The organism is Gordonia sp. VNK1, from assembly GCF_040049135.1.
Taxonomy (GTDB): Bacteria; Actinomycetota; Actinomycetes; order Mycobacteriales; family Mycobacteriaceae; genus Gordonia; species Gordonia oleivorans.
Genome location: NZ_JBDZDJ010000011.1, coordinates 57,672 through 115,342 on the forward strand (window position 1 = coordinate 57,672; position 57,671 = coordinate 115,342).

Consider the following 57,671-nt stretch of genomic DNA (forward strand, 5'->3'; position numbering starts at 1 on the left):
GGGACACCAACGGGCATTGCAGTATCTCGGTGTACGCACCGGGGGAGGTGGGTGCGCATCTGGCGGCGCGGATCGCACAGATGATCAGTGAGCGGATCTGCCCGCGTGATCCGCGTCGCCGCGGTCAGGTGCAGGTCGCGGCGTTCGCCGAAATCCAGGGCCTGCCGGGTGCGTACCTGTCGTGTGAATGCGGGCGGGGTAACTGCTCGCGGGCGGTCCCGTTGCCGGAGGAGCCCTGTGGCCTGACCGACCTCGACATCGATGTCGACGGCGGCGCGGCTGATCCGTTCGATGTTGAAGCCGAGTGCGGTGAGGCTGACGAGATCACCGAACCCGAGACGACCGACGCTCCCGAGACGGTCACCGACGGCGACGCTGACGGTGCGGCAACGGATACCGTCGAGGCGCACCCCAACACCGAATCCGACACCGACACCGACACCGAACCCGAAAACGATTTGCAGTTATCGCTGTCGTTGATCACCGACCCGTCCGGGCAGCGGGAAGCCCGGTTGGAGTACTTCGGCGTGGTGGACGAAGCTCATGCCAGGTCGTTGATCGGTTCGGGACAGTTGGTGACCGTCACCGAGTTTCCCACCCTGGACATACCCACCGTCAGCACCGCCACCTCGCTGGATCGGATACCGGCGGCGTGGCGTCGTCTCGACGATCCGTTCCCCGCGCCACCGGTCGACCCGACCGGGCACGGCGGCCATCTCCTCCCGCCGCCGGGTGCGTTGACGTATCGGATACCAGCGTGGTTGCGGGAGAAGATCATCGAGTTGGATGGCACCTGCCGGTACCCGCAGTGCGGGCGGCCGGCCAGTGACTGCCAGATCGATCACCTGGTGAAATTCGTGCACCAGGATCCGATCACCGGTGGCTGGACGGTGGAATTCAACCTGATGCCGCTGTGCACCCCGGACCACCAACGAAAACACATGGGCTTGTTGATCCCCACCATGCTCGCCGATCGGGCGGTCATCTGGCGCGACCCCGTCTCCGGGGAAACCATCACCACCTATCCGCGGTAGGCGGCCGGCTTCGGTCTGCCGTCGGGTGATGCTGCGCTGCAACCAGTTCCCAGCTCCACGTTGCGTGGTCTCGAGGATCGTCGTTTCGACGGAGCTCAACGCAAGGCGCCGGGGCTCACGCAAGGCCCTAAGGCTCCTCGCGACTCGGTCGGCTCAGATGAGTGTGGACCAGTAATCCCAGAACTGAATTCCGATGGCCACGATGACGATTGCGTACCAGAGGGGAAGTAGCACCCAGAGCCAGCCGCGAATGTCGCGGGCGCGGTAAGAATCTCCGAGGAGTCGTCCGGCCGAGAGGATCAGCAGGATCGGCGTGACGGTCCAGACCACCATGCAGTACGGGCACAGCGCGTTGATCCGGTACAGACTCTCGAACGCCAGCCAGTTGACGAAGACGAAACCCAGTGCCAGGCCGATGGTTTGACCCAGCCAGTACCACCGGGGCAACGACACGCGACCCGTCGCGAGGACACCGGTGACGATGATCACCGAGAACGCCGCGATACCGATCAGCGGGTTCGGGAAGCCGAACAGCCGGGCCTGCGGCGTCACCATCACCGAACCGCACGACAACACCGGATTGATGCTGCAACTCGGGCGGTACGACGGATTGATCAGCAGCTCAATGCGTTCGATCGTCAGCGTCGCCGACGCGATGAACCCGATGATCCCGAGCACCAGCACGGCGATGCCGGTGGCGGGGGAAACGTCGGGACGTTGCAGCCACCACGATCGGTCGTCGGTCGGATCGTCGGTGCTGTCATCGGATTCGAGGGAGTCCGCGTTGAGCGCCTTGTCGGGTTCGGTCTCAGATGTGATGCCGGCCATGATGTCGTTTCGTTCGATCATGCTGCTGGGCTGGGTCCTACTGCTGGGAGCCGGCAGCGGCATTAACCGCTGCCACGAAGGCCTCGGGGCCCTGTTGGATGTTGAAGTCCTGCCCGTTGATCTTCACGGTCGGTGTTCCGGTGACACCAGAGTCCTTGGTCTCTTGGGTGACCCAGTCCTCGTAGTCACCGCGCGTGATGCATTCCTTGACATTCTGCGCACCGGCTTCGGTGGCGTAGGACGCCAACTGGTCATCGGTGAGGCCGGAACCGTTCTCGGCGGGCTGGTTCTCATAGAGCAGGGAGTGGAATTTCAGCCACACCTCGAAGTTGTTGGCGCCGCCGGTCGATTCGGCCACACACGCCGACGCGTTCGCCGCGCGGGTCGAGTAGTTCGTCGACGACATCCGGTCGAGGATGGCGACCGGCCGATAGTCGATCGCGACGTTCGGATTGGACTTCAGCTGGGTGAGCGCGTCGCCGAACACGGATTCAAACTGCTTGCACACCGGGCACTGGAAGTCCTCGAGGATCTCCACGACCGCCTTGGGGGTGGTACCGGCCGGAGCGGTGGTGATGCGGAAGGCCCCGTCGGTGGTGACCGTCGGCGGGGTACCGGCGGCGACCGAACTGTCGTCACTGAAAATCTTCCCGTTGGACCACAGGATGGAGACGGCGACGACGGCCGCGACGACGATGATCGCCACCACGGCCCCGATCCGCATGAACAGCGAGCGCCGACGCTCGGCGGCTCGTGGGTCGACGACTGGCTTCCGACGTTTGTCTGCCACGGGTTCCCTCACACTCCAAGTCAACGGTTCGCACGGCCGCAGCACCCCGGAATCTCGCCGCGAGGTCTCCACGCCGCTGTTCAGCGTACTTGGGCCCGCCTGAGTCGCGACTGAGCGGCCCGATCGGCGCCGAATCGGTCACACCGACGCAGCGTCGTAGACTTACTCCGACGCTGTCTCGCTGCAGCGTTGCTAGGAGACCTACATTCTGTGACCGCTCCCGACACACACTCGCCCGACGTACCGGGCACCGACGACACCACCGCCCCGACCCGACCGACCATCCGGACGGCTCGATGGCTGGCGGCGCTGGTCGGCATCGCGCTGGTCGGCATCGTCATCTACGGGGCCGCGAGCGGGTCGGCCCGCCACATCGAGCGCGGCGACCCCTACCCCGGGATGCCGATCGCCATTGCCGACGTCGCCGGGTACTTCCTCGGTACGGTGCTGGCCGCATTGTGTCTGGGTGCGTTGGCCTTCGTCGTCGCCGGAGCCCGGCCCGATTCCAACGGCATCATCGACGCGACCGTCTACCGCGCCCACCGCTTCGTCTCGTCGGCCGCGCCGGTGTGGGCGGTGCTGTCGTGGCTGATGGTGGGGGTCGCGGCCGCCGACGGCTACGGATTGCCGCTGGGCAAGGTGCTGTCCTCGGGCACGCTGTTCGACGCGATCGGGGTCAGCGAGGAGGCGGTGGCCTGGCTGGTGGTGGCGATCTTCGCAACGATCGTGGCAATCGCGATCCGGTTCTTCCTGTCCTGGATCGCGCACCTGGTGCTGCTGATCCCGACCGGCATCGCGGTGGCGGCCCTGCCGATGGCCGGCAACGGTGGTCAGGGCCCCAACCACGACTACACGACCAGCCTGGTCATCCTCTTCATCCTGGCCGCCGCTATCGGCATCGGCTACCGCGTCGCGTTCGCGACCGCGCCGGTGGTCACACCGGACTCGGATCGGGCGATCCTGGAACGCCGGCACGCGTGGATCCTGGCCATCGCCGACACCGTCGCGCTGCTCGCCGGAAGCGGGCTGGTGGCGTTCCTGCTGCCGGTGCGCTACCTGTTCTCCACCGCGTTCGGTCTGGCCGCAATGGTGATGCTCATCGCGCTGGCCGCGGTGCTGGTGTGCAGCATCGTCGCGCTGCGAGGATCGGGTGCCGACCGGATCTGGCGTCCACAGGTCCTCGCCGCGGTGCTGATGATCGTCGTCGTCGCGTGCTGGACGGTGATGGACACCCGCGTCGCCCCCGGGCTGCTGGCACACACCTTCACCGCGTGGGATGTGTTCCTCGGCTACGAACTGCCGGGCGCGCCCGACGCCTGGCGACTGGCCACCTTCTGGCGCTTCGACTTCGTGATGGGGACGGCATTCGTCGTCGCCGCGATCCTCTATGGCTTGGGAGCATGGCGGTTGTATCGACGGGGCGACGCCTGGCCCGTCGGACGCACCATCTCCTGGATACTCGGCTGCCTGTGCGTGATCATCGTCACCGGCTCGGGTATCCGGGCCTACGGATCGGCGATGTTCAGCGTCCACATGGCAGAACACATGGCGCTGAACATGTTTGCGCCCGTACTGCTGGTGCTCGGGGCACCCGCCACCCTCGCCTTGCGAGCCCTGCCGACCGCCGGTTCCCGCCGCCCACCCGGTCCGCGGGAATGGTTGCTGTGGGCGCTGCACTCCAAGGTCACCCGCTTCCTGTCGCATCCGGCGGTCGCTCTGGTGTTGTTCGTGCTGTCGCTGTACGCGGTGTACTTCACCGCGATCTTCGGGACATTCGCGCGGTACCACTGGGGCCACGTCCTATTGACCATTCACTTCATCTTCGTCGGCTACCTCTTCTACTGGGTGATCATCGGCATCGATCCGGGCCCGCGTCGCATCCCGTTCCTGGCACGGATCGGATTGTTGTTCGCGGTCATGCCCTTTCACGCGTTCTTCGGTATCGCACTGATGACGATGACCTCGGTGGTCGGCGACAAGTTCTACAGTCAGCTCGATCTGCCGTGGGTGACCGACCGGTTGCACGACCAATGGCTCGGCGGTGCGATCGCCTGGGGTGCCAGTGAGGTGCCGGTCGTCCTCGTCGTCGTCGCGATCGTCTCGCAGTGGGCCAAATCCGATCGGCGGGCCGCCCGCCGCGCCGACCGGCACGCGGAGACCTACGAGGACACCGAACTCGACGATTACAACAAGATGCTCGAAGACCTCGCGAAGTCGCGGCGCTGAGAGGTCCGGCTTGACCCGATCGGGACAATCGATTCATGCGGTGTGAGGTGGCGCGAGAGGCGTTGTCGGCGCGTACCGACGGCGAACGGGAGACCGTTCCGTCGGTGCGGGTCGACGAGCACGTCGCCGGATGCGCCGACTGCACGGAGTTTGCCGCCGCGCTGGCCGCGATTGCGCTCCCGCAGATCCGCGAACCGCTGCGGGTGGTGGGTTCCGACACCGGGCCGGATCTGGTCGAACGGATGCTCGCCGCGCGTGCCGAGCAGCCCGCACCGTCGGAGTCGGACCGCGAATCGCGTTCGGGCGCATGGTGGATCGCCGCGGGCGGCGGGGCATTCGTCTCCGGTGCGCTGGCGGTGACACTTGTTCTCACGCACGGTTCCGTGATCGTGATCGCCCTGTTCGTGATTGCCGTCGTGGCCACCGTGGGGCTGACGGTGCGAGCACGCCGCTGACGCGGGACCAGGTCGGCCCGGCGGCTCGGCTCGGCGGGTGAGCTCGGCGGGTCAGCTCAGCGGCGTGACTCGCCGAAATGCTGCAGCCGCAGGCTGTTGGTGACGACGAACAGCGACGACAACGCCATCGCCGCCCCCGCGATCAGCGGGTTGAGCACTCCGAGCGCGGCGATCGGGATCGCGGCCACGTTGTAGCCGAACGCCCACACCAGGTTGGTGCGGATGGTCTTCTGCGTCGCTCCCGCGAGGCTCAGCGCCGCCGGCACCGCACGCAGGTCATCGCGCACCAGGATCACGTCGGCGGCGCCGATCGCGACGTCGGTGCCTGCACCGATGGCCAGGCTCAGATCCGCGGTCGCCAGGGCCGGACCGTCGTTGATGCCGTCGCCGACCATCGCCACCGAATGACCCTCGTCCTGCAGACGGCGGATCGTTTCCACCTTCTGGTCGGGCAGGACCTCGGCGATCACGTCGTCGACCTGCACCGCGTCGGCGACGGCACGGGCGGCACCCGCATTGTCTCCGGTCAGCAGGATTGTGCGGAGACCGGCGGCACGCAGCGCGGCGATGGCCGTGGGGGCGGACGCCTTGACGGTGTCGGCGACGCAGATCGCGGCGACCGGCTCGTCATCGACGACCACGTAGACGACGGTGGTGCCGGCCGCCTCGGCGTCGCGTCGGACGCGCGCGAGGTCGGCGGGGACGACGGTGTTCGCGGTGGCCCAGCGCGGCGATCCGACCCGCACCCGCCGGCCGTCGACGATGCCGAATACCCCGCGGCCGGGTTCGGCGTGGAAGTCGCTGACCGGGCGGCGGTCCGCCTCGGCGACGGCCGCGGCGATCGCCGCGCCGACGGCATGCTCGGAGGCGGATTCGACGGCGGCGGCCAGGGCGAGCACCTCGTCGGCATCGGCGTCGGCGACGGCGGTCACCGACTCCACCGACAGTGCGCCCTCGGTGACGGTGCCGGTCTTGTCGAAGACGACGGTGTCGATGAGCCGGGAAGTGTCCAGGGTCTGGTGGCCCTTGAGGAAGATGCCGAGCTGGGCGCCGCGGCCGGTCGCGACCATCACCGCGATCGGGGTGGCCAGGCCGAGTGCGCACGGGCAGGCGATGATCAGCACCGCCAGCGCCGCGGACACCGCGCGGTCGGCGGGTTGTCCGAGGAGCAGCCAGGTGGCCAGCGTGACCAGCGACAACACGACGACGATCGGGACGAAGACACCGGCGATGCGGTCGGCGAGCCGTTGTGCGCGGGCCTTACCGGACTGGGCCTCCTCGACCAGGCGCATCATGCCGGCGAACGCGGTGTCCGCACCGACCGCCGCGGCCTCGACGATGATCCGTCCGTTGAGGACCGTGGTGCCGCCGATCACCGGCTCGTCGACGGTGACCTCGACGGGCCGGGATTCGCCGGTCATGGCACTCATGTCGATGGCGGCGTGGCCCTCGATGACCAGGCCGTCGGTGCCGACCGTCTCCCCGGGACGCACGACGAAACGCTGCTGTTCCTTCAGCTCCTCGGCCGGGATCCGCATCTCGCGGCCGTCGGGCAGCAGGACGGCGACATCCTTGGCGCCGATCGCGGCCAGCGCGCGCAACGCACCGCCGGCCCGGGACCGGGCCCGCGCCTCGAAATACCGTCCGGCCAGCACCAGCACGGTGACGCCGGTGGCCACCTCGAGGTAGATCGAATCGCTACTCCAGATGGCATCCCACACGCCGGTGGTCGCCCGGGCGTCGGGGTCGGTGGTGAACATCGAGTACAACGACCAGCCGGTGGCGGCGAGCACACCGAGCGTCACCAGCGTCTCCATGGTCGCCGCGCCGGTGCGCAGATTCTTCGCGGCCACCTTGTAGAACGGCCACGCGCACCACGTCAGGATGGGTGCGGCCATCGCGATGAGCAGCCACTGCCAGCCGGGGAAGCGGGTCGTCGGCACCACCGCGAACACGATCGAGAGGTCGGCGAGCGGCACGAACAGCACCACCGCGACGGCGAGTCGGCGGAAGAGGCGGCGGGCCTCGGCGGCGTCGGTGTCGGGGATGGCGCGCGGGACGTCATCGCGGGGCGTCGCGCCGTAGCCGGCCTTGTTGACGACGTCGCACAGATCGTCGGTGGTGACCGTCGGTGCGGCATCGATGGTGGCGACCCGGGTGGCGTAGTTGACCGACGCCTTCACCCCGTCGACCTTGTTGAGTTTGCGTTCCACGCGGGCCGCACACGCCCCACACGTCATGCCGGTGAGATCGAGCTGGAGTCGCTGGGGCTCGGGCGGGCCGACGGATTCGGTATCCGAGCCGGTCACGGTCGTCACATCGGTGGTCACACGATCCTCTTGATTCCCGGCGCCGGGTCATCAGGGGCTGGTCACGCTGATGACGTCGGCGGCCGCATACGCACTCGTCCTCAGGATAGGTCGGATGTGCGGGGCCCAGAGTTCCCGGTGATCGTGGGTGATCTGGGTCACCGATGCGGATGTGGTCTGCCCACTCGACGGGAAAGGGTGCCCACTCGACGGGGAAGGGCTACACGCTGCGGCGATGAGCCGACGACGCGGCGACGAGGGATTCGCGGGCGCGGGCCACACGGGAACGTACGGTCCCGATCGGGCATCCGGTGACCTCGGCGACCTCCTGATACGACAGTCCGAGGATCTGAGTGAGCACCAGGGCTTCCCGACGTTCGGTCGGCAGATCCGCGAGCAGCATGTTGATCTCGACGAGATCTTCCCAGCGCACGTAGGACCGGCCCGCATGGGCGGCGTCGGCGGCCGAGACCCAGTCGACGTCGGCGTTCACCCGAGGTCGGGACTGGGCGCGGCGCACCTCGTCGGCGCAGACGCGTCGGGCGATCGACAGCAGCCAGGTCTTCGCGCTGGCCTCGGCCCGAAACCGCGGCAACGACCGCATGGCCCGCAGGAAGGTTTCCTGGGTCAGGTCGTCGGCGGTGCTCGCATGGCCGAGGTGGGCGATGAATCGCCACACATCGGTGTGGGTGGCCTCGATGAACGTCGTCAATGCGGCACGGTCGCCGGTGGCAGCCCGCAGCGCGGCACGGGTCAACGCAGCCTCGTGATCGGCTGGGTCGGTGTCGGCGGTGGACTCCATGACGGTGAGCCTATCGGGTCCGCGGCTGCGGCCACACGCTCAGGTGTGGTCGGGGGCGATCCCGAATCCCTCGAGCGTGCCGACGTAGCGTTTCGGTAGCGGCGGGGCGAACTCGCCGCTACTGGTCCCGGTGCGCAAGCCCATCGCGGCCATCGCCGCGAGCATGCCCACCCCCGCGGCGACGCCGTCGATGACCGGTGCGCCGATCTGCGCCGACATGCGTCGCGCGAGGTCGGCCATGCCGGCGCAGCCGAGGAGGATCGCGTCGGAACCGTCGGAGTGCAGGGCGTCGGCGCAGGCCTTGGCGAGGATATCGGCGGTGTCGGGGTTGGATTCGAGTTCCAGCACCGGGATGTCGCAGGCGTGAATACCGTTGCACTGCTTCGAGAAACCGTAGTGGGCGACGAGGTCCTCGGCCCGGCCGATGGTGCGTGAGAGCGTGGTGACCACCGAGAAGCCGCGACCGAGTGGGGCGGCGAGATGCATGCCCGCCTCGGCGATCCCGAGGACCGGCGCGTCCGCGAGTTCGCGGGCCGCGTCGAGTCCCGGATCGCCGAAGCAGGCCAGCAGGTAACCGTCGGCGTCGGGGTGCGCGGCGATCGCGTCGAGCACCCCGGGCACGGCGAGCGCCTCATCGTAATGACTTTCGATGGACGCCGGTCCCATCGCCGAGGTGACCGCGATGATCTCTGCATCGGCGCGCACGACGGATCGTGCGGCTGCCGCGATCACCGCGGTCATCTCGGCGGTGGTGTTCGGGTTGATGACAACCAGCTTCATGAGATGGCGCTCAGACCTTCGCCATTCCGTCGCCCGCCATTCCGTCGCCCTGGGCGTCGCCGGCGGTGACAACGGTGGGGGTCTTGGCGACGGTGGTGGTGCCGTCGGCGGCCACCGAGATGTCGGTCGTTGTGGCGGCGCTCAGGCCGCGGCCGTAGATGAACGACTTCGGTGCGTAGCGCATGCCGAGGTAGTAGAAGACCAGACCCGCCGCGGCGCCCATGAACCAGGTGAAGCTGGCCTGGTAGGCGGTGCCGAAGAGCACGAAGCAGATCGGGATGATCGAGGCCGCGATCACCGATGCCACCGCGACCGGATTCCAGCCGTTGCGGTAGAAGTAGGTGCCGGTGGGCTTGGTGGAGAACAGGTCGTCGACCACGATCTGCTTGCGCTTGATCAGGTAGAAGTCGGCGATGAGGATGCCGAACAGCGGACCGATCACGGCACCGAGGGTGTCCATCGTGTAGTGGATCGCGCTGGCGTTGTTGAACAGATTCCACGGGGTGATCAGCACCGAACCGACCGCGGCGATCATGCCGCCCATCCGCCAGGTGATCTTGGTGGGCGCCACATTCGAGAAGTCGAAGGCGGGGGAGACGAAGTTCGCGACGATGTTGATGCCGATGGTGGCGATCGCGAAGGTCAGCACGCCCAGCACGGCGGCGGTGGTGTTGTCGATCTGGTCGACGATGTGCACCGGGTCGGTGACGATGGCGCCGTCCTCGTCACGGCCGATGACCGTGGCGCCCGCCGAGACGGTGCACACCACCAGCAGCGAGAAGAACAGGAAGTTGACCGGCAGACCCCAGAAGTTGCCCTTCTTGACCTCGCCGAAAGTCTTTCCGTAGCGCGAGAAGTCACCGAAGTTGAGCATCGGACCGGAGAAGTAGGAGACCACCAGGGCGAAGGCGGAGATCATCGCGGTAACCGAGGCCCATCCGGTGGTGCCGGAACCTTCGGAGAGATCGAAGTGCACATTGGACCAGCCGGCCTCGACGATCAGGTATCCGGCCAGCAGGATCATCACGACATACACAGCGGGACCGCAGAAGTCGATGAACTTGCGGATGGTGTCCATGCCGTTCCAGAACACCAGTGCCTGCAGCACCCACATCAGCATGAAGCCGGCCCAGCCCAGCGGCGCCAGACCGAGGAAGGAGTGGATGTCCGGGTCGGCGTACTGCTCGAGTGACGGCCAGAACTTGATGGCGAGCAGGCCGAAGGCCACCGACGCCAGATATGTCTGAATTCCGTACCAGACCACCGCGATCACGCCGCGGATGATGGCCGGGATGTTGGCGCCCTTGATGCCGAAGGAAATGCGCGTGGTGACCGGGTAGGGGACGCCGGCCTGCTGCGACGGCCGGGCGACCAGGTTGCACAGCAGATTGACCGCGACGATGCCGACGATCAGCGCCACCAGCACCTGCCACGCGGCGATGCCGAGCGCGAACAGGCTTCCGGCGAAGACGTATCCGCCGACGCTGTGCACATCCGACATCCAGAAGGCGAAGATGTTGTACCACGTCCACGTCTGCCGCTTCAGTGGCGCAAGGTCTTCGTTGGTCAGTGACGGGTCGTACTCGGGTTTGATGACACTTTCGCCAGCGGCGCTGTGATGCGTCGCGGCCTGGGGTGACTCAGCGGACATGAGGGGTTCTCCAATCGAGGAATTCGATGAAGAACACGCTAAGAACGTTGTGTTACCTGGTGATTAATCGGCGGATATATTCTCGGGCGCGAAACCCGATGCGCGACTTTAACATCTCTTTACTAATGCTTGCCTGATGCTCGCGGTCCCGCGTTGACGGCGCTCTCCTCGAGGTTGACAGCGCTGTCGGCAGTGGAGCCGGTATCCGAAGTGATTGTTGCGTAGTCGAATCCAAGGTCGGCAGAGCGCTGTCAGTTAAGAACCGGGCGCTGTCAGTGAGCAGGAGAGCGCTGTCGGTGAGGAGTCGGGCGCCGTCAACGGTGCGGTGAGCGCTGTCAGTCGGGGCCGATCTCACGGCGGTCGGCCGTCTCCAGAATGGCCGCCTCGAGCCGGGAATGGTGAACGCGGGCGACCTGGAGAACCGCGGCGGTGTCACGGTCGGCGAATGCCACGAGCATCGCCTCGTGATCGGCGTTGAGCAGCGTCTGCGTCGACGCGCTGACGCTGCGCATGACCTGGAACGGTTCGGTGAGATTCCAGGTCGATTCGAACATCGACAGGAGTCGCGGCATCCCGCACGGGTCGGTGAGATGGGCGTGGAACTGCCGGGAGATGTCGTGGAAGGACTTGCCGTCGCCCCATTTGGTGGCGGTCAGCAACTGTTCGTGACAACCGCGGGCCGCGGCGATGTCGGCGTCGGTCACCCGCTCCACCGACTGCGCCAGTGCGGCCTGCTCGAGCACGCCACGCACGAAGTAGATCTCCTTGAGTTCCTCGGTGGACAGCTGGCTCACCCGGTAGCCGGAGTTGCGCTGGTGGACCACGAGACCCTCGCCGACAAGGGTTTTCAGTGCCTCGCGCACCGGGATGGGACTCACCCGGTACGCGTCGGCGACCTCGCCGGGCGGAATGGTGGTGCCCGGGGGTGCGCCGCCCGACAGGATCAGGCTGCGCAACTCCTCCTCGATGGTCGAATGATCGCTGCGGGAACGCACTTCGACAAGCCGGGAGACGAGTGGGTTGGGCCGGCGACGGTTCACGACGGTCCCCGTCCGAATCCGGATCCGGCGCCGTCCCAACCGAATCCGGCTGCCCGTGCATTCTGCAGCGACGCGGCGTGGGCTTCCCGGGCCGACGGGTGCCGTCGGATCCAGTCGGCGATCGCGTTGGTCATCCGCTGCTGATTGTCACGGATGACGATCTCGTGGCCCTCGTCGCCGAACATCAGCAGCTCGGCGGTCAGTCCGCGGGCACGCAACTCGTGCACGATCTGCTGGGACTCGCTGACCGGCACATTGGTGTCGTGGGCGCCGTGGATCACGAGCAGGGGAGCGCGGACCTCGTCGATGCGGTGGATCGGGGAGAGGTCACGCAGCAACTCCCGATCCGATTCGGGGTGACCGTATTTGGTGTAGGCGGCCACCGCGATCCACGGCTCGGTGTTGCGGAAGAAGGACTCAAGGTCACTCATCCCGCAGATCGCGATGCCGGCCGCGAACAGCTCCGGATGGAACGTCACACACGCCATGGTCAGATAGCCGCCGTAGGAGCGGCCCGACACGTACAATGCATCGGGGTCGGCAATGTTGTTGTCGGACAAGTACAGTGCGCAGTCGGCGGCGTCGTCGATGCCGGCGTAGCGGCCGTAGCGATCGTCGGCGTGGGAGAACAGTCGCCCATACCCGGACGAGCCGCGGACATTCGGGGCGAACACGCCGATGCCGGCATCGACGAGGGGGCCGAACAGGAAGTGATAGTCGGGCCGGGTCTGGGCCTCGGGGCCACCGTGGAAGTACAGCAGGTACGGCGTCGGCCCGGCATCGGGATCAGCGGCCGCGTCGATACGCGGCCGAAACAGCCAGCCGGACAACTCCATTCCGTCCCGGGCGGAGAAGGTGTGCAATTCCGGGCGCAGCGCATGCGACGGGCCGGTGCCGACGACGATGTCGTCGCGGACGGCGGTCACCTCGCGTGACGCGGTGTTGATGAGGTGCACCAGCGGTGAACGTTGCGGGCTCGACACCGTCAGGGCGATCAGGGTGCCGGCCGCCGAGATCGACAGCTGCGAGCCCACCTCCCCGGGCAGCGGGATCGGATCGTGCAGCGTCTGATCCGGCAGGGTCATGATCTGTAACTCGCTGCGGCCGTCCACATTCCACAGCATGGCGATGGTCGACTGATCGTGGCTGACCGCGAACCCGTCGAGACCGACGTCGACGCGCTGCGCCAGCACGCGTACCCGCGTGCCGTGGCAGCCGACCTCCACACCGAGCAGGCGGGGGAACTTGGCGTCGAAGTCGCTGCGCACCACCGCCTGTACCGAGTCCAGGTCGCGTTCGACGTCCTGCGGCGGTCGCACGAACACCAGCGACGGATGGTCGAAACCCTGGTCGAGGATGTATCCGTCGTCGGTCACCGAGCCCGGGTCGTTGGGCAACAGGGTGGTCATCTCGACCTCGGGATCGTCGCCGTAACCGAGTTGTACCCGTGCTGCGGAACGCCGGCGGGGTGAGGGGGTCGGCGAGATACCGTTTGCCGGTGCGTGATTCGGACCCGAGCGGTCGTGTGTCTCGGTTCGATCGCGACGCCGTAGGAGCAGCATGTCGTGATATCCGCGTGGTCCGACGCGCAGCAGTGTCGCGCCCTTCCATGAGTCGATGAGCGCGCCCCCGACGCGGACGTCGAGGGTCTGGGTGGTGCCGGTGCTCGGGTGGATCCGCAGGGAATGGGCGGTCCCGTCAGTGTCGGTGGCGGTGATCAGCACCCAATCGGTGTCCCAGCCGACGAGGGTGACGGTGCCGAAAGACCGTCCGCCGCCCGGTGAATACGGATCGCCGTCGGACCGGGTGGCGGCCACCCGGTGTGCGGTGTCGTCGTCGGGGTCGGTGGTGACCACCCAGACCTGATGGTGCTCACCGCCGCCCGGCGCCAACTCGACGGCCAGCCACTGGCCGTCGCTGGAGTGCACGAGTTTGCGGACCGGTCCGGTGGCCGGCACCCGCACCCAGCGCAGCTCGCCGACGCCTTCCGGGGTGAGGATACGTTGTGCGGCACGGGGATACCCGGTGCCGTCGTCGACGATGTAGGCGAACGCCGATCCGTCCGGTGACACCGACGGCGCATAGGTGTGCCAGCCGGTCTCATCGAAACGCACCGAATGCGCGGGATCGGTGGGAGCGGCCTCGATCCCGAAGGGTTCGGCCGGATCCGGAACGGACGCGGTCACGGTGCGGTGATGTCTTCCATCGACTGCAGCCACATCTCCAGCATGGCGACCTGCCACAGTTCGTTGCCGTCGAGGGTGGTGCGAATCCCGTTGGGATCGGCGAAGAGTCGATCCAGCGCCGCCGGACGGTACAGACCGCGGTCCACCGCCGAGCGGGTCTTGAGGGCATCGGCCACCAGGTCGAAGACCGGGCCCTCCAGATGCCGGATACCGGGCACCGGGAAATATCCCTTGGTGCGGTCGATGACCGCCGACGGCAGCAGGGCGCGGCTGGCCTCCTTGAGCACACCCTTGCCGCCGTGCGCGAGCTTCATGTCCGGCGGGCAGGTGGCGGCCAACTCGACGAACTCGTGATCCAGGAACGGCACCCGCGCCTCCAGGCCCCAGGCCATCGTCATGGTGTCGACACGCTTGACCGGGTCGTCGACCAGCATGATCGTGGTGTCCAGGCGCAGGGCGGCGTCGACGGCGGTGTTGGCGCCGGGTGCGGACTGATGCGCGTAGGCGAACTCCCAGCTCGGGTCGTAGTCGGAGTCGCCGAAGAGGTAGTCATCGGAGAGGATCGCGGTGATGTCCTCGTGCGACCGGTCGAAGAAGTACTCGCGATACGCCTTGGTGGTCTCCTGCCGGGCGATACCCGCCAGCGGCGGATACCAGGAGTAGCCGCCGAGGATCTCGTCGGCACCCTGACCGGACTGCACCACCTTGATCGATTTGCTGACCTCCTGGGAGAGCAGATAGAAGGCCACGCAGTCGTGGCTGACCATCGGTTCGCTCATCGCGGCGATCGTGTCGGGCACCGCCGGCAGCAGGCGGTCGGTACCGATGTGGATCTTGTGATGATTGGTCGCGAAGGTATCGGCGATGAGATCGGAGTACGCATACTCGTCACCGGATTCACCTGCCGCGGAATCGAATCCGATGCTGAAAGTGGCGAGGTCGTGCTGGCCCTGCTCGGCCAGCAGGGCCACCACCAACGAGGAGTCGACGCCGCCGGACAGCAGCACGCCGACCGGCACGTCGGCGACCATCCGGCGCCGGACCGAGGTCCGCAGCGAATCCAGGATCTCGTGCTGCCACCGTTTCTCGTCCCAGTCCGCTCGATCGGGGTGCGGTTCGAACACCGGCTCCCAGTAGCGGCGTTCGGTGCTGCGGCCGTCGCGGGTGATGATGCGCACGGTGGCCGGCGGCAGTTTCCGGATGCCGTTGTACATGGTGTGCGGTGCCGGGACGACCGCGTGGAAGCTGAAGTAGTGGTGCAGCGCGACGCGGTCGATGGAGGTGTCGACGTCACCGGCACGCAGCAGGGCCTGCAACGACGACGCGAACCGCAGTCGTCCCGGCGCCTCGGCCAGATAGAGCGGTTTGATGCCGAGGCGGTCGCGGGCCAGGGTGGTGGTTCCGGTGTCGGTGTCGGTGATCGCGAAGGCGAACATGCCGATCAGGCGGTCGACGCACTCCGATCCCCACGCGTGGAACGCCTTGAGGATGACCTCGGAGTCGGCGTGGGAGAAGAAGCGATACCCCATGCCCTCGAGTTCGGTGCGCAGCTCCTGATAGTTGTAGATGCAGCCGTTGAACACCATCGCCAGACCGAGCTCCGGATCGACCATCGGCTGGCTGCCACGCTCGGACAGGTCGATGATCTTCAGGCGCCGATGGCCCAGCGCGACATTGCCTTTCAGGTACACGCCGGCGGCGTCGGGTCCACGCCGGATCATCGCGCCGGTCATGGCCTCCACGGCGGTGACGTCGGGTACCGACCCGTCGAAGCGGATCTCACCGCAGACTCCACACATGTGATCAGTCCTTCCGTCGGTGCTGCGAGGTCATCGTCCCAGCCTATGAGGTCGGGCGCGGTGCGTCAGTGCAAGACGTCGAGGTGGGCGGGTCGGTGCTGGTCAGCGCGGTGTCACCCACGTCGTGATGTCGGCGTGGACGACCTCGGTGCCGTGCGTGTCGAGGATGCGGATCGACACCACCACCTCGGTGCCCTCGGTGATGGACTCGACGTCGAGCGGAGCGGTCAACGTCGCCTCCGCCGTCAACCGGGTGGTGGCCTTCGCCAGATACTGCGTCGACATCGCCTTGGGCAGCCACCGGTGGCTGGTCGGCAGGGTCGCCTCCATCAACATGCCCATCGCGGTCTCGGCGAGGTTGCAGGCGGCGATCGCGTGGAAGGTGCCGATGTGATTGTGGACGCCGAACCATTTGGGCGCGATGACGCGACAGAACCCCGGGCGCATGTCGTCGACGAGGGGCAGCACGGTGCCGAAGTAGGGGACGCGGGCGACCATCCCGACCGAGAACAAGACGTGTCCGAGGAGGTTGTCGGGCAGGCGGCGACGCAGTGCGTACGTGGCGCTGACGGGTGTGGAGTCGACCATGGCGACAACCTTACCGGCCGGTCAGTTGACTGATGGTCCCGGCGTCGCGGCTGTACGTCGGCTGGTAGATGCCCATCGACAAAGACGGCAAAACGGGCAAACAGTACGCCCGCGCACAGGGTTTTCGCAGCGGTCATCCATGTAATCATCACGAAATCGCTTGTAGCGTAACCACTTAGAAGCGGTGCTCCCGTCGCCGCCGCTCATTCGAAAGGATCTGAGGAATATGTCGACTCTCACTCTCAAGCGCACGGCCGCCGGGGTTCTCGCCGCCGGAGCCATCGTGACCGGAGTCGGCGCGGGCGCCGGCCTGGCCGACGCCGCGCCGACGCAGCAGCAGGGAACCCACCAGAGCCGGCCGCAGCAACAGCAACAGCAGCAGCCGCAACAACAACAGCCTCAGCGTCAGCAGCAGCCCCGCCGCCAGCAGACCCCGCAGCCGGCGCCGCGCCAGTCGACCCCGCACGGTTTCTGGTTCTTCGGATTCTGGATTCCGCTGCCCTGATCGGCTTGAGCGGGCGACCATGGATCCATGTCGCCCGCAGAGCCGCCCACGGCTCCGGAGGGCTCGTCGGCCCCGGAGAGCTCCCCGGCCCCGAGCTCCCAGACGTCGGGATCGCCGGGACGCCGTCGTGTTCCGTCGATCTGGTACACGGCGTCGATCCCGGTGATCGTCGGACTCATCATCTTCTTCATCCCCGCCCCCGACGGCGTCGACGCGAGCGGCATGCGGATGCTGGGCATCTTCGTCGCCACCATCCTCGGCCTGATCCTGCAGCCGTTGCCCACCGGTTCGGTGGCGCTGGTGGGATTGGCCGTCGCGATGATCACCAAGACGATGTCGGCCGCCGACGCCCTCGCCGGCTTCTCCAACACCACCATCTGGCTGATCGTGGCGTCGTTCTTCATCGCCGAGGGATTCATTGTCACCGGCCTCGGTAAGCGGATCGCGCTGCTCTTCGTCCGGGCGATCGGCAGGTCGAGTCTCGGACTGGCCTACGGCATGGCGGTCACCGATCTCATCCTGGCGCCGGCGACACCGTCGAACACCGCACGAGCCGGCGGCGTGGTGTACCCGATCGTCCGGTCACTGGCCATCCTGGAGGATTCGACCCCCGAATCCGATGCCTCGCGGCGCAAGCTGGGCGCCTACCTGCTGCTGACCGCGCTGCAGGTCAACGTGATCACCTCGGCGATGTTCGTCACCGCGATGGCCGGCAACCCGCTCGCCGTCGACGCCGCCAAGGACAAGGGCATCGAGATCAGCTGGGGGCAGTGGGCACTCGCCGCGCTCGTCCCGGGTCTGGTGAGCCTGATCGTGGTGCCGTGGGTGATGAGCAAGATCTACGCGCCGACGCGGACGAAGACCCCGGAGGCCCCGGAGCTCGCGCGGAAGCAACTGCGTGAGCAGGGCGCGATGACGGTGCACGAATGGATCATGGGCGCCACCTTCGTGCTCCTGCTCGTGCTGTGGTGCCTCGGCGATCAGCTCGACGTGGACGCGACGACGACCGCCTTCGTCGGCATCGCCATCCTGCTCGTCACCGGGGTGCTCACCTGGAAGAATCTGGTGACCGACACCGGGGCATGGCAGACGCTGATCTTCTTCGGTGTGCTCGTCGCCATGGCCGACGAACTACGCAAGCTCAAGGTGATCGACTGGGTCGGCGGCAAGGTGGCCGACAGCGTCGGCGGGCTGCCCTGGTTGGCGGCCTTCGCGGTGCTCACCCTCGTCTACTTCTACGTCCACTACCTGTTCGCCTCCAACACCGCACAGATCGTGGCCATGTACGCGGTGTTCCTGGGTGCGGCCATCACCGCCGGTGTGCCACCGTTGTTCGCGGCGTTGGTGTTCGGCTTCATCGGCAACCTGTTCGGCGGTCTCGCGCACTACTCCTCCGGGCCGGCGGGAGTGATGTACGGATCGGGCTACATCAAGACCACCGAATGGTTCCGTGTCGGATTCCTGATGTCGATCGTGATCATCGTCGTCTGGACCGCGGTCGGTGCGCCGTGGATGAAACTCATCGGCGTGTGGTGAGGGACTCGGCGAGCACCGTGGCGGTCAGCGGTAGTGGTCAGTCGGCCTTGTGCCGGAACGAGAAACGCAGAGCCTCACGGTTGACGCCGGCCACCGCGTCGAGCGGGATACCGGCCGGGCACACCGTCGCGCATTCGCCGTAGGTGGAGCACGGACCGAAGTCGGCCTCCATCTGGCCGGTGATCGCCCGGGCCCGCCTGCCGCGTTCGCGTTTGCCGTAGGTGAGGGCGGCAAGGTGCAGGAGTTTGGCGCCGGTGAACAGATGCGCGGCGCCGTTCGGGCAAGCCGCCACGCACGCGCCGCATCCGATGCACGCCGCATAATCCAGTGCGGTCTCACTGGTGTCGTGATCGACGAGGTGGTCATCGGCGTCGGTGGCCTGCCCGGCGTTGACGGCGACGTGGCCACCGGCCTCGATCACCCGGTCCAGCGCCGAGCGATCCACCACCAGATCGCGGATGACCGGAAAAGACTTGGCGCGCAACGGTTCCAGCTTGAGGTGGGTGATGTCACCGAAATGCCGCAGATGCTGACGGCACGACGGCGTGTTCGGGGTCGGGCCGTGTGGGCGGTCGTTGACCATCATCCCGCACGACCCGCAGACACCCTCCCGGCAGTCGGAGTCGAAGGCGATGGGTTCCCGGCCGTCGGCGACGAGGTGATCGTTGAGCCGGTCGAGGACGTCGAGCAGTGACATCTCCGGGGTGGCGTCGTCGAGGGTGTAGGTCTCAAACGTGCCGGGGGCATCCGCGTCGGGCTGGCGCCAGGCCTCGATGGTGATTTTCATCTGCGAGCCCACCTCACTTGTAATTGCGGGTCTGGAGTGGAACCGCGCTGTACGACAACGGTTCGGAATGGCGGATGTGTGCCCCCTCCGGGGTGGTCTCCCACGCGGAGGCGAAGCAGAAGTTCTCGTCGTCGCGCATCGCCTCACCGCCGGGCGTCTGGTGATCGACGCGGAAGTGGGCGCCGGCGGATTCGGCGCGGTCGAGGGCGTCGACGCACATCACCTCGGCGAGTTCGAGGAAGTCGGCGACCCGTCCGGCGCGTTCGAGTTCCTGATTGAACGCCCGCCCCGAACCGACCACCCGCACGTCGGACCAGAACTCCTCGCGCAGCGCGCGGATGTCACCGATCGCGGTGACCAGGCCGTCGACGCTGCGGGCGACGCCGCAGCCGCGGTACAGGATCTCGCCGAGCCGGCGGTGGAAGCGGTCCGGGCCGGTGGTCCCGTCGACGGCGATGAGTCGGGAGATGCGGTCGCGCACCGCCTCGGCGGTCTCGAGCACCGCGTCATGACCGAGATCGAGGGGCTCCTCGCCCAGCAGCGGCGCGAGGTAGTTCGGGACCGAGTACGGCAGGGTGAACCACCCATCGACGCAGGCCGACAGCAACGAGTTGGCGCCGAGCCGGTTGGCCCCGTGGTAGCCCCAGCCGACCTCGCCGCCGACGAACAGTCCGGGGATCGAGGTCATCTGATCGAAGTCCGACCACAGCCCGCCCATGGTGAAGTGTGCGGCGGGGGCGATCCGCATCGGCACCTCGTAGGGGTCCTCGCCGGTGGCGTCGCGATACATCGTGAACAGGTTGCCGTAGCGTTCGGCGATCGTCGGTTTGCCCAGTCGTGCCAGGGCGTCGGCGAAGTCGAGGTAGACGCTGTTGTGCAGGGGGCCGACGCCGTGGCCGGATTCGATCTGCTCGCGCGCGGCGCGCGAGGCCACATCACGCGGGGTGAGGTTGCCGTAGGTCGGGTACTTGCGTTCGAGGTAGTAGTCGCGTTCGGCCTCGGGGATGTCGCCCGGCGGGCGGTCGTCGCCGGGCTTCTTCGGCACCCAGATCCGGCCGTCGTTGCGCAGCGACTCACTCATCAGGGTGGTCTTGGTCTGCCAGGGTGCGCTGACCGGCAGGGCCGTGGGGTGGAACTGGATGAACGACGGTGAGGCCAGCAGCGCGCCGCGGCGGTGCGCGCGCCACGACGCCGTCGCATTGCAGTTGCGGGCGAGGGTCGACTGGAAATAGACGGTGCCGTAGCCGCCGGTGGCCAGGACCACCGCGTGGGCGGTTTCCGCGCCGATCTCCCCGGTCACCAGGTCGCGGGTGATGATGCCCTGGGCACGGCCGTCGACGACGATCAGGTCGAGCATCTCCTGGCGGGTGTGCAAGGTGACCGATCCGGCGCCCACCTGCCGCAGCAGTGCCTGTGATGCGGCCACCTGCAACTGCTGCCCGGTCTGGCCGCGGGTGTAGTAGGTGCGCGAGACCTGCACGCCACCGAAGCTGCGGGTGGCCAGCGCGCCCCCGTACTCGCGGGCGAAGGGCGCACCGATGGCGTTGAGGTGATCGATGACGCGCACCGATTCCTCGGCGAGCCGGAAGGCGTCGGCCTCGCGGCCGCGGAAGTCGCCGCCCTTGACGGTGTCGACGACGAAGCGGTGGATCGAGTCGTTGTCGACCTTGCGGGCGCGGGCGGCGTTGATGCCGCCCTGCGCGGCGACGCTGTGGGCGCGGCGCGGCGCGTCGTGGAAGGTGAACGAGGAGACGTGGTAGCCGAGTTCGCCGAGTGCGGCGGCGCAGCCGGAACCGGCCAGTCCGGTGCCGACGACGATCACCCGGAACTTGCGCCGGTTCAGCGGACCGACGACGCGGTAGGCGTCTCGTCGGCGCTGCCAGGCGGTGGCCGGGTCGCCGTCGGGTGCGCCGGAACCCAGCTCGCCGCCGAGAGTGCGCAACGCGTCGAGGTCAAGAGCGGGTGCAGCAGGTGCGGCATGGGTCATGTCAGTTCACCACTCCGGTCAGGACGGCCAGCGGGATCGTGATGTTGCCGAGCATGACGGCCGCGGCGATCAACGCGCCCACCACCGCCCAGATCTGGCGTAGCCGTTTGCCGGTGCCGCCGAGATCGTTGATCACGCTCCACAGGCCGTGCAGCAGATGCAGTCCCAGGAGCACCATCACCAGGATGTAGAACAGCGCCATCGGCCAGCGGTGGAAACTGTAGATGACGTTGTTGTAGGCGTAGGAGCGGTCGCGGGTGGCGGCCTCGTATCCGTCGGAGGCGACCGGCGTGGTGCCCGTCGTCAGATCCAGGATGTGGATGACGATGAAGACCAGCAGCACGATCCCGGTGTACGGCATGATCGTCGCCGGAATCCGTTTCCAGCTCATACCCTTTCGGCGGAATCGGCCCTTGGCCTTGTGAGAGCGGCCGATCAGCATGAACGACGCACCCACGTGTGCGATCAGGCAGGCCAGCAGTACCGCACGGAAGATCCACAGCGCGCCCTCGTAGGGGAGCAGTGGCTCGAGCAGGGTGCGCAGCCAGTGCGCGTAGTCGTCGAAGTGCTGCGCACCGGTGTAGATCTTCAGGTTGCCGATCATGTGGACCAGCACGAACAGTGCGAAGACCGTGCCGGTCAGGGCCATCGTCACTTTGAGGGTGACATTCGACGGCCGGGGTCGAGGTGCGCTCGGCATCGGGGTGACCGCGCGTGGGCTGGACACGGCGGGCATGCCGGCGCCGGACTGCGGTGTGCCGGACTGCGGTGGGATGAGCGTGCTCATGTCAGGCCTTCCCAGTCGGCTCGGGGCTGGTGAGCCGGGTGACGGGTCCCTTACCGTGCAACGGTAGGTGGATCGGGGCCGGGTTGCCGGGCGAATCGCCGCTTCGCTCAGCCTCGCCTGCACGCGCGCCCGCGTGAGACCGTCCGGCGGGGGGAGCCATCGCCCGAGCTCAGACCCGGATTTGAATCCCGACCCGCATGTGGTGCATACTTGTCGGGTTGCCTGACGGCGGACGCAGGGATTTCTTGCGGCCTTCTGCACCTCGGTGTGCCGGCGGGTGAATGACTCCCAGGCCCGGACAACGGGGACTGGGCGTGTAACGCGTGCTCCGAATTCGGTTCACGGCCACGACACGCCCGACCGCGGGTGCCGGAGCAACCAGGCTCGTCCCAGTGACGAGTCAACGTACAACGACAGATGAACAGCGTCGATCCCCGACTCTCACGCGAGGATCTCTGTGCCCATCGGCGATGTGTGTCGCCGCCTGAGCACGCGGTGTTTGTCTGTCGAGAACAACTGACGGAAGAGGACACAGCGTGGCGGGACAGAAGATCCGCATCAGGCTCAAGGCCTACGACCACGAGGCGATCGACGCTTCGGCGCGCAAGATCGTGGAGACCGTGACCCGTACGGGTGCACGTGTCGTCGGCCCGGTGCCGTTGCCCACCGAGAAGAACGTGTACTGCGTCATCCGTTCGCCGCACAAGTACAAGGACAGCCGCGAACACTTCGAGATGCGTACCCACAAGCGACTCATCGACATCCTCGACCCGACGCCGAAGACGGTCGACGCGCTGATGCGCATCGACCTGCCGGCCAGCGTCGACGTCAACATCCAGTAGGCGGGGGGCGAAGAGAATCATGAGCAATCAATCTGCGACCAAGGGCATTTTGGGCACCAAGCTCGGCATGACCCAGGTCTTCGACGAAAACAACCGTGTCGTTCCGGTCACCGTCATCGCGGCGGGCCCGAACGTCATCACCCAGCTGCGTACCGCGGACCGTGACGGCTACACCGCCGTCCAGCTCGCCTACGGCGCCATCGATCCCCGCAAGGTCAACAAGCCGGTCGCCGGTCAGTATGCGAAGGCCGGGGTCACCCCGCGCCGTCACCTGGCCGAGATCCGTGTTGCCGACGTCAGCGAACTCGAGATCGGTCAGGAACTGACCGCCGAGATCTTCGCCGATGGTGCGCTGGTGGATGTCACCGGCACCTCCAAGGGCAAGGGCTTCGCCGGCGCCATGAAGCGTCACGGCTTCTCCGGTCTGGGTGCCAGCCACGGCGCTCACCGCGTGCACCGCGCACCGGGCTCGATCGGTGGCTGTGCCACCCCGGGCCGCGTGTTCAAGGGCATGCGGATGGCCGGACGCATGGGTAACGACAAGGTGACCACGCAGAACCTCACCGTCCACAAGGTGGACGCCGAGGCCGGCCTGCTGCTGATCAAGGGAGCGATCCCGGGTCGCAAGGGCGGCGTCGTGGTGGTTCGCGATGCAGTGAAGGGTGGTTCCAAGTGAGCACCGCAACCAAGCTGACGCTCGACGTCAAGGCGGCCGACGGTTCGACCAACGGCACCGTCGACCTGCCCGCCGAGCTGTTCGACGCACCGGCCAACATCTCGTTGCTGCACCAGGTCGTGGTGGCCCAGCAGGCCGCCGCGCGTCAGGGCACGCACGCCACCAAGACCCGCGGCGACGTCCGCGGTGGTGGGGCCAAGCCGTACCGGCAGAAGGGCACCGGTCGCGCCCGTCAGGGTTCGACCCGCGCACCGCAGTTCGCCGGCGGTGGCACCGTGCACGGTCCGCAGCCGCGTGACTACAGCCAGCGCACCCCCAAGAAGATGAAGGCGGCCGCCCTGCGCGGCGCGCTGAGCGATCGTGCTCGCAACGAGCGCATCCACGTGATCACCGAACTGGTTGCCGGTCAGGTCCCTTCGACCAAGACCGCCCGCCAGTTCCTGGAGAGCCTGACCGACCGTCGCAAGTTCCTGGTCGTGCTGGGCCGCGAGGATCTGACCGCGTGGAAGAGCGTGGCGAACCTGGGCAACGTGCTGCCGATCGCCGCCGATCAGCTCAACACCTACGACGTCCTCGACGCCGACGATGTGGTGTTCAGCGTGGAGACGCTCAACGCGTTCATCGCCGCAAACACCAAGACCAACGCAGAGGAGGCGTGAGCATGGCTACCCAGGCCAACCCGCGCGACATCATCCTGGCGCCGGTGATCTCGGAGAAGTCCTACGGGCTCATGGAGGAGAACGTGTACACCTTCCTGGTGCACCCGGACTCCAACAAGACGCAGATCAAGATCGCCATCGAGGCGATCTTCGACGTGAGTGTCGACAGCGTCAACACCGCGAACCGGCAGGGCAAGCGTAAGCGGACCCGCTACGGCTTCGGCCAGCGCCGCTCGACCAAGCGTGCCTTCGTGACGCTGACGGCCGACAGCAAGCCCATCGAGATCTTCGGAGGCTCGGTCAGCTGACCGGGACTCTTGGAATAGAGGGACTTTCACATGGCTATTCGTAAGTACAAGCCGACGACCCCGGGTCGCCGCGGATCGAGTGGCTCGGATTTCGCCGAGATCACCCGCGACCACCCGGAGAAGTCGCTGGTGCGTCCGCTGCACGGCCGCGGTGGCCGTAACGCGCACGGTCGCATCACCACCCGTCACAAGGGCGGCGGTCACAAGCGCGCCTACCGTCTGATCGACTTCCGTCGCAACGACAAGGACGGCGTCAACGCCAAGGTCGCACACATCGAGTACGACCCCAACCGCACCGCGCGGATCGCGTTGCTGCACTACGTCGATGGCGAGAAGCGCTACATCATCGCGCCCAAGGGTCTGTCCCAGGGCGACGTGGTGGAGAGCGGTCCGACCGCCGACATCAAGCCCGGCAACAACCTGCCCCTGCGCAACATCCCGACCGGTACCCAGGTGCACGCCGTGGAGCTGCGTCCGGGTGGCGGCGCCAAGATGGCCCGCAGCGCCGGTGCGTCGATCCAGTTGCTCGGCAAGGAAGGCGCCTACGCCACCCTGCGTATGCCCTCCGGTGAGATCCGTCGCGTCGACGTGCGCTGCCGCGCCACCGTCGGCGAGGTGGGCAACGCCGAGCAGAGCAACATCAACTGGGGCAAGGCGGGCCGTATGCGCTGGAAGGGCAAGCGCCCGACCGTCCGCGGTGTCGTGATGAACCCGGTCGACCACCCGCACGGTGGCGGCGAGGGCAAGACCTCCGGTGGTCGCCACCCGGTCAGCCCGTGGGGTCAGCCGGAAGGCCGTACCCGTAAGAACAAGGCCAGCGACAAGCTCATCGTCCGTCGCCGGCGCACCGGTAAGAACAAGCGATAAGAAACAGGAGGAGGTAGAAGAATGCCACGCAGCCTCAAGAAGGGCCCGTTCGTCGACGACCACCTTCTGAAGAAGGTCGATGTTCAGAACGAGAAGGGCACCAAGCAGGTCATCAAGACCTGGTCGCGTCGTTCGACCATCATCCCGGACTTCATCGGTCACACCTTCGCCGTCCACGACGGTCGCAAGCACGTGCCGGTGTTCATCTCGGACAACATGGTCGGGCACAAGCTGGGTGAGTTCGCGCCCACCCGCACCTTCAAGGGTCACATCAAGGATGACCGGAAAGCGAAGCGCCGGTAATGACCACTCAGACCGATAACCCCACGGCACAGGCGACCGCGAAGTTCGTTCGCGTGACGCCGATGAAAGCGCGTCGCGTGATCGACCTGATCCGCGGCAAGAACGTCGACGAGGCACTCGACATCCTGCGGTTCGCCCCGCAGTCGGCTTCCGAGCCGGTGTACAAGGTCCTCGCCAGCGCCGTCGCCAACGCGGAGAACAACCAGGATCTGGATCGCCGGAGCCTGGTCGTCGCCACCGCGTTCGCCGACGAAGGCCCCACGATGAAGCGGTTCCAGCCGCGTGCGCAGGGTCGTGCGTTCCGTATCCGCAAGCGCACCAGCCACATCACCGTGGTCGTGGAGAGCTTGCCGGAGAAGGCCGGAGCGTCGCGCGGCCGTTCGCGTCAGCCGAAGAAGAAGGGAGCCTAGTAGTGGGCCAGAAAATCAACCCGCACGGCTTCCGTCTGGGCATCACCACCGACTGGAACAGCCGTTGGTATGCCGACAAGCAGTACGCGGACTACGTGAAAGAGGATGTCGCCATCCGCAAGCTCCTCTCGCAGGGGCTGGAGCGGGCCGGCATCGCCAAGGTGGAGATCGAGCGCACCCGTGACCGGGTCCGCGTCGACATCCACACCGCCCGCCCGGGCATCGTCATCGGTCGCCGCGGCGCCGAGGCCGATCGCATCCGCGGCGAGCTGGAGAAGCTGACCGGCAAGCAGGTGCAGCTGAACATCCTCGAGGTGAAGAACCCTGAGTCCGAGGCCCAGCTGGTGGCCCAGGGTGTCGCCGAGCAGCTGAGCAACCGTGTGGCGTTCCGCCGCGCGATGCGCAAGGCGATCCAGTCGGCGATGCGTCAGCCGAACGTCAAGGGCATCCGGGTGCAGTGCTCGGGTCGCCTGGGCGGCGCAGAGATGAGCCGTAGCGAGTTCTACCGCGAAGGTCGTGTGCCGCTGCACACCCTGCGCGCTGACATCGACTACGGCCTGCACGAGGCCAAGACCACCTTCGGCCGGATCGGCGTGAAGGTGTGGATCTACAAGGGCGACATCGTCGGTGGACGTCGCGAGCTGTCCGCAGCCGCACCGGCCGCCGAGGACCGTCGTCCGCGCCGCCCCAGTCGTCCCCGCCGCAGCGGTGCCTCGGGCACCACCGCCACGAGCACCGACGCAGGTCGCGCTGCCGAGGCACCTGCGGAGGCAACGGCCGGTGCCGGCGCCGAGAAGCAGGAGGGCTAGGCAATGTTGATCCCACGTCGGGTCAAGCACCGCAAGCAGCACCACCCGAGCCTGAAGGGTCAGGCCAAGGGCGGCACCAAGGTGACGTTCGGTGATTTCGGCATCCAGGCCATGGAGAGCGCCTACATCACCAACCGTCAGATCGAGTCCGCTCGTATCGCCATCAACCGGCACATCAAGCGTGGCGGCAAGGTCTGGATCAACATCTTCCCGGACCGTCCGCTCACCAAGAAGCCGGCCGAAACCCGCATGGGTTCGGGTAAGGGTTCGCCCGAATGGTGGGTCGCCCCGGTCAAGCCGGGTCGCGTGCTGTTCGAGATGACCTACCCGGACGAGCAGACCGCTCGCGAGGCACTGCGCCGCGCGCAGCACAAGCTGCCGATCAAGACCCGAATCGTGACCAGAGAGGAGAAGTTCTGATGGGACTCGGAGTTGCCGCAGCCGAGCTGCGTGACCTCAGTGACACCGATCTGGTCGACCGCTTGAAAGAGTCGAAGGAAGAGCTCTTCAACCTTCGGTTCCAGATGGCCACCGGTCAGCTCGACAACAACCGTCGCCTGCGTACCGTGCGTCGCGAGATCGCGCGCATCTACACGGTGATGCGTGAGCGCGAGCTGGGACTGGCGTCGGGACCGGAAGGCGATGACGCATGAGTGAGGACCAGAAGGTGACCGAAACCAACGAGACGACCCGGGCGCGCCGCAAGGAGCGCATCGGTTACGTCGTCAGCGACAAGATGCAGAAGACCATCGTGGTCGAGCTGGAAGATCGTACGCGGCATCCGCTGTACGGAAAGATCATCCGGACCACCAAGAAGGTCAAGGCCCACGACGAGAAGGGCGATGCCGGCATCGGCGACCGCGTGCGGATCATGGAGACCCGCCCGCTGTCGGCGACCAAGCACTGGCGTCTCGTCGAGGTGATGGAGAAGGCCAAGTAAGGCTTCTCCCAACGAGATTCATATCGAAGCGACCCGCTTCCGGCATTGTCCGGACGCGGGTCGCTTTGTTGCCGGCGACGAGGGTTCCGCGGAACGCTCCAATCGCCGCAGCGCTCACCGCAGACAGAGATCCATCCGCTGTCGGCGACCAAACGGTGCCTTGATCCGCGCATGACGGATGCGACCGTGCCCGTGCTGTGCCTGCCGGTACTGGTGTGGGCGGCTGTTGACGTGGCCCGATGTGACCGGGCCACTGCAGTTCGTGGTCGCGGGCTGCGCGCTGGGCAACCCGCACTGGCACATTCTGCCGATCAACGTAGATACGTCCGTGGTGCGGGCCGAGGGCATCACGCTGCGTGAGGCCGTGCAGGAACCGCTGCTCGGTGTCGGGAGCGGCATCGTGTGTTCGGTGCCACCCTGATCCCGATCGTCCCTCCCGTCATCGAGATCGGCGACATCGGCTGAGGGCGGCCTATGCGGCGCCGGCGCTCACCGTCCTCCGGATGCTCCCGGCGGCGCTCGCGCTGCTCGGCACTCGACTTTCGATGCGCGACGTGGCGCTCCTCCGCGCCGCATGACCGATCGCGCGCACGGGATTTGTGACGTCCCCGCATCAGATCGTGCCGAATCCGCCGAGGACGCAACCGCCTCGCCTGCGGTTCGTGATCAACGGGATTGACTTGTCCGGTGAGCGCTGACGCCGAGTTGAGTTCCCTGGCCGCCTCCGCGGATCGGTTGCGTGCGCTGGCCGCCGCATCCGAGTGGGGTGAGCGGTCGATCGCGCCGCTGGCCGAGGCGGCCGAGGAGATGATCACGGCCGCGAAGGCCGACGCCAACGGCGTCGGAGCGGCCGGCGCATCCGGGTACTGGGCCGGGCGGGCCCGTCGGCTCCTCGATGACGAGACGCCTCCGCCGGCCGCGTCGTCGGGTCCCACGGCCGCCGCGGACACCGTGATCGCCGTATCCGTCGCGCAGGCCGCACTGGCTCAGGCGGCACTCGTGGCGGCACACTCAACTCGGTCGGGCGACACCGACGAGGACGAGGGTCGTGAACTGATCGGCGGAATGCGTGACGCGTCGTCGCAGGTGCGGCGGCAGACGATCGGCGAACTCGGTCACGTGTTCGCCGACCGTCCGCACAAGATCTTGATCCGCCTCGCGATCACCCTGGGCGTGTCCATCGCGATCGTGGTGATCTATCGGGTCACCGGGCTCAGCGAGAAATACGACTCCTACAGCGCGTTGGCGTTGTTCCTGCTGTCGGCGGTCGTCGGCAGCAGCGTCTGCACCAATGCGCTGTGCGTCGACTCTCTCCGGGTGCGCGACGAGATCGAGGGCGGAGATCCGTTGTGGCGCATTCTGATCGGTAAGAATCTCGCCATGCTGGCGGTCACGCTGATCGCCGGTTCGATCGTCATCGGGGTGCTGTACCGGGTGGACGACGACGCCGGGGTGGGATCGATGTTCGATCAGCTGCTGACGATGACCTTCATCTGGCTGGGCGTCGGCAATGTGCTGTCGGTGGTGTATCCGCTGCGCGCCGAACCGCTGACGGCGCGGATCAAGGACGACACCTGGAAGGCCTACCTGCAGGGATTCGCGGTGTCCTATGTCGTGGGTCTCGCGGTGAACCTGATGATCTACTGGCGTCTGTGGGCCAAGGACGCGGCCTCGGACAACCTGGCCGGTGGGCAATGGGGCGCCTTGGCTGCCGTGCTGGCCAGTTCGGTCGGGGTGTGGGTGCTGCTGAGCGTGCTCGCCGTGGTGTGCGCGGAGTATCCGCCGATCCGTCGGGCGTTGTCGCGGGAGATGGCGGGACGGGGGTGATGACGCGGAATTGGGCTCACACGGTGTCGGCGATGGCCGCGATCACGATGGCGATGTTCCAGAGCAGGCCGATGCCACCGAGTACCACGCCGGAGATCGCCACCCCACGAAACCGTGCCGACGGCGGAAGGTCCGGTCGGGCATTGGACATGCCGATGCTCTTGAGACCCAGGTAGATCGCGAGGCCGGCCGTCACGAATCCCGGGACGATCAGGCACACCGCGAAAAACGACACCAGACCACACACCAGCGCCCAGGTGGCGTAGTTCTTGATCTTGGGATCGGCCGGTGCGAATCCGGCGATGCCGGGCGCGGACGGATAGCCGGGAGGATAGGGGGCCGCCGCCGGGTGCGGAACGACATTCGGCGTCGCCGAGTAGGGCGCGGGTGTCACACCGGGCGACACCGGCGGCAGCGGGGAGTGTTCGGGCTGCTGTGGTGGCGCGTAGCCGGTGTGTGCGCCCGACGATGTGGACTGCGAACCGGGGTTCTTGGCGAGATTCGGGGCGGCTTGCGCGCCCGGAGCCGGGGCAGGCGGCGTGTATGCGGGCGGTGCCACGGTGGGCGGCGCCGCGTTCGCCGCCAGCGCGGCACGTAGATCGGCGGCGAAGTCCGAGCACGACGCGTAACGCCGGTCGGGCTGCTTGTCCATCGCACGTGCGAGTACCTGATCGACGCGGGACGGCAGGTCGGGGCGTCGGGCGGTGACCGGCGGAGGTGGCGTCGACAACTGCGACCGGATCAGGGCGGGTGCACTGCTGCTCTCGAAAGGTGTTGCACCACTGAGGAGTTGGTAGGTGGTGCAGGCGAGGGAGTACTGATCGGCGCGGCCGTCGAGGGTGTCGCCGGCGAGTTGTTCGGGAGACGAGTAGGCGAACGAGCCGACCGTGAGGTCGGTGGCGGTCAACCGGGCGTTGTCGAAGATCGGGCGGGCGATGCCGAAGTCGGCGAGCAGGACGCGGCGTCGTCGCGACGGCCCCGACGGATCGCTGAGCAGGATGTTGGCGGGTTTGACGTCGCGGTGCAGCAGATTGCGTGCGTGGGCGTGGTCGAGGGCGTCGGCCACCGCCTCGGTGATCTGCTCGACATCGGCGACGGCCAGGCCCCGCGGATGGGGGGCGAGCAGTTCGGCGGCATCGGTGCCCTCGATGTAGCGCATGGTGATCCACAGCTGGCCGTCGAACTCGCCGCGATCGTAGACGTCGACGATGTTGGGGTGATCGAGCGAGGCCGCGAGATCGGCCTCGCGGGTGAAGCGGCGGCGGAACGACTCGTCGGCCGAGAGGTCCGCCGGGAGAACCTTCAGCGCGTCGCTGCGCGGTAGTCGCGGATGCTGCACGAGGTACACCTCACCCATGCCGCCCGCACCCAGCTTCCGGACGACCCGGTACCCGGCGAATTCCTGTCCCACGACCAAAGCCACGGCGCCAGTCTAGCGAGGTCGACCGACAGTCCGGACGAACCCGACATCCGTGCAGGCCGGCCCGAAACGCGACTCGGCCCGTCCGACGCGAGCGTCGGACGGGCCGGTGATCGGTTGCGGTGCCACGCCCGGAGAGGTGGCCGGCGGGTCTTCCCAACCGTCGCGGTGAGCGGTCGTCCACCCCCGCCCACAGACCCACTGTAAGTCACCGGTGAGTCCGACGACAGGGACTTTGGACCCGATTTGATCAGTTGATCTGAGTCTGGAGCCAGGCCAGGGTGTCCGGGGTGACCGGGCGCGTGACGTCATCGAACTCGTGATTCTTCTTCAAGAAGGCGGCGACCAGGGGGCAGACACCCACGATGACCTTGTCCTGCGCCCGGGTATCGGCCAGCGCCGCGGTGATCAGGATGGTCGCCAGGCCTCGGCCACCGAACTCCTCGGCGACCTCGGTGTGGAAGAAGATGCGCTCGAGGGCGCCGTCGTGCTCGCGTTCGCGATACACCGTGAAGCCTGCGACCTGTCCGTCGACGGCGATCTGGTAACGGTCGTGGTCGGGGACGTGGGTGACGGTGGCGTCGGCGCCGGTTTTGTCGAGGGGCATGTGCTCGAGGGTAGGCGATCGGCGTCATCTGGTTTTGTCCGTTGATTCCGCGACGCGGCGGTCCATTTTTGATCACTTGATCCAACAATGATAGTTGTTGTGATGGGCGGGGCGGATCGATCGACCAATTTCTTAAATAGAAATTGATCTTTAGCATATGAAACTGATCAATCGATCAGGGAATGGAATCCGCTATTGCTTTGTCGATCGTTTGATCAAGAAATGCGGTGGAGGGTATTTTCGCCGACGGGGCGGGATATGGGACGGATTTCCATGACTCGGCGGCACAGAAAACCCTCAGGTTCCTTTCAGGGAATCCGAAGGATGGTGGGGGTGAGATGGAATCCGGAATTGCGGTTGATGCATTCATTGTCGGCGCTGAGCGATTCCGTCTGAGATTGTCGGTGCTTCCGGATCATCGGTCGCAGTAGCGTCCGGCCGGGCACCGCCACGACATGCCACCAACACGCGCGCAGCGATACCGTTCTCGGTATGGCAACGCTGACGGTCGTCGTGCCCGCCTACAACGAGGAGGCGACGATCGGTGCATGCCTCGATCACCTTCTCGAGCAGACCCGTCCCGTGGACGAGATCATCGTGGTCGACAACGCGTCCTCGGATCAGACCCGACAGATCGTCGAGGGCTATCGCGCCAGATTCCCGCAGGTGCGACTCATCGGCGAGCCACGCCCCGGTGTTGCCTACGCCCGACGTACCGGCTACGACGCGGCGACGGGTGAGATCATCGCGCGAACCGACGGCGACACCTTGGTGGGGCCCACATGGGCGGAGGGGATCGTCGAGGTGCTCGGTTCCGACGACGCCCGCGGTGGCGTTCGGGTCGACGGGGTCACCGGCCCGGCGTCGTACTGGGGAGGCGGACGGGCAACGCAGTGGTACGAGCGGCTGATGCTGCGCGGGACACTGATGCGCGAAGGTGGTTACGTGCCGTCGATGGTGGGGTTCAACTGTGCCATCCGGGCACGGTGTTGGCCGCAACTCCGTGACGGGCTCTCCTACCGACCGGATATCTGGGACGACGCCGATCTGAGCCTCGAGATGCGGGAGAGAGGCATGCGCGTGTTCTTCCACCCTGCGGTGAACGTGAGGACATCGCTGCGCCAGGTGCGCCACTCGCCATGGGCGAATCGCAAGTACATGCTGGGCGGCGTGCGCACGGCGTCGGCACGGCGCGATCGTCGGATGCTGGCGATGATGATCATCGAGTTCCCCTTCCGGGTTGTCTTCACGTCCTTCCTGTGGCTGCTGTTCCGGCCGTGGGACGAACAGAAGCAGAACTGGCGTCCGTATCGGCTGGTCACGCCGCTGGCCCGGGAACGATCACTGATCACCGAAGGTCGGGACGAGTAGCGATCACGCGCGTGTCCGGTACGGGCTCAGCGTGAGGTTGCGGCCTTGCGGTAACCGCGCAACGCCGGATACGTGCAGATCGCCAGTGCGGCGACCGTCCAGGCGACCACGGTGAGGAAGTCCGATGTGATCGGACCGCCGGAGGCGAACGATCGCATGACCTCGATGGCCGGGGTCATCGGCTGGTGCGCGACGATGGGCTGCAACCAGGTCGGATAGGCGTCGACGGGACTGAATCCGGAGTTGAAGAACATCAGCACGCTTGAGAGCAGCGACAGCATCGGCACGAGTGGCGCACTCGGGCGGACATTGACCGCGATGGCCAGCACCATCATCGAGTAGGCCATGCCGAACATCAGTGAGACGGCGAGAATGCCGAGCACGGCCACAGGTCCCTGGGTGAAGCGAAACCCGATGCCCAGCCCCGCGATCAGTAACAGGAAGGTGGTCAGCAGGATCCGGACCGCCTCGCACAGCAGACGCGAGGTGAGATCGGCGGCGCGGTGGATCGGGAGCACATACAGCCGACCGAGCAGACCGGTACCACGCTCCTGGTTCAGGCGAACCCCGCTGGCGAGTGAGCCGAACATCGCACTCACCAGGATGACCAACGGCACCGTGCCGAAGGCACTGTTCTGGCCGGTGGCGCTGCCGATGGTGTCGCCGAGAACGACCTTGAACATCACCATGGTCAGGGCCGGGACGAACAGGATCTGCACCACCGTCGCGCGGTCTCGGATCAGGACCGACAGCTGTCGATGAGTGAGCACGAGGCTTTGGACCGCCCACGCCGTGAGTGATCGTTCGGAGTCTGCCGCCCCGGAGACCGGTGACGGGGCCGCAGCGCTCACATGGGCATCGGTGGCGGTCATCGATTGGCCTTCCGCAGGCCGACGAACATGAGTGCGCACGCCAGAACCAGCAGGCCGAGCGACCACCAGAGCGTCGGCAGCAACGTCTCCGCGGACGCGGTGCCCTCGTTGAGCGTGCGCATCGCCGTGGCGAACTGGGAGATCGGTTGGTTGCGGACGAACGGTTGTATCCACTCGGGAAACTGCGATTCGGGCACGAATCCGGTCGACAGCATGCCGAGGATCAGGATGGGGAGGGTGAGAGCCTGACTTGTCGATTCCGGGGTGCTGGCGATCAGACCGATCGCATCGGCGATGAGGGCGACGATGACGCCCACCACAAAAGCGACCGTATACAGGCCCAACGTGCCCAGTACACCCCCATCGGGCCGCCAGCCGATCACGGCGCAGGCGATGGTGGCGCAGACCAGGGAGATCACGAGCAGCACGGCATTGGTGCCGAGACGGGCCAGCATCGGGATCGCCGTCGGCATCGGCAGAGTGCGAAAGCGTGTGCTGATGCCCTTGGCGCCATCGAGGGATGAGCGCATGGCCGCCGCCGATGCCATGAAGCCCACCGATTGCAGCATGATGATGGGCATCAGGAACTGCGCGTAGTCCATTCCGGGCGCCGAATCCATGATGGACCGCAGTGGCAGGTAGAAGCAGACGGCGAGGAACACCGGGGAGATCAGTGCGAAGAGCACCTCGCCGGTGCGGACCATCCCGAACACGCCGCGTACCGTCAGTGCCCACCACTGGCCGGCAACGCTGATGCGTGCCGGGCCGGCGACCACGGTTGGCGAGGGCACCGATGTCTCCGCGGTCACTGATCCTCCCGGCCGCGCGAGGGTGCGGTGAGCGACAGGAACACCTCGTCGAGCGACGGGCGACGGAGAGCGATGTCGGCAAGCGCGATGCCGGCGCCGCTCGTACGCCGGACGACCTCGACAAGGGTGTCGGCGCCGTCGGGTGCGGGAACGGCAACGGAAAGGTCTTCCCCGGTGGTGTCGGAGAGCACCGCGAAACCGCCCGTGTCATCGCTGTCGATCAGGGGAAGTCGTGGGCGGTGGCCCCGGTTGCCACCGATGAGATCGGCCAGCAGATCGCGTAGCCGCGGCAGATCCTGGACATGGACCGGCGTGACCTGGCAATAGGACGCGCCGGTCTGCGCCTTCAGCTCGTCGGAGGTGCCCTCGGCGATCACGCGACCGCGATCGATGACGACGATCCGATCGCTGAGTGCGTCGGCTTCCTCAAGGTACTGCGTGGTCAACAGGGTGGTGACGCCGCGCTGCCGCAGTCCGTCGACCAGTCCCCACACCTCTTGCCGGCTACGCGGGTCGAGTCCGGTGGTGGGCTCGTCCAAGAACACGACCTTGGGCATGGTGACCAGGCCGCAGGCGATGTCGATACGGCGTCGCATGCCGCCGGAGTACTCGCTGACGCGACGGCCGGCGGCGGCCCGCAGGCCGAACTGGTCGAGAAGTTCGGTGGCCCGCTGCTTTGCCTCGGCCTTGGTCAGGCCCAGCAGCCTGCCGAACAGGACCAGGTTCTCCTCGCCGGTGAGGGCCTCGTCGAGGGCGGCGAACTGCCCGGTCAGCATGATCGAGCGGCGCACGGCGGCGGCCTCGGTCACCACGTCGTGGCCGGCGACGGTGGCGGTACCACCATCCGGTGCGAGCAGCGTGCAGAGCATGTTGACCGTGGTCGTCTTACCCGCTCCGTTGGGGCCGAGCAGGGCCACGATCGAGCCCGCCGGGACCGCGAAACTGACATTCTCGACGGCCACCATGTCCTTGAACTGCTTGCGCAAACCGTTGACCACGATGGCGTGCGACGGTGCGGCCACCGACGGGGCCGGTCCCGTGGTGAGCGCGACACCAACATCGTCGAGCGTGCCGGATTCGGGCAGATCGCGATCGACACGAAGATCGGGCCGGGGTGCAGGGTGGGCATGTGGGTGCGGCGTGAACCCGCGTTCCGGCTGCGCCTGCGTTCCCGATGGCCGCGGAGGAACCGGCTGTGGCCGCGGTGTCGCCGGTGGCCCGGGTCTCGGCGCGGGAGCCAATCGGGGTCGCGGGGGCGCGGCTTGGGCGGTGGCCCGGATCAGCCAACTCGATCCGGTGCCGTCGGGACGGGAGTGCCGCCCCCGTGGCGGGGTGGTGTCGGGCGTCGGACGTTGCGTGCCGTTGTTCCCGATCTCCCTCGATCCATGGATCGGGCGTTCACCGTGGGTGCCACTGACACGGGTGCCGTTGACGCGCAGCACCTCCTGCTGTCCGGCCACACGCCTGCGGGAGGGTCCCGGGCCATCGGGCAGGTCGGGCATCGGACTCCTTCGGGCCAAGCTGGTCACAGTGGTCGCGCGCTCACTTCCTGAACATACGCACCTCCGCCGCACCGGAGGGAACACCAGCGGGATTGCCGGGGAGAATCTCCGAAAATGTCCGATAAGCGGCGGTTTCCGGGGTAGTTCACCTCGAGTGGTCGAATACGCGTTACGGTGGTGGTCGGAAGCTCCACCCTTCCTCCATGAGACCGATTTCGCCCGCCTCAACGTTACACAGTGGGCATCCGGAACCAACGGATCTCCGAGGCTGTCATGTAACGGACGGTACCGCGAAATCGAAAAACATGTGTGATGCACCCGTCCACGCCCGTGTGTCACTCGAAGAAGTCGCATGATTGCCGTTCGAAGGTCACGAGACTGACTCGATATGGCCGGTTTCGTGTGCGTCCGGTAAACAGATGAAATGAGGTTGATGTGCTTTCATTTGGAATACAGATCAATCTCATCGGTGCATTCTCAATGGGATATTCCAGCTCGTGTTCGTTGGGGATCGCGCAGTGACGAAGGAGGATGCGTTGACGCTGGTCGACGACTCTGCCAGGGCCGACTCGGTTCTCGAGCTGACCGCAGCCCAGCGGGGGATGTGGTTCGCCGAGCGGTTGTCGCCGGGCTACTCGGTCAACATTGCGCAGTATCTCGACATCCGTCACCCGGGCGGCGGACTCGATCACGATCTGCTGTCCGAGTGCCTGATCGAGGCCGGCAAGGTGATGGAGTCGCCGTGTATCCGGATCTCTGAGAGCGCGGACGCGGTCGGGCAGATCGTCGATCGCGACATGGACCATCAGGTCGATACGGTCGATCTGCGTGATGTCGCCGATCCGTTGGTGTCGGCTCATGAGTGGATGCGTGCCGAGTACCAGAAGCCGGTTGACCTGCTCGGTGACCCGCTGGTGGTCAGCCGGTTGCTGCGGATCGACGACGATCGCACGCTCTGGTACATGCGTGGGCACCACATCGTGATCGATGGCTACTCTGCGCTGACCCTGATCCGCATGAGCGTGGAACGCTACAACGCGGCGGTGTCGGGCACCGAGGTGATCGAGAAGCCGCTCGCCACGATGGCCGAGGTTGTCGCCGACGACCACGCGTACGGCGCCACCACCCGACGCGAGACCGACGCCGCACACTGGCGATCGCGGGTGGCCGACCTGCCCGAGCGCGTCACGCTCTCCCACCGCGGGGCAACCGCGCCGTTGACCCCCGACAACCTGGTCGCCTCGGCCACCCTCGCCGCCGACCGGCAGCGCCGATTGGAATCGGTCGGATCGGAACTCGGAGTGTCGGCGGCAGTCATGCTGACGGCCGCCTTCAGCGCATTCCTGTCCCGAATGACCGGCTCCGATGACGTGGTGCTGACGCTCCCGGTCACCGGCCGGGCCACCGCCAAGATCAAGAGGGCCGGCGGCATGCTGGCCAACCTGCTGCCGGTGCGGACCTCCGAGGTCACCGCCGGCAGTGTGCGCGAGCTGATCGAGAAGGTGCACGTCGAGCTCACCGGAGCACTTCGTCACCAGCGCTACCGGGTCGAGGATATCCGCCGTGATGCCGGTCTGCTGGACTCGGCGTCCTCGTCGTTCGGGCCGATCGTCAACATGATGTTCTTCGACAAGCCCATCGAGATCGTCGGAGCGCAGGTGGAGTACCACATCCTGACCTCGGGAATTCTCGAGGACATGCTGCTCAACCTGTACCAGGGGAGTCCGGGAGCGCCGCTGGTCATCGATCTGCACGGCAACCCCGGTCTGTACACGCAGGACGAACTGGATGAGCTCCATGCCCGTTTCGTCGACTTCCTCGCCGGGTTTCTGGCACCGGAGGCCATCGACCGCCCGGTCATCGACATCGACATGCTCACCGACGCGGACCGCAGGATGCTCTCCGCTCTGCCGCGGCCGACGGTTCCGACGCCTCGGGCCCACCGCACGGTGGTCGACCTGTTCGCCGAGGTGGCCGAACGCCGTGGTGACCACGGTGCGGTCACCGATGCCGACGGCCGCACCCTCACCTACGGCCGGCTGGCCGAGCGTTCGGATGCGGTGGCGCGTGCCCTGGCCACACGCGAGGTCGGTACCGGAGACCTGGTCGGAATCGCCGCCCGACGCGACTGCGACCTCGTGGTCGCGATCGTCGGTGTCCTCAAGGTGGGTGCCGCATATCTGCCGCTCGACACGACAAATCCGGTGGATCGACTCGCCTACATCACCGCCGACGCCGATCCGGTCTGTGTGATCGCCGACGAGGTCGTCACCGGAGACATCGGTTCCGAGGCCGGCGTGGCATGGCTCGCCGATGTGCCCTCGGTGTCGGTATCCCAACTCGTCGAGGAGGACCCGCAGGGGCCGGCTCCGCAGGGGCCGCGGCACAGTGACACCGGCGCGTATGTGATCTATACATCGGGTTCAACGGGCCGCCCCAAGGGCGTGATGGTCACGCACCGCAACCTGGTCTCGTTGCTCGACGCGGCGGCCGAGGATTTCGACTTCGGCGACGACGACGTGTGGACCGTCTTCCACTCCTACGCCTTCGATTTCTCGGTGTGGGAGCTCTTCGGCCCGTTGCTGACCGGCGGACGCACGGTGATCGTCGATCGGGCGGTCGCGCGTGAACCCGAGGACTTCCTCGATCTGCTCCGGCGAGAACAGGTGACCGTGGCGTCGCTGACCCCGTCGGCCTTCTACGTCCTGGCCGATGCGCGCCGCCGCACACAGACCCCGTTGTGCCTGCGCTACATCGTCTTCGGTGGTGAGGAGCTTCGTTTTGACGAGGTGGCCCGCTGGTATGACGCCTTCGGTGGCGACATCGCGCTGGTCAACATGTACGGCATCACCGAGACGGCCGTGCACGTCACCTATCGCCCGCTGGACTCCGAGTTGGTCCGCGGACGCAGTGCGAGCCTCATCGGCCGTCCGCTGTCGTCGCTGGCGTTGAGTGTCCTCGACCGCCGGCTCCGCCCGGTGCCGGTGGGTGCCGTGGGTGAGATCTACGTGACCGGCGCCCAGCTGGCGCAGGGCTATCGCAATCGACCCGGGCTCACCGCAACCAGATTCATCGCAGACCCGGCGGGCTCCGGTGCTCGGCTGTACCGCACCGGTGACCTGGGGCGTCGACTCGCCGATGATGTCGAATATCAGGGTCGTGCCGACAGCCAGATCCAACTTCGCGGTTTCCGGGTCGAACTCGGTGAGGTGGAGACCGCGGTGCGCGCGGTCGACGGCGTGCGGGCTGCGGCGGCGTCGGTCGTCGATGGCGGCAGCGGCGGAATGAAACTCGTCGCCTACGTCAGCGTCGACAACGATGACCTCGACTCGATCGCGATCCGAAAAGCGGTGCGCGAGAAGGTTCCCGGTTACATGGTTCCCGACGTCGTGATGATCATCGACGAACTTCCACTGACCGCCAACGGAAAACTGGATCGTCGGGCCCTTCCCGTTCCGGTTGCCGCAAGTCGGACTCGGTTCGTCGCGCCACGCACCGACACGGAGGCACGCCTGGTCGATCTTGTCGCCGAGGTGCTCGACGTGTCCGCGGTCGGTGTGCTGGACAATTTCTTCGCGATCGGCGGCGACTCGCTCGATGCTGCCCGGCTGGCGGCCCGCATCCGTGACACCTTCGACACGTCGCTGCCGCTGACCGAGTTGTTCGGTAGTGAGGATTTTGCCGAACTCGCTCGCCGGGTGACCGACAGTCAGGCAAGTGCATTGCCGCCGTTGACGATCCGCTCGGAGCGCCCGGATGTCCTGCCGCTCTCGCCCGCGCAGTCGCGGCTGTGGTTCCTCAATCGGATGGACCCGGCCGCCGCCACCTACAACATGGCCGGCGCGGTGTCGATGGGCATCGAGCACGACGCCGACGCGCTCGTCGCGGCCTTCGGTGCGGTGGTGCGGCGCCACGAACCCCTGCGAACGCGCTATCCCTCGGTGATGGGTGAGCCCACCCAGGAGATCCTCGACGCCGCCGAGGTCATCGACACGATCATCGACCCGGTGCGGTCGGTCGCCGCCGATGATCTCGACGCCGCGATCAGCGAGGTGTCATCGCGTGGCTTCGACCTCGTGTCCGAGGTCCCGGTACGTTTCTCGCTGTTGCGAACGCCCGATGAACTGGTGATCGTCATTGTGCTGCACCACATCTGCGGGGACGGCCTGTCGTTGACGCCGTTGGTCCGTGATCTGCTGACGAGTTACCGGGCCCACGGTGCGGAGCAGGCGTTCTCGCCGCTGCCGCTGCAGTACGCCGATCACACGCTGTGGCAACGAGAACTGCTCGGAGATCCGCAGGAGCCCGATTCGCTCGCGGCCAGGGAACTGGACTTCTGGGCCGGTGAACTCTCCGGTCTCGACGAGATGGTGGACTTGCCTACCGATCGTCCGCGTCCGGCACATCCCACCGGCGCCGGCGCCTACCTGGACCGTCAGATCGACGGCGATCTGACCGAGGCGGTCGCGAGGCTCGCCGCGCGTAATCGATCCACATCCTTTCATGTGCTGCACGGCGCACTCGCGATCCTGTTGTCCCGCTTGTGGGGCGGCGAGGACGTCGCGGTGGGCACCGCGGTCGCCGGTCGCGAGGATCCCGCCCTTGCCGATCTCGTCGGGATGTTCGTCAACACCGTCGTTCTCCGCACCCGGGTCCGCCCCTATGACACCGCCGATGACGTGGTGACGGCCGGCAGGCAGGCGAACGCACGGGCACTGGCACATGCGCATGTGCCCTTCGAGCAGGTGGTGGAAGCACTCGCACCGGATCGTTCACTGGCCCATTCCCCGCTGTTCCAGGTGATGGTGACGTGGAATCATGACCGTCTCGGCGCGGTCGAGGGTGATTTCGGGGCGCGGTTGCTCGATGCGCGTGTTCCCGCGGCCAAGTACGACCTGCACGTCGCCTTCACGCGGGTCGAACGTTCCGGGAAAACCGGGATCCAGGTCGAGTTCGGTTACGCCACAGAACTGTTCGACGAGACGACGATCGCGTCCGTTGCCGATCAGTTCAACCGGGTGCTCTCGGCCATGGTGTCTCGTCCCGATGCGCCGATCGGTGGCATCGACCTGCTCGATCAGCCCACCGTCGACGAACTCGCTGCGGTGACCGATCCCGCGACGCCGCGCACCTTCCGGGCGTTGCTCGCCGATGCCGTCGCCGGTGGTGGGCAGTCGCCGATCGCCCTGTCCGGAGACTGCACGGTGACGCGTAAGGTCTTCGAAGCCCGCACCAATCAGATTGCCCGAGAACTCATCCGGTTGGGGATCGGTGCTGGTGACGTGGTCGCGATCGAGATCGCGCGATCCACCCTTTCGGTCATCGCGACCATCGCCGTCGTCAAGTCCGGCGCCGCCTTCGTGCTCGTCGACCCGACGTACCCCACCGAACGTCGCGAGACCATGATCGCCGCGGTCGGTTCACGCATCGGACTGACCGGCGCGGGTCACGCCGCGACGGCCCATCCCGGTATCGAGTGGCTCGCACTCGACGACGCGGACCTCGAGATGCAGATGGCCGGTCACAGCGGGGCCCCGGTGGGCGAGGATGAACTGCGTTCGCCGGTCACGCTCGACCACCTGGCGTATCTGATCTTCACCTCGGGATCGACCGGCAAGCCCAAGGCCACCGCGATCAGCAATCGCCAGGTGGCCAATATGGCGGTCAGTTCGGCCCAGCGGTTCGGGGTCGACGCACACAGCAAGGTGCTCCACGTCGCCTCACCGAGTTTCGACGTCTCCATCCTGGAGTTGCTGCTGGCCCTGTGTGCGGGAGCCGAGCTGGTGGTCGCCGGCGCCGACGACTACGCCGGAGCCGCATTGACCTCGGTGATCGCCGAGGGGCAGGTGACGCACGCGATGATGACCCCCTCGGTGCTCTCGACCGTCGATCCCTCCGATGTGCCCACTCTGCGGACGGTGATGGCGGCCGGCGAGGCGTGCACCGTCGAGTTGCTCCGTCGATGGAGTGAGCGCAGGTTCTTCAACGCCTACGGTCCCACCGAGACCACCGTCATTGTCACCGTCGACGGACCGATGGCGCGTGACGATCAGGTCACCATCGGCCGCGCGTGGCCGGGAGTCGGGGCGTTCGTGCTCGATTCGGCACTGCGACCCACCCCGCCGGGGGTGGCGGGCGAGTTGTACCTGACGGGCGTCCAGGTCGGCCTGGGATATCTGCATCAGACCGGCCTCACGTCGGTTCGGTTCGTGGCCAACCCCTTTGGACCCGGGCGGATGTATCGGACCGGCGACCGGGTGACACGCAGGGCCGACGGTCGCATCGTCTACCACGGCCGCAATGACTTCCAGATCAAGATCCGCGGCCTGCGTATCGAACCCGGTGAGGTCGACGCCGTTCTCGAGACCCACCCCGAGGTGGTCACCGCCTTGAGTCTTGGCGCCCCGACCCCCGGTGGCGAGACGTTGCTGGTGACCTACGCGACCGTGGCGCCGGGTTCGGCCGTCAGCCCGGATACGTTGTTGCGGTTCGCTTCTGAGCAACTGCCTCGGCACATGGTGCCGCACACGGTGGTGTTGATCGACGAATTCCCGCTGACGCCGGTCGGAAAGATCGACCGCAAGGCACTGCCGTCGGTGGATCTGGCATCCTCCGACGAGTATCTGGCCCCGCGCACCCAACTCGAAACCGTCATCGCCGGCGTGTTCGCCGAGGTGACCGGGCGCGACCGGGTCGGTGCCCGCGACGACTTCTTCGGGATCGGGGGCACCTCACTGTCGGCGGTCAGGGTCACCGCGCAGCTCAGTGAGGTTCTCGGGCGCTCTGTTTCGGTCCGCGAGCTGTTCGAGGCGGCCAGCGTCAGCGAGCTCGCCGAACACCTCGCGGGAGCCTCCGGTGGTGAGACGGTTCCACGTCTGCGTCCGCGCGCACGCGCCGAGTTGGTCCCGGTGTCGACGGTGCAGCGCGGTATGTGGCTGCTCAATCAGGCCAATCCGGAATCGTCGGCCTACAACGTCGCACTGGCGTTGCGCGCCGAGGGCGAACTCGACCACGACGCCATGAAGGCCGCCGCGGTGGACCTGGTGATGCGCCACGAGTCGCTGCGCACCACCTATCCGATGATCGGCGGTGAACCGACCCAGGTGATCATTCCCGCCGACACGGTGATCGAACAGCTGGACTACCGGACCGCGGTCGTGCTCGGGGACGTCGAGGCGGCCATCGCCGGAGTGACCGGGGAAGGGTTTGACGTCGCCACCCAGGCGCCGGTACGTATGGCGGTCCTGGAGGTTTCGCCGACCGATCACATCCTGGTCTTCGTCGTGCACCACATCTGCGGCGACGGCTCGTCGATGGCTCCGATGGCGCGCGACCTGATGAGCGCGTATGCCGCGCGCCACCGCGGCCATGCCCCGCAGTGGGCTCCGCTGGAGGTCCAATACGCCGACTTCACGCTGTGGCAGCTCGAGAAGTTGCAGCGCGTCAACGCCGACGACCGGACCGAGGCCCAGACCCAGCTGGATTATTGGACTGCACGCCTGTCCGGCGCGCCGGCGAGCATCTCGTTGGCCACCGACCGCCCCCGCGCCAAGACGCCGACGGATTCCGGTGGCGTGCATGAGTTCGAGATCGACGCGGACCTGGTCGCGGAGCTCACGAAAGTTGCTCGGGCACATAACAGCACACTGTTCATGGTGGCGCATGCGGCATTCGCGACCCTCCTGAGTCGCTTGTCCGGCGATACCGACGTGGTGATCGGAACGCCCTATGCGGGGCGCGACGATCGAGCACTGGACGACGTCGTGGGCATGTTCGTCAACACCCTGGCGCTACGGACCCACGTCGACGCCGACGAGCAGTTCGCCGATCTGCTCGAGCGGGTACGCCGTGAGGATCTCGCCGACATGGCCAACGCCGACGTGTCGTTCGAGACGATCGCCTCGGCCGTACTCGATTCGCCGCCGACCGCGCACCATCCGATTTACCAGGTGATGTTCGCATTTCAGAATCTGGAGTTCCCGGCGATCGAACTCGAGGGCCTCAGAGTCGGCCACATCCCCGAGGAACTGGTCACGGCGAAGGTGGATCTGCAACTCACGCTGTACCCGGGTGGGTCGCCGTCCGAGCGGGTCGGTGATCCGATGCGTGGCCAATTCCATTACGCCAGTGACCTGTTCGATGCGAGTACGGTGGAGACTCTGGCGCTTCGGTTCCTCCGGGTTCTCGAGGCGGTGGCCACCGACGCCGACTGTATCGTCGGCGACATCGTGATCCACACGACGGCGGAGCTCGTCGCGGAAGACGACGAGCGAGGCGACAATCGCACACTGAGCGACATGCTGGCAGCCGCGGCAGACATCGACGGCGACGCCCCGGCGGTCACCTGGAAGGGTTCGGCCGTCTCCTTCGGAGCGCTGTCGGCATCGGCGGCGGCGATGGCGGCCGTCCTCCCCGACGCGAATGCCGACTCGGCTCTGGTCATGGCACTGATGAGCAGCGTTCCGACGCTCGCAGGCGATGGACCGGAAGGTCTCGACGAGGTCCTCGGGATGTTGCGTACCAACGCCGGACTCGCGGTCGACGGCGCCGCGTCGCGCGGTCGGCACCAGTGACGCTTCGCACCGATCGAGACGCTCAACACCAGGAGGAACACCAATTAATCGCCCATGGGGTATCGATCCTGCGACATCCGACCTGGTGTCGATGGCCGCTGCCAACGACCCGAACGCTGTTGCTTTCACCGGTGCCGCCGGCCCCATCCCGTTCGGCCGGCTCGACGCGCAGATATCGGTCACCGCAGGCATTTTCGCCGCGCAGGGACTCGACACCGAGGCCGCTGTCACCGGTACCGTCACCGGCCTGATCGCGGCGCCCGGGCTCACTCCCGAGGAGATCGCGACCAAGACCCGCAACGCGGTCGCCGAGGTGCGTTCGGCCGCCCTCGCGGTGGCCGGGACATCTGACTTCGCAACGCTGCCCGGGGTTTTCCGGGCGTCCGCGCATCGGTGTGCCGAGGCCGTCGCGCTGACCGATCTCGCCGGCACCACGCTGACCTATCGCGAACTCGACCGGCTCTCCGATCGCATCGCCGCGGGCCTGGTCGCCGCCGGAGCGGGTCCCGAGCGACTCGTGGGGGTGGCACTCGACCGCGACGCGAGCCTCATCGTGGCCCTGCTCGGCGTGCTCAAATCCGGGGCGGCGTACCTGCCGCTGGACCGATCGCATCCGGTCGACCGACTGCACACCATCGTCGCCGACGCGCGACCGGTCCTCGTCATCACCGACACCGACACGCGTGCGCAGTGGCGAGATCACCTCGACGTGGACCTGCGGACAGTCGAGGAGGTGGCCACCGACGACGGCCACGACGCGATTCCCGCCACGATCGATCCGCGCCACCCCGCCTATGTGATGTACACCTCGGGTTCGACCGGCAAGCCGAAAGGTGTTGTCGTTCCGCACGAGGGCGTGATCCACCTGATGGATGCCCTCGACGCGATGTATGACCTCTCCGAATCCGACGTCTGGGCGATGTTCCAGTCCTACGCCTTCGACGTGTCGGTGGCCGAGATCTGGGCAGCGTTCTGCTTCGGTGGCCGGCTGGTGGTGCTGGACTTCTTCACCACCCGATCGCCCGGCGATTTCGTCGACGTCGTCAACCGGGAACAGATCACCTTCGTCAACATGACGCCCTCGGCGTTCTATCAGCTGTCGGCGGCGTTACGGCCGCCGGCGCTCGGCCGACTCGCCGGCACCCTGCGCTATCTCGTACTGATGGGCGAAGCACTCGACTTCGAACAGGTGCGACGCTGGTACGACGAGCGACTCGAGATCGACGGCACCATCGGGCCGGCGCTGAACAACATGTACGGCCCGACCGAGGTGACCGTGTACGCGACCCGGCGGGATCTGACGCCCGACTTCGTTGCCGGCACGGCCGCCTCCGACATCGGTGGCGCACTACCCGGATTGACCACATATGTTCTCGACCGGAGGCTGGCGCCGGTACCCGACGGCGTGACCGGTGAGCTCTACCTCGCCGGGCCGCAGGTCACCAGGGGCTATCTCGGGCGCTCGGAGCTCAATGCCACCCGCTTCGTGGCGAATCCGTTCGTCGCGGGTCAGCGGATGTATCGCACCGGAGACGTGGCGATCATCCGCGGCGACGGGCTGGAATACCTCGGGCGCAGTGATGCCCAGGTCAAGTTGCGTGGCTTCCGTATCGAACTCGGGGAGGTCGAGGCGGCACTGATGTCGGCGCCGGGTGTGCACGCGGCCGCCGCGGCGGTCAGGCAACGCGAGAATCATCTCGATCACCTCGTCGGCTACGTCACCGGTGCTGCCGCGGACGGAACATCTTTCGACGTCGACGAGGTGCGCGCGGCGGTGGCCGCCGCCGTCCCGGACTACATGGTCCCCGACGTGATCATGGTGCTCGAGCAGTTGCCGCTCAACGTCAACGGCAAACTCGATCGCGCCGCGTTGCCGATGCCGACGATGCACACGGCAGCAGCCGACTTCGTCGAGCCCGAAGGCGGCCTCCAACATCGCCTCGCCAAGGTCTTCGCCGAACTCCTCGGGGTCGATCGGGTCGGTGCGACCGAATCGGTGTTCAACCTGGGCGGCAATTCGCTTGTCGCCGCCCAGATCGCCGCGCGGTCGACCGAGGTCCTCGAACTGCGGGTGGGCGTGCGCGACATCTTCGAATGCCGCACCGTCCGGGCACTGGCCGAGCGCATCGTCGGACGCGGTCACATCGACCGGCCCGAGTTGTCCGCGGTCGAACGAGACGGCGCGATCCCGTTGTCCTATGCCCAGCAACGTCTGTGGTTCCTCGCCGAACTCGAACCCGACAGTGCCGTCTACAACATCCCGCTGGTGATGACGTTCTCCGGTGCGGTCTCCACCGCCCATCTCGCCGAGGCCATCGACGATGTCATCACCCGCCACGAGGCGCTGCGCACACGTTTCCCGGCAACCGATGGCGTCCCGGTCCAAGTCGTCTGTGACGCAGACGATGTCGCGCTCGACGTCGAGGTGCATCCGGCGCTTACGGTCGCGATGGACGAGGTCAACGCCACGGTCGACGCGCTGGTTCGCGCGCCGTTCGACCTCCACGCCGCCCCGCCCCTGCGTATCCGGCTGTTGCAACTGTCCGACACCGACTACACGCTGGTCTTCGTCGCCCACCACGTGATCGCCGACGGTGCGTCCATCGCCCCGTTGGCCCGTGACGTGATGGCCGCCTACCACGCCCGCCGTAGCGGCTCGGCACCGGAGTTCGACAAGCTCGCCGTGCAGTATGTGGACTACACACTGTGGCAGCGTTCGGTCCTCGGTGACCCCCTCGACCCCGACTCCGTCGCGGGTCAGCAACTGGCCTTCTGGCGTGACACACTCAGTGGCGCACCCGAACTCATCGACCTGCCACTAGATCATGTGCGGCCGCGCGTGCAGAGCAAACGCTCCGAACGTCACCCGTTCACGATCGGCGCCGGCATGGCCGCCGAACTCGAGGATCTCGCCCGCCGCCACGAGGTCTCGTTGTTCATGGTGCTCCACGCACTGTGGCTGGTGGTCCTCAACCGGGTCACCGGTGCCACCGACATCAGTGTGGGAACGCCGTATGCCGGTCGAGGCGAACGGGCACTCGACGATCTGGTCGGCATGTTCGTCAACACGCTGGTGCTGCGAACCGAATTCGACGTCGACAGCGGTTTCGACGAACTGCTGGCAATGGTCCGCGACCGCGACCTCGCGGCCATGTCGAATGCGGACGTACCCTTCGAACTCGTCGTCGATGCCGTGCAGGCGCCGCGAACACAGTCACATGCACCCTTGTTCCAGGTGGCCCTCGCGTTGCAGGATGCCGCGGCCAACAGGTTCGAATTGCCCGGTGTGGCAGCAGAATTCGTGGAGCAGACCCGCGCGCTCACCGACTACGACCTCAACATCACCTATGTGGAGGGTCTGGCCGGTGATTCCGGTGGCGGCGACTTCCTCTCCGGCACGATAGATTTCGCTGCCGATCTGTTCGAGCCGGTCACGATCGCGCGGCTGGTCGAGTACTTCGAGCACGTCGCGCGCCAGGCCGTCGATGCCTCCGATCGGTTGCTCCGCGATTTCGATGTCCTCGAGCCCGCCCACCGTGACGCGATGGTGGTCGCCGGTCCGTCCGCCGCGTCCCCGTCCACGCTGGCGCAGTTGTTCGCCTCGGCGGCTCGTGCGGGTCAGCGGACCGCCGCGGTCTGCGGTGACCGCTCACTGACCTACCGCGAGCTCGACGAGGCGTCCAACGCCCTGGCGCGCCGATTGATCGCGGCCGGAGCCGGACCGGAACAGGTGGTCGTGTCGGTGCTGGCTCGCGGCCTGGTCGGGCAGGTGGTGGTGTGGGCCGTCGCCAAGACCGGCGCCGTCTTCTGCCCCGTCGACCCGCAATATCCCGCCGAGCGGATCGCGGCGATCGTCGATGACAGTCGCGCACGCATCGGTGTCGTCGGCGAGCAGCATGCGTCGGTGGTGCCGACCGGGCCCGAATGGATCGTCCTCCCAAGCGATCTCGACGACCGGCCGGCCGACCGCAGTGACTCGCCGATCACCGATACCGAACGTCGAGGCGTCCTCACCCCGGATTCGGCCGCCTATCTCATCTTCACCTCCGGTTCCACCGGTCGTCCCAAGGGCGTGGCGGTCACCCAGCGCGCGGTGGCCAACGTGGCCGTCCTGGCGGCGCACCGGTACGGGTTGACCCCGGCGTCGCGGATGCTCGCGGTGAGTTCCCCCGGCTTCGACGCGTCGGTGTTTGAATTCCTGCTGGCCTACGGTAATGCCGCCACCCTGGTCATCTCGCCGCCGGAGGTCTACGGAGGCGCTGAACTCGGGGCTCTGATCACCGATCACGACGTCACCCACGCGGTGCTGGTCCCGAGCGTGCTCGCCACGGTCCCGGATCTGTCCGCCGGGGCACTGCCGGTCTTGATGACCGCGGGCGAAGCACTTCCGGCCGCCGAGGTGACACGGTGGGTGAGCCCCGACGGTCGCCGAGAGATGTACAACCTCTATGGCCCGTCGGAGACCACCATCATCGCCACCTCCACTGCCGCGCTGCGCCCGGGTGAACCGGTGACCATCGGTGCACCGGTCGACGGGATCACCACGGTCGTCCTCGACGAGCGGATGCGACCGGTGCCGATCGGGGTCGTCGGCGAGTTGTACCTCGCCGGTCCACCGCTTGCACGAGGCTATGTCGGTCAGCCCGGTAAGACCGCGGAGCGCTTCGTGGCACATCCCCACGGCGCACCCGGGCAACGTCTGTACCGGACCGGTGATCTGGTGCGGTGGACCTCGGCCATGGAACTGGAGTACGTCGGCCGGTCGGACTTCCAGGTCAAGATCCGTGGTCTGCGAATCGAACTGGGCGATGTCGAGGCCGCCGTGGCGGACCTCGCCGAGATCGGCTCGGCGGTGGTCGTCGGTGTCGAATCCGCCGCGGGCACACGGTTGGCGGCCTACGTCACCGCTGCCGACGGCGCCGTGATCTCCCCGGCCGACGTCATCAGCGCGACCGCCGCCCGTCTGCCGTCCTATATGGTGCCCGAGGTGGTGGTGCCTCTCGATCGCATCCCGTTGAATCCGACCGGCAAGGTGGACCGGAAAGCCCTGCCGGAACCGGATTTCGGTAAGTCCGAGGTCTTTGTCCCGGCGGCCGATGACACCGAGATCCGGGTGGCGGGAGCGTTCGCCGACGTGCTCGGCGTCTCCGAGATCAGCGTCGTGGCATCGTTTTTCGACCTGGGAGGCAACTCGCTGTCGGCGACGCGCCTGGCTGCCCGCGTCGGCGAAGCGCTGGATGCCGATGTCTCGGTGCGCACCGTGTTCGAGGCGCCGTCGGTGCGCGAACTCGCCGCGAACCTCCGACCCGGAACCGGGTCGCTTGCTCCGATCGTCGTCCGCCCACGAACCGCACCGGTTCCGCTGTCCTTTGCGCAACAACGCATGTGGTTCATCAACCGTTTCGACGCAGGCTCGGCCGCCTACAATCTGCCCGCCGCGCTGCGGCTGACCGGTGACCTCGACGTCGCGGCATTGCACGCCGCGATCGGCGATGTCATCGCGCGTCACGAGGTGCTGCGTACGGTGTTCGGCTCCGTGGATGGTCGTCCTCATCAGGACATCCGCCCGGTCGGCGAGGCGATCGATCGACTGGACTGGCAGGTTGTCGACGGCCCGGACGACATCACCGCGGCCGCGGTCGCCGGATTCGACGTGACGGCCGATCTGCCCATCCGGGTGCGATTGCTGCGTGAGGCGCCGCAGCGTCATCTGTTGCTCGTGGTCATCCACCACATCGCCGGCGACGGCGAGTCCCTCGGCCCGCTGGTGGCCGACCTGGCGGTGGCATATGCCGCGCGCCGTCGCGGTGGTCACCCGGAATTCTCGCCATTGCCGGTACAGTTCGCCGACTTCGCGATCTGGCAGCATGAGGTGCTCGGCAACGTCGACGACGACTCATCGGTACTCGGGCGGCAACTCGCGTACTGGGAGTCCCAGCTGGCCGATTCGCCGGAAGTGCTCGAACTCCCCACCGACCGGCCGCGGCCGCCGGTGGCGTCGATGGCCGGCGCCGCAGTCGACTTCACCGTGCCCGCCGACGTCGCCGACGGTGTGCGGCAACTGGCACGGACGGCGGGCGTCACCGAGTTCATGATCACCCACGCCGCGCTGGCGTTGATGTTGTCGAGGCTGGCCAACACCGACGACGTCGCGGTCGCCATCCCGGTGGCCGGGCGTGGCCGTGAGGTGCTCGACGACCTCGTCGGGATGTTCGTCAACACCCTGCTCCTGCGCACCCGGCAGGAGCCGGGACAGACGTATGCGGAGTTCCTCGACCGCGTGCGCACCATCGATCTCGATGCGTTCGCCCATGCCGACGTGCCGTTCGAGTATCTGGTCGAGCGGCTCGATCCGGTTCGGTCCGAGGCATTCGCGCCGCTGGCTCAGGTGATGCTGTCGTTCGATCAACACGATTTCGGGCTGGCCGGTGAGCCCGGAGCCGACGTGTCGGCCGTGCTGGGGGGCCTTCACCTCGAGACGGTCGACCCCGGTGTCGACTGGGCCAAGGTCGATCTGACGTTCTCGGTCGGCACGGCCACCCCCGACGGCAGCTGGCGCGCACAGATCGTCTATGCCACAGATCTGTTCGATCGCTACTCGGTCGAACTGATCGGGGAGTACCTGGTCCGGGTGTTGCGCCGGATGACCGAGGACCCACAGGGGGCGGTCGCCGACGTCGAGTTGCTCTCCGCCGAGCAGCACGCCGCCGTCATCTCCCGCGCCGCCGGCGAAACCGTCGTACTGGCGCCGCAGACGCTGCCCGAGGCGCTCGGGGCGGGGATGGCGCGTTCGCCCCGGGCCACCGCGATGATCCACGAGGGCCGAGTGGTCAGCCATGGCGAACTGTCCGACCGGGTCTCGGCGCTCGCCCGCGAGCTGATCGGACGCGGTGTGGGTCCGGACTCCGCTGTCGGAGTGTGTATTCCACGGTCGGTGGAGATGGTGGTCGCCATTCACGCCATCGTCACCGCCGGCGGTCAGTACGTGCCCATCGACACCGCGGCCCCGATCGATCGGGCCCGGTACATGGTCGAGACCGCGGGTGCCGAGCTCGTGCTGGTCGGTCCGGGGCCGACGCCGACCGCGGTCAGCGGTTGTGGAGCCGCCATCCTGGCCGTCGACACCTCCGGGGCGGTGGTCGGTGACACCCGGCCCGTCGTCGACGCCGATCGGCGCGGACCTCTGCGCCCCGAGGGCGCCGCCTATACGATCTTCACCTCGGGCTCCACCGGGCGCCCCAAGGGTGTGACATTGAGTCACTCCGCGGTGCTCAATCGGCTGTGGTGGGGTCTGGATCAGATGCCCATCGACGCCACCGACCTGGTCGTCCTCAAGACTCCGTACACCTTTGACTGCTCGGTGCCGGAGATCTTCGCGCCGTTCCTGGTGGGCTCGAAGATCGTGGTCCTGCGGGCCGACGGGCACCTCGACCCGGTGTATGTGGCCGAGACCATCGCCGCCGAGCAGGCGACGATGGTGCACTTCGTGCCGTCGATGCTGTCGGTCTTCCTCGATCTCGCGGGCCCGCAACGGTTGGCGGCGCTGACCGGTCTGCGTTTCATCGGAACCACCGGCGAGGCACTGCCACCCGCGGTTGCCGCGCAGACCCTCGAATCGATTCCCGATGCCGATCTCTACAACCTGTACGGACCCACCGAGGCCGCGGTCGAGATCACCTATCAGCGCGTTCTCGACGCCGACCGGGTGCTCAACGTCCCGATCGGCAAGCCCATGTGGAATTCCACGTCCCATGTCCTCGACGATCTGCTGCGGATCGTCCCCGACGGCGTCGTGGGCGAGTTGTACCTCGGCGGAGTCCAGTTGGCGCGCGGTTACGCCTCGCGGGCCGACCTCACCTCGGAACGTTTTGTGGCCGACCCGTTCGGCGCGCCGGGTACCCGGCTCTACCGGACCGGCGATCTGGTGCGCCGCAACCCGGCGGGCGATCTGGAGTATCTGGGCCGCACCGACTTTCAGGTCAAGTTGCGCGGCCAACGGATCGAGCTGGGTGAGATCGAGGCCGCCCTCGCAAGCGCTCCGGGCGTGGTCCACGCGGCCGCAACCGTGGTGTCGTCGGCCGGTGGTGAACATCTCGTCGGGTATGTTGCGGCCCGGCCGGGACAGATCCTGGATCTCGACGCGGTGAAGTCGGCGGTGTCGGTGGATCTGCCGGAGTACATGCGGCCCGGGCTATGGGTGCAGCTGGACTCGGTGCCGCTGAACACGGCCGGCAAGCTCGATCGAAAAGCGCTGCCGCAGCCGACATTCGAGTCATCGGAGTATGTCGCCCCGACCACCGATCGGGAATCCGCGGTCGCCGACGTGTTCGCCGACGTGCTGGGTGTGGAACGGGTCAGTGTGGTCGACTCCTTCTTCGACCTCGGCGGCAACTCCCTGTCGGCGACCCGGCTGGCGGCACGACTCGGCGACGCGCTGGGTGCCGACGTGTCGGTGCGCATGGTGTTCGATGCCCCGTCGGTGCGCGAGATCGCACAAACCGTTGTCACCGAGGGCGATTCGACGGTGGTGCCGCTGGTGGCGGTGACCCGTCCCGATCCGCTTCCGCTGTCCTTCGCGCAACGCCGGATGTGGTTCATCAATCAGTACGACCCGAGTTCTGCGGCCTACAACATCGTGTCCGGTCTCCGCCTGACCGGCGATCTCGACGTCGAGGCGCTGCGCGCCGCGTTCGGTGACGTGGTGAGACGACACGAGATCCTGCGCACCGTCTATCCGCGGCGTGACGGCAATCCGGTACAGGTCATCGAGAGTGCCGAACTCATCGCCGATCGACTCGACTGGGCGGTGAGCCCCGATCACGCAGGCATCGTCGAGGCGGCCGGTGACGGATTCGATGTCAGCCACCAGTGGCCGATCCGGATTCGGGTGCACGCCGAGTCGGATACGCGCCACGTCCTGGTGGTGGTCGTCCATCACATCGCCGCGGACAATGAGTCGGTTCGACCGCTCGTGCGAGATCTGGTGTCCGCCTACACAAGTCGCCTGACGGGCGGCGAACCGGGTCTGCTCCCGCTGCCGGTGCAGTTCGCCGATGTCGCGATCTGGCAGCGTGCGGTCCTCGGGGACGCATCGGATCCGACGTCGGTGCTGGGCCGGCAACTCGACCACTGGCGCACTGCGCTGGCCGATCTTCCGGATCTGCTGGAGATCCCCACCGATCATCCACGACCGCCGGTCGCGTCGATGCGTGGCCGCACCACCGCCTTCGCGTTCCCGGACACCACCGTGGCGCGGATCGCCGAGGTGGCACGCGGCGCCGACGTCACCCCGTTCATGGTCGTCCACGCCGCCCTGGCGGTGCTGCTGTCACGACTGTCGGCCACCGACGACATCGCGATCGCGACACCGATCGCCGGCCGCGGCCGCCCCGAGGTCGCCGAGCTCATCGGTATGTTCGTCAACACCCTGGTGCTGCGCACCGCGGTCGACCCGTCGGCGTCGTTCACCGACCTGCTCGCCGAGGTCCGCACCACCGATCTGGCGGCCTTCGACAACTCCGACGTTCCCTTCGAGTTGCTCGTCGAGCGCCTCAATCCGTCACGCTCGCAAGCGTTTGCGCCACTGGCCCAGGTGATGCTGAACGTCGTCGACGACACCGCGGGCACGGCGTCGCTTCCGGGATTGACAGTGGAACCGGCCGAGACCGGCGACCACCCGGCACAGGTGGATCTGAGTCTGGAGATCCGGCAATCCGATCGCGGCTGGGCCGGCGCGCTGACCTACGCCACCGACCTGTTCGACGAACCGGGGATCGAGACGTTCATCGCCCGGTTGATCGCACTACTGGACACCGTCACCGCCGATCCGACCGTCGCGGTCGGTGATGCGCCCATCTTCGCCGAGATCGACGACGTGCTCGGCTGGTCACACGGCGAGACGGTCGAGATCGGCGCGAACCCGGAGGCGCTGGGTGATCTGGTGCTCGCCGCGCTGGGTGACGCACCGGATACAGCGGCCCTGGTCTTCGAGGATCGTCGGGTATCGCGGGGTGAGTTCGGCGCGCTGGTGTCCTCGTTGGCGCGTCGTCTGGTGACGCTGGGTGTTGGTCCGGATACCGCTGTGGCGGTGGCGATCCCACGCTCTATCGAGATGCTGGTGGCGATCCACGCGGTCGTCGTCGCGGGTGGGCACTATGTGCCGGTGGACCCCGACGCCCCGGTCGAGCGGGTGGCCTACATGCTCGAGACGGCAGGTGCCGGGCTGATGCTGGTCGCGGGTCGAGATACGCTGTGGCCGTCGCAGATTCCCGGCGTGGCGACCGTCGAGGTCGATGCGCACCGTCCGGCGCAGGTGCAACCCTTCGATCCGAGTGAACGCCGGGGGTCTCTCACCGCGGACTCGGCGGCGTATACGTTGTTCACCTCCGGCTCCACCGGACGGCCCAAGGGTGTGACGGTGTCGCACGGCGCCATCGTCAACCGCCTGCTGTGGATGCAATCACGCTTCGGCTTGACCGGCGACGACGTCGTGCTGCAGAAGACCCCGGTCACCTTCGATGTCTCGGTGTGGGAACTGTTCTGGCCGCTGATGACGGGCGCACGCCTGGTGATCGCCCGCCCCGACGGGCATCGCGATCCGCAGTATCTGGCGGAAACGATCGCCGCCGAGAGGGTCTCGGCACTGCACTTCGTGCCGTCGATGCTGGCGGTGTTCTGCGACGTGCTCGGCTCAGACGGTCTGGGCGACCTGCGCAGTGTGCGTTCATTGTTCACCTCTGGTGAGGCGCTGACCGCCGCCACCGCCACGGCTGCGTTGACCGGATTGCCGGATGGTGTTGCGCTGCACAACCTGTACGGTCCGACCGAGGCGGCCGTCGACGTCACCCATCATCAGGTGGCACTCACCGACGAGGTGATCCCGATCGGTACGGCGGTCTGGAACACCGCAACCTACGTCCTCGACCAGCGTCTGCGCCCGGTACCGGCGGGTGTGGCCGGTGAGCTGTATCTCGGCGGGGTCCAGGTGGCACGTGGGTACGCCGGTCGTCCCGATCTGAGTGCGGATCGCTTCGTCGCCGATCCGTTCGGTCCGGCGGGCGGGCGCCTGTATCGCACCGGCGATCTGGTCCGGTGGAACGCCACCGGTGAGATCGAGTATCTGGGGCGCACCGACTTCCAGGTGAAGCTGCGCGGACAGCGCATCGAACTCGGCGAGATCGAGTCGGTGGTGGCCGCCGCACCCGGCGTCACCCATGTGGCCGCCGCGGTGGTGACCACTCCGGGTGGCGGTCGCATCCTGGCCGCCTACGTGGCCGGCGGACCACAGGTGCGGGTCGAGCTCCTCGAGGAGCTCTCCCGCGACCGGCTGCCCGAGTACATGCGACCGGATTCCTGGACGGTGCTCGACACGATGCCTCTCACGGTGTCGGGCAAGATCGACCGAAAGGCACTGCCCGAGCCGGTCATCGGGGTCTCCGGCGCTCCGGACGCGCCGACGAATGCCACCGAAACACTGATCGCCGAGATGACCTCGGGCATCCTCGGACTGCCCGGGATCGGGGTGAACGATTCGTTCTTCGCGCTCGGCGGGGATTCGATCATGTCGATTCAGCTCTCGGCGATGCTGCGTGCGGCGGGGCTCGGAATCCGTCCGCGAGACATCTTCGAGCGCAAGACGGTTCGCGGGCTGGCGGCATTGGCCACCGCTGGTGGCGATGACATCCTGCTCGAGTTGCCCGGTGGTGGGATCGGGGAGATGCCGCTGCTCCCCGTCGCCCGGTGGATGCTGGAACGAGCCGATTCCGCCGAGGACTACGCCGACTTCAGCCAGGCCATGGTGGTGACCCTGCCCGCGGGTGCCGACGCAGCACTCATCGGCGACGTGGTGGGCGCCGTCGTCGCCGCACATCCGATGTTGTCGGCGCGTCTCGCCGAGACCGACGGAGAAGAACCCGTGCTGGTGGCGGGAGGACCGTTCGAGGCTTCGGCCGCCGTCGAGGTGCGCCCGACACCGGTCTCGCCCGGGACCGACGACGTCGTGAGCGCGCACGCCGACGCCGCACTGCGACTCGATCCGGCCGCGGGGGCGATGGTGAGATGCGTTGCGCTGCTACCGGAATCGGGTGAGGGCGGTCGGCTGGTGATCGTTGTTCACCACCTGGCGGTGGATGCGGTGTCGTGGCAGACCATCATCGCCGACCTGGCAAGTGCAGGTGCACAGCGCGCACGAGGCGACGCAATCGGCCTTCCCGCCGAGGGAACCTCGATGCGCCGCTGGGCGGCGGCCATCACCGATCTCGTGGGTTCGCGCGCACACGAGGCCGACCTCTGGGATCGCATGCTGCCGGCCGGGCGGACATCGCCGGTCGGCGAACTCGACCCGGTCCGGCATCGCGACAAGGCATTCGGGTCTCTGCACCGGCAGATTCCGGCGGAGACCGCCGAGCGGGTACTGGTCGAGGTGGCCGCGGCATTCCGTGCCGGGGTGCACGATGTGCTGCTCGCGGCGTTGGGAATCGCCCTCGCCCGGCTCCGCGCGCGAGGTGAGACGAGCGTCGACGACGACGGACGGGGAGCGGCCCCCACCGACGTCACGGTGCTGCTCGAGGGACACGGCCGCGAAGAGCACATCGCCGCGGGCGCCGATCTGACCCGGACCGTCGGATGGTTCACCGGCATCGCGCCGGTCACCTTCGGGGTGGCGGCTCCGGCCACCGATGGTGAGCTGATCGCGATCGTCAAGGGTGTGAAGGAGACACTCGCCGCCCTACCCGATCACGGAATCGGCTTCGGCGTCCACCGATACCTCATGCCGGGATCCCCGAT

At 67.1% G+C, this 57,671-nt stretch carries 39 protein-coding genes (2 of these 39 cut by a window edge); 21 read left to right on the plus strand and 18 right to left on the minus strand.

Annotated features, from left to right (window positions below; all coding sequences use genetic code 11):
• Nucleotides 1-1,034: the 3' portion of an HNH endonuclease signature motif containing protein gene (locus ABLE94_RS15075; protein WP_348809147.1), read on the plus strand. Its footprint begins 595 nt before the window's first position; the window shows 1,034 of its 1,629 coding nt (coding positions 596-1,629); its start codon lies off the left edge, out of view; it ends in the stop codon at nucleotides 1,032-1,034.
• A 153-nt stretch (nucleotides 1,035-1,187) separates the two neighbouring features.
• Here the strand turns inward: ABLE94_RS15075 and ABLE94_RS15080 are convergent, their stop codons facing one another.
• Nucleotides 1,188-1,883 (minus strand): vitamin K epoxide reductase family protein, encoded by a 696-nt coding sequence (locus ABLE94_RS15080; RefSeq protein WP_425476209.1) that lies wholly within the window; start codon nucleotides 1,881-1,883, stop codon nucleotides 1,188-1,190.
• A gap of 16 nt (nucleotides 1,884-1,899) precedes the next feature.
• Nucleotides 1,900-2,652, minus strand: coding sequence for a DsbA family protein (locus ABLE94_RS15085; protein ID WP_348809148.1), 753 nt, complete (start codon nucleotides 2,650-2,652; stop codon nucleotides 1,900-1,902).
• A gap of 210 nt (nucleotides 2,653-2,862) precedes the next feature.
• On the opposite strand from ABLE94_RS15085, the gene ABLE94_RS15090 reads away from it, so the two are divergent.
• On the plus strand, nucleotides 2,863-4,878 hold the full coding sequence (locus ABLE94_RS15090) for a cytochrome c oxidase assembly protein (protein ID WP_425476210.1): 2,016 nt from the start codon (nucleotides 2,863-2,865) through the stop codon (nucleotides 4,876-4,878).
• Nucleotides 4,879-4,913: 35 nt separating this feature from the next.
• Nucleotides 4,914-5,333: a zf-HC2 domain-containing protein gene (locus tag ABLE94_RS26455; protein WP_425476211.1), complete on the plus strand. Its 420-nt coding sequence runs from the start codon at nucleotides 4,914-4,916 to the stop codon at nucleotides 5,331-5,333.
• A gap of 56 nt (nucleotides 5,334-5,389) precedes the next feature.
• On the opposite strand, the gene ABLE94_RS15100 is transcribed toward ABLE94_RS26455, so the two are convergent.
• From ABLE94_RS15100 to ABLE94_RS15135, 8 genes are all read right to left on the minus strand, one after another.
• On the minus strand, nucleotides 5,390-7,663 hold the full coding sequence (locus ABLE94_RS15100) for a heavy metal translocating P-type ATPase (RefSeq protein ID WP_425476212.1): 2,274 nt from the start codon (nucleotides 7,661-7,663) through the stop codon (nucleotides 5,390-5,392).
• Between the two features lie 199 nt (nucleotides 7,664-7,862).
• On the minus strand, nucleotides 7,863-8,444 hold the full coding sequence (locus ABLE94_RS15105; RefSeq protein WP_348809149.1) for a sigma-70 family RNA polymerase sigma factor: 582 nt from the start codon (nucleotides 8,442-8,444) through the stop codon (nucleotides 7,863-7,865).
• A gap of 39 nt (nucleotides 8,445-8,483) precedes the next feature.
• Nucleotides 8,484-9,224 carry an aspartate/glutamate racemase family protein gene (locus ABLE94_RS15110; protein WP_348809150.1) on the minus strand — a complete coding sequence of 247 codons (741 nt, stop codon included), beginning with the start codon at nucleotides 9,222-9,224 and terminating at the stop codon, nucleotides 8,484-8,486.
• A gap of 10 nt (nucleotides 9,225-9,234) precedes the next feature.
• Nucleotides 9,235-10,875 carry an NCS1 family nucleobase:cation symporter-1 gene (locus ABLE94_RS15115; RefSeq protein WP_348809151.1) on the minus strand — a complete coding sequence of 547 codons (1,641 nt, stop codon included), beginning with the start codon at nucleotides 10,873-10,875 and terminating at the stop codon, nucleotides 9,235-9,237.
• A 335-nt stretch (nucleotides 10,876-11,210) separates the two neighbouring features.
• Nucleotides 11,211-11,915, minus strand: coding sequence for a GntR family transcriptional regulator (locus ABLE94_RS15120; protein WP_348809152.1), 705 nt, complete (start codon nucleotides 11,913-11,915; stop codon nucleotides 11,211-11,213).
• Nucleotides 11,912-14,101 carry an alpha/beta hydrolase family protein gene (locus tag ABLE94_RS15125; RefSeq protein WP_425476213.1) on the minus strand — a complete coding sequence of 730 codons (2,190 nt, stop codon included), beginning with the start codon at nucleotides 14,099-14,101 and terminating at the stop codon, nucleotides 11,912-11,914. The genes ABLE94_RS15120 and ABLE94_RS15125 overlap by 4 nt, the downstream gene beginning before the upstream one ends.
• The gene (locus tag ABLE94_RS15130) at nucleotides 14,098-15,900 is read right to left on the minus strand and encodes an N-acetylglutaminylglutamine amidotransferase (protein ID WP_348809153.1); all 1,803 of its coding nucleotides are present in this window, start codon (nucleotides 15,898-15,900) and stop codon (nucleotides 14,098-14,100) included. Before ABLE94_RS15130 ends, ABLE94_RS15125 begins: the two co-directional genes overlap by 4 nt.
• A 102-nt stretch (nucleotides 15,901-16,002) precedes the next feature.
• On the minus strand, nucleotides 16,003-16,488 hold the full coding sequence (locus tag ABLE94_RS15135; protein ID WP_348805567.1) for a hotdog fold domain-containing protein: 486 nt from the start codon (nucleotides 16,486-16,488) through the stop codon (nucleotides 16,003-16,005).
• A 226-nt stretch (nucleotides 16,489-16,714) separates the two neighbouring features.
• On the opposite strand from ABLE94_RS15135, the gene ABLE94_RS15140 reads away from it, so the two are divergent.
• Both ABLE94_RS15140 and ABLE94_RS15145 read left to right on the plus strand, forming a co-directional pair.
• A complete protein-coding gene (locus ABLE94_RS15140; protein ID WP_348805566.1) occupies nucleotides 16,715-16,993 on the plus strand; it encodes a hypothetical protein in 279 nt (92 codons plus the stop codon).
• Between the two features lie 27 nt (nucleotides 16,994-17,020).
• Nucleotides 17,021-18,529 (plus strand): anion permease, encoded by a 1,509-nt coding sequence (locus ABLE94_RS15145; protein ID WP_348809154.1) that lies wholly within the window; start codon nucleotides 17,021-17,023, stop codon nucleotides 18,527-18,529.
• 37 nt (nucleotides 18,530-18,566) lie between these two features.
• On the opposite strand, the gene ABLE94_RS15150 is transcribed toward ABLE94_RS15145, so the two are convergent.
• Genes ABLE94_RS15150 through ABLE94_RS15160 form a run of 3 tightly spaced genes read right to left on the minus strand, consistent with a single transcriptional unit; the run spans nucleotide 18,567 to nucleotide 22,090 of the window.
• Nucleotides 18,567-19,316, minus strand: coding sequence for a succinate dehydrogenase/fumarate reductase iron-sulfur subunit (locus tag ABLE94_RS15150; RefSeq protein WP_348809155.1), 750 nt, complete (start codon nucleotides 19,314-19,316; stop codon nucleotides 18,567-18,569).
• Between the two features lie 13 nt (nucleotides 19,317-19,329).
• Entirely contained in the window at nucleotides 19,330-21,303 is a 1,974-nt protein-coding gene (locus ABLE94_RS15155; protein ID WP_348809156.1) for a fumarate reductase/succinate dehydrogenase flavoprotein subunit, read from the minus strand.
• 1 nt (nucleotide 21,304) lies between these two features.
• The gene (locus ABLE94_RS15160) at nucleotides 21,305-22,090 is read right to left on the minus strand and encodes a succinate dehydrogenase cytochrome b subunit (RefSeq protein WP_348809157.1); all 786 of its coding nucleotides are present in this window, start codon (nucleotides 22,088-22,090) and stop codon (nucleotides 21,305-21,307) included.
• A gap of 536 nt (nucleotides 22,091-22,626) precedes the next feature.
• Here ABLE94_RS15160 and rpsJ point away from each other — a divergent pair.
• From rpsJ to ABLE94_RS15225, 13 genes are all read left to right on the plus strand, one after another.
• Nucleotides 22,627-22,932, plus strand: a complete 306-nt coding sequence (rpsJ, locus tag ABLE94_RS15165; protein WP_003938093.1) for a 30S ribosomal protein S10 — start codon at nucleotides 22,627-22,629, stop codon at nucleotides 22,930-22,932.
• 19 nt (nucleotides 22,933-22,951) lie between these two features.
• Entirely contained in the window at nucleotides 22,952-23,608 is a 657-nt protein-coding gene (gene rplC / locus ABLE94_RS15170; RefSeq protein WP_348805561.1) for a 50S ribosomal protein L3, read from the plus strand.
• Nucleotides 23,605-24,267 (plus strand): 50S ribosomal protein L4, encoded by a 663-nt coding sequence (gene rplD, locus ABLE94_RS15175; RefSeq protein WP_348805560.1) that lies wholly within the window; start codon nucleotides 23,605-23,607, stop codon nucleotides 24,265-24,267. Before rplC ends, rplD begins: the two co-directional genes overlap by 4 nt.
• A 2-nt stretch (nucleotides 24,268-24,269) precedes the next feature.
• On the plus strand, nucleotides 24,270-24,575 hold the full coding sequence (gene rplW / locus ABLE94_RS15180; protein WP_348805559.1) for a 50S ribosomal protein L23: 306 nt from the start codon (nucleotides 24,270-24,272) through the stop codon (nucleotides 24,573-24,575).
• 30 nt (nucleotides 24,576-24,605) lie between these two features.
• Entirely contained in the window at nucleotides 24,606-25,442 is an 837-nt protein-coding gene (rplB, locus tag ABLE94_RS15185; RefSeq protein ID WP_348805558.1) for a 50S ribosomal protein L2, read from the plus strand.
• A gap of 21 nt (nucleotides 25,443-25,463) precedes the next feature.
• Complete coding sequence (rpsS, locus tag ABLE94_RS15190) at nucleotides 25,464-25,745, plus strand: 30S ribosomal protein S19 (RefSeq protein WP_348805557.1); 282 nt, start codon at nucleotides 25,464-25,466, stop codon at nucleotides 25,743-25,745.
• The gene (gene rplV, locus ABLE94_RS15195; protein ID WP_348805556.1) at nucleotides 25,745-26,155 is read left to right on the plus strand and encodes a 50S ribosomal protein L22; all 411 of its coding nucleotides are present in this window, start codon (nucleotides 25,745-25,747) and stop codon (nucleotides 26,153-26,155) included. Before rpsS ends, rplV begins: the two co-directional genes overlap by 1 nt.
• 2 nt (nucleotides 26,156-26,157) lie before the next feature.
• Nucleotides 26,158-26,964 (plus strand): 30S ribosomal protein S3, encoded by an 807-nt coding sequence (gene rpsC, locus ABLE94_RS15200; RefSeq protein ID WP_348805555.1) that lies wholly within the window; start codon nucleotides 26,158-26,160, stop codon nucleotides 26,962-26,964.
• Between the two features lie 3 nt (nucleotides 26,965-26,967).
• Nucleotides 26,968-27,384: a 50S ribosomal protein L16 gene (gene rplP, locus ABLE94_RS15205; protein WP_348805554.1), complete on the plus strand. Its 417-nt coding sequence runs from the start codon at nucleotides 26,968-26,970 to the stop codon at nucleotides 27,382-27,384.
• On the plus strand, nucleotides 27,384-27,617 hold the full coding sequence (rpmC, locus tag ABLE94_RS15210) for a 50S ribosomal protein L29 (protein ID WP_094600886.1): 234 nt from the start codon (nucleotides 27,384-27,386) through the stop codon (nucleotides 27,615-27,617). The genes rplP and rpmC overlap by 1 nt, the downstream gene beginning before the upstream one ends.
• Nucleotides 27,614-27,904 carry a 30S ribosomal protein S17 gene (gene rpsQ, locus ABLE94_RS15215; protein WP_348805553.1) on the plus strand — a complete coding sequence of 97 codons (291 nt, stop codon included), beginning with the start codon at nucleotides 27,614-27,616 and terminating at the stop codon, nucleotides 27,902-27,904. The genes rpmC and rpsQ overlap by 4 nt, the downstream gene beginning before the upstream one ends.
• A gap of 241 nt (nucleotides 27,905-28,145) precedes the next feature.
• Nucleotides 28,146-28,325 (plus strand): hypothetical protein, encoded by a 180-nt coding sequence (locus ABLE94_RS15220; protein WP_348805552.1) that lies wholly within the window; start codon nucleotides 28,146-28,148, stop codon nucleotides 28,323-28,325.
• A 266-nt stretch (nucleotides 28,326-28,591) separates the two neighbouring features.
• On the plus strand, nucleotides 28,592-29,731 hold the full coding sequence (locus tag ABLE94_RS15225) for an ABC transporter permease (protein WP_348809158.1): 1,140 nt from the start codon (nucleotides 28,592-28,594) through the stop codon (nucleotides 29,729-29,731).
• 16 nt (nucleotides 29,732-29,747) lie between these two features.
• Here ABLE94_RS15225 and ABLE94_RS15230 read toward each other — a convergent pair whose 3' ends face one another.
• Nucleotides 29,748-31,154 (minus strand): protein kinase domain-containing protein, encoded by a 1,407-nt coding sequence (locus ABLE94_RS15230; protein ID WP_348809159.1) that lies wholly within the window; start codon nucleotides 31,152-31,154, stop codon nucleotides 29,748-29,750.
• Nucleotides 31,155-31,401: 247 nt separating this feature from the next.
• Complete coding sequence (locus ABLE94_RS15235; protein WP_348805549.1) at nucleotides 31,402-31,758, minus strand: GNAT family N-acetyltransferase; 357 nt, start codon at nucleotides 31,756-31,758, stop codon at nucleotides 31,402-31,404.
• Between the two features lie 492 nt (nucleotides 31,759-32,250).
• Here ABLE94_RS15235 and ABLE94_RS15240 point away from each other — a divergent pair, with 492 nt between their 5' ends.
• Nucleotides 32,251-33,129 (plus strand): glycosyltransferase family 2 protein, encoded by an 879-nt coding sequence (locus ABLE94_RS15240; protein ID WP_348809160.1) that lies wholly within the window; start codon nucleotides 32,251-32,253, stop codon nucleotides 33,127-33,129.
• 26 nt (nucleotides 33,130-33,155) lie between these two features.
• On the opposite strand, the gene ABLE94_RS15245 is transcribed toward ABLE94_RS15240, so the two are convergent.
• From ABLE94_RS15245 to ABLE94_RS15255, 3 genes are read right to left on the minus strand one after another with little or no spacing between them, the layout of a single operon-like run.
• Nucleotides 33,156-34,001: an ABC transporter permease gene (locus tag ABLE94_RS15245; protein ID WP_348805547.1), complete on the minus strand. Its 846-nt coding sequence runs from the start codon at nucleotides 33,999-34,001 to the stop codon at nucleotides 33,156-33,158.
• Nucleotides 33,998-34,792 (minus strand): ABC transporter permease, encoded by a 795-nt coding sequence (locus ABLE94_RS15250; protein ID WP_348805546.1) that lies wholly within the window; start codon nucleotides 34,790-34,792, stop codon nucleotides 33,998-34,000. The genes ABLE94_RS15245 and ABLE94_RS15250 overlap by 4 nt, the downstream gene beginning before the upstream one ends.
• Nucleotides 34,793-34,806: 14 nt before the next feature.
• The gene (locus tag ABLE94_RS15255) at nucleotides 34,807-36,312 is read right to left on the minus strand and encodes an ATP-binding cassette domain-containing protein (protein WP_348805545.1); all 1,506 of its coding nucleotides are present in this window, start codon (nucleotides 36,310-36,312) and stop codon (nucleotides 34,807-34,809) included.
• A 518-nt stretch (nucleotides 36,313-36,830) separates the two neighbouring features.
• On the opposite strand from ABLE94_RS15255, the gene ABLE94_RS15260 reads away from it, so the two are divergent.
• The gene (locus ABLE94_RS15260) at nucleotides 36,831-44,885 is read left to right on the plus strand and encodes a non-ribosomal peptide synthetase (protein WP_348809161.1); all 8,055 of its coding nucleotides are present in this window, start codon (nucleotides 36,831-36,833) and stop codon (nucleotides 44,883-44,885) included.
• Between the two features lie 91 nt (nucleotides 44,886-44,976).
• Nucleotides 44,977-57,671 carry the beginning of a non-ribosomal peptide synthase/polyketide synthase gene (locus tag ABLE94_RS15265; protein ID WP_348809162.1) on the plus strand. Its footprint extends 21,982 nt past the window's final position, so 12,695 of the gene's 34,677 nt are visible here — the first part of the coding sequence; it begins with the start codon at nucleotides 44,977-44,979; its stop codon lies off the right edge, out of view.

Bases quoted from the DNA above. Each gene is read 5' to 3' on its own strand.
- ABLE94_RS15135 (WP_348805567.1), bottom strand. From the start codon at position 16,488: ATGGTCGACTCCACACCCGTCAGCGCCACGTACGCACTGCGTCGCCGC.
- rpsQ (WP_348805553.1), top strand. From the start codon at position 27,614: ATGAGTGAGGACCAGAAGGTGACCGAAACCAACGAGACGACCCGGGCG.
- ABLE94_RS15240 (WP_348809160.1), top strand. From the start codon at position 32,251: ATGGCAACGCTGACGGTCGTCGTGCCCGCCTACAACGAGGAGGCGACG.
- rpsS (WP_348805557.1), top strand. From the start codon at position 25,464: ATGCCACGCAGCCTCAAGAAGGGCCCGTTCGTCGACGACCACCTTCTG.
- ABLE94_RS26455 (WP_425476211.1), top strand. From the start codon at position 4,914: ATGCGGTGTGAGGTGGCGCGAGAGGCGTTGTCGGCGCGTACCGACGGC.
- rpmC (WP_094600886.1), top strand. From the start codon at position 27,384: ATGGGACTCGGAGTTGCCGCAGCCGAGCTGCGTGACCTCAGTGACACC.
- ABLE94_RS15105 (WP_348809149.1), bottom strand. From the start codon at position 8,444: ATGGAGTCCACCGCCGACACCGACCCAGCCGATCACGAGGCTGCGTTG.
- rplC (WP_348805561.1), top strand. From the start codon at position 22,952: ATGAGCAATCAATCTGCGACCAAGGGCATTTTGGGCACCAAGCTCGGC.
- rplV (WP_348805556.1), top strand. From the start codon at position 25,745: ATGACCACTCAGACCGATAACCCCACGGCACAGGCGACCGCGAAGTTC.
- ABLE94_RS15115 (WP_348809151.1), bottom strand. From the start codon at position 10,875: ATGTCCGCTGAGTCACCCCAGGCCGCGACGCATCACAGCGCCGCTGGC.
- rplB (WP_348805558.1), top strand. From the start codon at position 24,606: ATGGCTATTCGTAAGTACAAGCCGACGACCCCGGGTCGCCGCGGATCG.
- ABLE94_RS15110 (WP_348809150.1), bottom strand. From the start codon at position 9,224: ATGAAGCTGGTTGTCATCAACCCGAACACCACCGCCGAGATGACCGCG.
- ABLE94_RS15130 (WP_348809153.1), bottom strand. From the start codon at position 15,900: ATGTGTGGAGTCTGCGGTGAGATCCGCTTCGACGGGTCGGTACCCGAC.
- ABLE94_RS15145 (WP_348809154.1), top strand. From the start codon at position 17,021: ATGTCGCCCGCAGAGCCGCCCACGGCTCCGGAGGGCTCGTCGGCCCCG.
- rplW (WP_348805559.1), top strand. From the start codon at position 24,270: ATGGCTACCCAGGCCAACCCGCGCGACATCATCCTGGCGCCGGTGATC.
- ABLE94_RS15245 (WP_348805547.1), bottom strand. From the start codon at position 34,001: ATGACCGCCACCGATGCCCATGTGAGCGCTGCGGCCCCGTCACCGGTC.
- ABLE94_RS15140 (WP_348805566.1), top strand. From the start codon at position 16,715: ATGTCGACTCTCACTCTCAAGCGCACGGCCGCCGGGGTTCTCGCCGCC.
- ABLE94_RS15160 (WP_348809157.1), bottom strand. From the start codon at position 22,090: ATGAGCACGCTCATCCCACCGCAGTCCGGCACACCGCAGTCCGGCGCC.
- rplP (WP_348805554.1), top strand. From the start codon at position 26,968: ATGTTGATCCCACGTCGGGTCAAGCACCGCAAGCAGCACCACCCGAGC.
- ABLE94_RS15150 (WP_348809155.1), bottom strand. From the start codon at position 19,316: ATGAAAATCACCATCGAGGCCTGGCGCCAGCCCGACGCGGATGCCCCC.
- ABLE94_RS15080 (WP_425476209.1), bottom strand. From the start codon at position 1,883: ATGATCGAACGAAACGACATCATGGCCGGCATCACATCTGAGACCGAA.
- ABLE94_RS15255 (WP_348805545.1), bottom strand. From the start codon at position 36,312: ATGCCCGACCTGCCCGATGGCCCGGGACCCTCCCGCAGGCGTGTGGCC.
- ABLE94_RS15155 (WP_348809156.1), bottom strand. From the start codon at position 21,303: ATGACCCATGCCGCACCTGCTGCACCCGCTCTTGACCTCGACGCGTTG.
- ABLE94_RS15235 (WP_348805549.1), bottom strand. From the start codon at position 31,758: ATGCCCCTCGACAAAACCGGCGCCGACGCCACCGTCACCCACGTCCCC.